At 57.5% G+C, this 57671-nt stretch carries 50 protein-coding genes (2 of these 50 running past the window's edge); 19 read left to right on the top strand and 31 right to left on the bottom strand.

The genetic code is table 11. The features are described 5' to 3' along the window. The 3 genes from ASD46_RS23615 to ASD46_RS23605 form a co-directional block, all read left to right on the top strand. Positions 1 to 129, top strand: partial view of a sarcosine oxidase subunit gamma gene (locus ASD46_RS23615; RefSeq protein WP_060642843.1) — the final stretch only. Its footprint begins 447 nt before the window's first position; 129 of the gene's 576 nt are visible here — the last part of the coding sequence; the start codon falls outside the window, past its left edge; its stop codon occupies positions 127 to 129. Between the two features lie 236 nt (positions 130 to 365). Further along, complete coding sequence (locus tag ASD46_RS23610) at positions 366 to 1190, top strand: hypothetical protein (RefSeq protein ID WP_060642903.1); 825 nt, start codon at positions 366 to 368, stop codon at positions 1188 to 1190. Positions 1191 to 1394: 204 nt separating this feature from the next. Then, the gene (locus tag ASD46_RS23605) at positions 1395 to 1913 is read left to right on the top strand and encodes a hypothetical protein (RefSeq protein ID WP_013762224.1); all 519 of its coding nucleotides are present in this window, start codon (positions 1395 to 1397) and stop codon (positions 1911 to 1913) included. A gap of 164 nt (positions 1914 to 2077) precedes the next feature. Here the strand turns inward: ASD46_RS23605 and nadE are convergent, their stop codons facing one another. The 9 genes from nadE to ASD46_RS23560 all read right to left on the bottom strand — a co-directional run bounded on the left by nadE (position 2078) and on the right by ASD46_RS23560 (position 14272). Next, complete coding sequence (nadE, locus tag ASD46_RS23600; protein WP_003518241.1) at positions 2078 to 3076, bottom strand: NAD(+) synthase; 999 nt, start codon at positions 3074 to 3076, stop codon at positions 2078 to 2080. Beyond that, the gene (locus ASD46_RS23595) at positions 3073 to 4605 is read right to left on the bottom strand and encodes a class I adenylate-forming enzyme family protein (RefSeq protein ID WP_060642842.1); all 1533 of its coding nucleotides are present in this window, start codon (positions 4603 to 4605) and stop codon (positions 3073 to 3075) included. The genes nadE and ASD46_RS23595 overlap by 4 nt, the downstream gene beginning before the upstream one ends. A gap of 18 nt (positions 4606 to 4623) precedes the next feature. Then, complete coding sequence (locus ASD46_RS23590) at positions 4624 to 4887, bottom strand: acyl carrier protein (RefSeq protein ID WP_003518245.1); 264 nt, start codon at positions 4885 to 4887, stop codon at positions 4624 to 4626. Continuing rightward, positions 4884 to 6836 (bottom strand): asparagine synthase (glutamine-hydrolyzing), encoded by a 1953-nt coding sequence (asnB, locus tag ASD46_RS23585; protein WP_060642841.1) that lies wholly within the window; start codon positions 6834 to 6836, stop codon positions 4884 to 4886. The genes ASD46_RS23590 and asnB overlap by 4 nt, the downstream gene beginning before the upstream one ends. Then, positions 6836 to 7960 carry a hypothetical protein gene (locus ASD46_RS23580; protein ID WP_060642840.1) on the bottom strand — a complete coding sequence of 375 codons (1125 nt, stop codon included), beginning with the start codon at positions 7958 to 7960 and terminating at the stop codon, positions 6836 to 6838. Before ASD46_RS23580 ends, asnB begins: the two co-directional genes overlap by 1 nt. Before the next feature lie 245 nt (positions 7961 to 8205). Beyond that, complete coding sequence (locus ASD46_RS23575; protein WP_060642839.1) at positions 8206 to 10995, bottom strand: bifunctional aconitate hydratase 2/2-methylisocitrate dehydratase; 2790 nt, start codon at positions 10993 to 10995, stop codon at positions 8206 to 8208. 338 nt (positions 10996 to 11333) lie between these two features. Continuing rightward, entirely contained in the window at positions 11334 to 11891 is a 558-nt protein-coding gene (locus ASD46_RS23570; RefSeq protein ID WP_003518253.1) for a fasciclin domain-containing protein, read from the bottom strand. A 262-nt stretch (positions 11892 to 12153) separates the two neighbouring features. Next, positions 12154 to 13410, bottom strand: coding sequence for a Zn-dependent hydrolase (locus ASD46_RS23565; protein WP_060642902.1), 1257 nt, complete (start codon positions 13408 to 13410; stop codon positions 12154 to 12156). 19 nt (positions 13411 to 13429) lie between these two features. Further along, positions 13430 to 14272 (bottom strand): BtpA/SgcQ family protein, encoded by an 843-nt coding sequence (locus ASD46_RS23560; RefSeq protein WP_060642838.1) that lies wholly within the window; start codon positions 14270 to 14272, stop codon positions 13430 to 13432. 24 nt (positions 14273 to 14296) lie between these two features. Between ASD46_RS23560 and ASD46_RS23555 the strand changes: the two genes are divergently transcribed. Beyond that, positions 14297 to 15193, top strand: coding sequence for a ribokinase (locus ASD46_RS23555; protein WP_013762216.1), 897 nt, complete (start codon positions 14297 to 14299; stop codon positions 15191 to 15193). Between the two features lie 31 nt (positions 15194 to 15224). Here ASD46_RS23555 and ASD46_RS23550 read toward each other — a convergent pair whose 3' ends face one another. Genes ASD46_RS23550 through ASD46_RS23525 form a run of 6 tightly spaced genes read right to left on the bottom strand, consistent with a single transcriptional unit; the run spans position 15225 to position 20914 of the window. Next, entirely contained in the window at positions 15225 to 15995 is a 771-nt protein-coding gene (locus tag ASD46_RS23550) for a glutamine amidotransferase (protein WP_060642901.1), read from the bottom strand. 25 nt (positions 15996 to 16020) lie between these two features. Further along, positions 16021 to 17088, bottom strand: a complete 1068-nt coding sequence (locus ASD46_RS23545) for a phosphotriesterase (RefSeq protein ID WP_082546252.1) — start codon at positions 17086 to 17088, stop codon at positions 16021 to 16023. Positions 17089 to 17092: 4 nt separating this feature from the next. Then, positions 17093 to 18097, bottom strand: coding sequence for an ABC transporter permease (locus tag ASD46_RS23540; RefSeq protein ID WP_003518264.1), 1005 nt, complete (start codon positions 18095 to 18097; stop codon positions 17093 to 17095). Continuing rightward, positions 18094 to 18903: an ATP-binding cassette domain-containing protein gene (locus ASD46_RS23535; RefSeq protein WP_013762213.1), complete on the bottom strand. Its 810-nt coding sequence runs from the start codon at positions 18901 to 18903 to the stop codon at positions 18094 to 18096. The genes ASD46_RS23540 and ASD46_RS23535 overlap by 4 nt, the downstream gene beginning before the upstream one ends. Then, entirely contained in the window at positions 18900 to 19853 is a 954-nt protein-coding gene (locus ASD46_RS23530; protein WP_060642837.1) for a substrate-binding domain-containing protein, read from the bottom strand. Before ASD46_RS23530 ends, ASD46_RS23535 begins: the two co-directional genes overlap by 4 nt. 35 nt (positions 19854 to 19888) lie before the next feature. After that, positions 19889 to 20914 (bottom strand): LacI family DNA-binding transcriptional regulator, encoded by a 1026-nt coding sequence (locus ASD46_RS23525; protein WP_013762211.1) that lies wholly within the window; start codon positions 20912 to 20914, stop codon positions 19889 to 19891. Between the two features lie 528 nt (positions 20915 to 21442). On the opposite strand from ASD46_RS23525, the gene ASD46_RS23520 reads away from it, so the two are divergent. Beyond that, the gene (locus ASD46_RS23520; protein WP_013762209.1) at positions 21443 to 21730 is read left to right on the top strand and encodes a hypothetical protein; all 288 of its coding nucleotides are present in this window, start codon (positions 21443 to 21445) and stop codon (positions 21728 to 21730) included. Between the two features lie 111 nt (positions 21731 to 21841). Here the strand turns inward: ASD46_RS23520 and ASD46_RS23515 are convergent, their stop codons facing one another. The 11 genes from ASD46_RS23515 to ASD46_RS23465 all read right to left on the bottom strand — a co-directional run bounded on the left by ASD46_RS23515 (position 21842) and on the right by ASD46_RS23465 (position 34795). Next, positions 21842 to 22111, bottom strand: a complete 270-nt coding sequence (locus ASD46_RS23515; protein WP_013762208.1) for a DUF1488 domain-containing protein — start codon at positions 22109 to 22111, stop codon at positions 21842 to 21844. Continuing rightward, positions 22108 to 22401, bottom strand: coding sequence for a hypothetical protein (locus ASD46_RS27965; RefSeq protein ID WP_025595135.1), 294 nt, complete (start codon positions 22399 to 22401; stop codon positions 22108 to 22110). The genes ASD46_RS23515 and ASD46_RS27965 overlap by 4 nt, the downstream gene beginning before the upstream one ends. 607 nt (positions 22402 to 23008) lie before the next feature. Further along, positions 23009 to 24961, bottom strand: a complete 1953-nt coding sequence (locus ASD46_RS23505) for a putative bifunctional diguanylate cyclase/phosphodiesterase (RefSeq protein WP_013762205.1) — start codon at positions 24959 to 24961, stop codon at positions 23009 to 23011. A gap of 74 nt (positions 24962 to 25035) precedes the next feature. Further along, entirely contained in the window at positions 25036 to 26733 is a 1698-nt protein-coding gene (locus ASD46_RS23500) for an acyltransferase (RefSeq protein WP_025595136.1), read from the bottom strand. Further along, positions 26730 to 28604, bottom strand: a complete 1875-nt coding sequence (locus ASD46_RS23495) for a DUF2264 domain-containing protein (RefSeq protein ID WP_025595137.1) — start codon at positions 28602 to 28604, stop codon at positions 26730 to 26732. Before ASD46_RS23495 ends, ASD46_RS23500 begins: the two co-directional genes overlap by 4 nt. 69 nt (positions 28605 to 28673) lie before the next feature. Beyond that, positions 28674 to 29954, bottom strand: coding sequence for an ABC transporter substrate-binding protein (locus ASD46_RS23490; RefSeq protein ID WP_013762202.1), 1281 nt, complete (start codon positions 29952 to 29954; stop codon positions 28674 to 28676). A 47-nt stretch (positions 29955 to 30001) separates the two neighbouring features. Further along, entirely contained in the window at positions 30002 to 30706 is a 705-nt protein-coding gene (locus ASD46_RS23485; protein WP_003518282.1) for a DUF624 domain-containing protein, read from the bottom strand. A gap of 19 nt (positions 30707 to 30725) precedes the next feature. Continuing rightward, on the bottom strand, positions 30726 to 31835 hold the full coding sequence (locus ASD46_RS23480) for an ABC transporter ATP-binding protein (protein ID WP_013762201.1): 1110 nt from the start codon (positions 31833 to 31835) through the stop codon (positions 30726 to 30728). A 13-nt stretch (positions 31836 to 31848) separates the two neighbouring features. After that, positions 31849 to 33021: a glycoside hydrolase family 88 protein gene (locus ASD46_RS23475; protein ID WP_003518286.1), complete on the bottom strand. Its 1173-nt coding sequence runs from the start codon at positions 33019 to 33021 to the stop codon at positions 31849 to 31851. 4 nt (positions 33022 to 33025) lie between these two features. Beyond that, on the bottom strand, positions 33026 to 33862 hold the full coding sequence (locus ASD46_RS23470) for a carbohydrate ABC transporter permease (protein ID WP_003518288.1): 837 nt from the start codon (positions 33860 to 33862) through the stop codon (positions 33026 to 33028). Between the two features lie 3 nt (positions 33863 to 33865). Further along, entirely contained in the window at positions 33866 to 34795 is a 930-nt protein-coding gene (locus ASD46_RS23465; RefSeq protein WP_414890974.1) for a carbohydrate ABC transporter permease, read from the bottom strand. Positions 34796 to 35041: 246 nt separating this feature from the next. Between ASD46_RS23465 and ASD46_RS23460 the strand changes: the two genes are divergently transcribed. Together ASD46_RS23460 and ASD46_RS23455 are read left to right on the top strand one after the other, a co-directional pair. Next, positions 35042 to 36829, top strand: coding sequence for a heparinase II/III domain-containing protein (locus tag ASD46_RS23460; RefSeq protein ID WP_025595138.1), 1788 nt, complete (start codon positions 35042 to 35044; stop codon positions 36827 to 36829). Positions 36830 to 36839: 10 nt separating this feature from the next. Beyond that, entirely contained in the window at positions 36840 to 37637 is a 798-nt protein-coding gene (locus tag ASD46_RS23455; RefSeq protein WP_060642835.1) for a hypothetical protein, read from the top strand. Here the strand turns inward: ASD46_RS23455 and ASD46_RS23450 are convergent. Beyond that, entirely contained in the window at positions 37634 to 38386 is a 753-nt protein-coding gene (locus ASD46_RS23450; RefSeq protein WP_025595140.1) for a FadR/GntR family transcriptional regulator, read from the bottom strand. The genes ASD46_RS23455 and ASD46_RS23450 overlap by 4 nt on opposite strands. Positions 38387 to 38888: 502 nt before the next feature. Here ASD46_RS23450 and ASD46_RS23445 point away from each other — a divergent pair. The 6 genes from ASD46_RS23445 to ASD46_RS23420 all read left to right on the top strand — a co-directional run bounded on the left by ASD46_RS23445 (position 38889) and on the right by ASD46_RS23420 (position 45005). Continuing rightward, the gene (locus ASD46_RS23445; protein WP_013762197.1) at positions 38889 to 39722 is read left to right on the top strand and encodes a DUF3100 domain-containing protein; all 834 of its coding nucleotides are present in this window, start codon (positions 38889 to 38891) and stop codon (positions 39720 to 39722) included. Continuing rightward, on the top strand, positions 39719 to 40237 hold the full coding sequence (locus ASD46_RS23440; protein WP_003518302.1) for a hypothetical protein: 519 nt from the start codon (positions 39719 to 39721) through the stop codon (positions 40235 to 40237). Before ASD46_RS23445 ends, ASD46_RS23440 begins: the two co-directional genes overlap by 4 nt. 61 nt (positions 40238 to 40298) lie before the next feature. Continuing rightward, positions 40299 to 41456, top strand: a complete 1158-nt coding sequence (locus ASD46_RS23435; RefSeq protein WP_013762196.1) for a M20 aminoacylase family protein — start codon at positions 40299 to 40301, stop codon at positions 41454 to 41456. 62 nt (positions 41457 to 41518) lie between these two features. Beyond that, positions 41519 to 42430 (top strand): LysR family transcriptional regulator, encoded by a 912-nt coding sequence (locus ASD46_RS23430; RefSeq protein ID WP_003518306.1) that lies wholly within the window; start codon positions 41519 to 41521, stop codon positions 42428 to 42430. 134 nt (positions 42431 to 42564) lie between these two features. Then, on the top strand, positions 42565 to 43452 hold the full coding sequence (locus ASD46_RS23425; RefSeq protein ID WP_013762195.1) for an NAD(P)-dependent oxidoreductase: 888 nt from the start codon (positions 42565 to 42567) through the stop codon (positions 43450 to 43452). An 11-nt stretch (positions 43453 to 43463) separates the two neighbouring features. Beyond that, positions 43464 to 45005: an aldehyde dehydrogenase family protein gene (locus ASD46_RS23420; protein ID WP_003518309.1), complete on the top strand. Its 1542-nt coding sequence runs from the start codon at positions 43464 to 43466 to the stop codon at positions 45003 to 45005. Between the two features lie 180 nt (positions 45006 to 45185). On the opposite strand, the gene ASD46_RS23415 is transcribed toward ASD46_RS23420, so the two are convergent. Together ASD46_RS23415 and ASD46_RS23410 are read right to left on the bottom strand one after the other, a co-directional pair. Beyond that, positions 45186 to 45884 carry a DUF2161 domain-containing phosphodiesterase gene (locus tag ASD46_RS23415; RefSeq protein ID WP_035200048.1) on the bottom strand — a complete coding sequence of 233 codons (699 nt, stop codon included), beginning with the start codon at positions 45882 to 45884 and terminating at the stop codon, positions 45186 to 45188. Between the two features lie 314 nt (positions 45885 to 46198). Continuing rightward, positions 46199 to 48142 carry a methyl-accepting chemotaxis protein gene (locus ASD46_RS23410; RefSeq protein WP_060642834.1) on the bottom strand — a complete coding sequence of 648 codons (1944 nt, stop codon included), beginning with the start codon at positions 48140 to 48142 and terminating at the stop codon, positions 46199 to 46201. A gap of 598 nt (positions 48143 to 48740) precedes the next feature. Between ASD46_RS23410 and ASD46_RS23405 the strand changes: the two genes are divergently transcribed. From ASD46_RS23405 to ASD46_RS23390, 4 genes are read left to right on the top strand one after another with little or no spacing between them, the layout of a single operon-like run. Beyond that, the gene (locus ASD46_RS23405) at positions 48741 to 50336 is read left to right on the top strand and encodes a peptide ABC transporter substrate-binding protein (protein WP_003518320.1); all 1596 of its coding nucleotides are present in this window, start codon (positions 48741 to 48743) and stop codon (positions 50334 to 50336) included. 53 nt (positions 50337 to 50389) lie between these two features. Then, entirely contained in the window at positions 50390 to 51313 is a 924-nt protein-coding gene (gene oppB / locus ASD46_RS23400) for an oligopeptide ABC transporter permease OppB (protein ID WP_013762192.1), read from the top strand. Next, on the top strand, positions 51306 to 52436 hold the full coding sequence (locus tag ASD46_RS23395) for an ABC transporter permease (protein ID WP_060642833.1): 1131 nt from the start codon (positions 51306 to 51308) through the stop codon (positions 52434 to 52436). The genes oppB and ASD46_RS23395 overlap by 8 nt, the downstream gene beginning before the upstream one ends. Before the next feature lies 1 nt (position 52437). Further along, positions 52438 to 54048 carry an ABC transporter ATP-binding protein gene (locus ASD46_RS23390; protein ID WP_035200041.1) on the top strand — a complete coding sequence of 537 codons (1611 nt, stop codon included), beginning with the start codon at positions 52438 to 52440 and terminating at the stop codon, positions 54046 to 54048. A gap of 172 nt (positions 54049 to 54220) precedes the next feature. Here ASD46_RS23390 and ASD46_RS23385 read toward each other — a convergent pair whose 3' ends face one another. Further along, positions 54221 to 55057, bottom strand: a complete 837-nt coding sequence (locus ASD46_RS23385) for a helix-turn-helix domain-containing protein (protein ID WP_025595146.1) — start codon at positions 55055 to 55057, stop codon at positions 54221 to 54223. Positions 55058 to 55192: 135 nt separating this feature from the next. Here ASD46_RS23385 and ASD46_RS23380 point away from each other — a divergent pair, with 135 nt between their 5' ends. Together ASD46_RS23380 and ASD46_RS23375 are read left to right on the top strand one after the other, a co-directional pair. Then, positions 55193 to 56236, top strand: a complete 1044-nt coding sequence (locus ASD46_RS23380) for a fatty acid desaturase (RefSeq protein WP_013762188.1) — start codon at positions 55193 to 55195, stop codon at positions 56234 to 56236. Between the two features lie 20 nt (positions 56237 to 56256). Continuing rightward, positions 56257 to 57003 carry a PhnD/SsuA/transferrin family substrate-binding protein gene (locus tag ASD46_RS23375; RefSeq protein ID WP_013762187.1) on the top strand — a complete coding sequence of 249 codons (747 nt, stop codon included), beginning with the start codon at positions 56257 to 56259 and terminating at the stop codon, positions 57001 to 57003. Positions 57004 to 57026: 23 nt separating this feature from the next. On the opposite strand, the gene ASD46_RS23370 is transcribed toward ASD46_RS23375, so the two are convergent. Then, positions 57027 to 57671, bottom strand: the 3' end of a protein-coding gene (locus tag ASD46_RS23370) for an HAL/PAL/TAL family ammonia-lyase (protein WP_060642832.1). Its footprint extends 846 nt past the window's final position; the window shows 645 of its 1491 coding nt (coding positions 847-1491); the start codon falls outside the window, past its right edge — the gene reads right to left on this strand; the stop codon is at positions 57027 to 57029.

Raw genomic sequence — 57671 nt, 5'->3', positions numbered from 1 at the left:
GTTTTCGTCATCCGACGCGCGCCGGACCGCCTTGCCATCCTCGGCATGCGATCCGCTGCGGAAACACTGTGGCATGTGATCGAGACTGCGATCCGTCGTCAGGCGGAACTTCTTGGCGCTGCCGCATAAAGCGGGACTGCAAAGCCACCAGACCGTTTTTTGCCAATCGTCGACCTGTACGGGCGAACTGTGTCGTGTTGACATGGGCACATCGGGATCATCTCGAACGGTTACCGTTCTGAGCCATCAGTGAATAATCGCTCTGACGACGGCGCAAATCATATTGTCGCAAAAATCGACTAGATGGGCTATCGCCGCCTGTGAAAACGGCCGGACTAGTGCAGCGGAAATATGAGGTTATCGTAGTGACAAGCGACAATGTTCAATATTTTTCGGCAACACTCTATTTTGACGATTTGCCCACCCTGTCGGCTGAGGCGCTGATCGAAGTCTGGGGCCTTGAAGGGTACGAATGTGAGCAACTGGAGAGCGAAGGCGTCTTTGACGGCTTTCGCGGCGGAACCCGCGTCTTCGTTGGCATTCCCGAGGCGGTGGGAACGCTGGCAATTCCTGCTCACTATCCTGCGGTAGCGCGGGTCGAAGTCGACTGGACGAACACGTTCTGCATCAATGCAAAAGCTGCGCATGATGACCTGTGCCGTGCGACCCATCAGGCGAAATTCAAACTGATGATCGTGGCGGATGACGACGACCCCACAGTGGCACATAACGAGATCGCCATGACCCTGCTCGGCATCCACCAGCTTGCACCGATGCGCGCCGTTGTGTTGCATTATCTCGACCTCATCGTCGGCCGCACCGATCTCGACGACTGTCTGAGCTACGCCAACAGTCACCTGGATCAGCCGCAACAGACAGCAACAATGCTTGCCTATGGCGCCTTCGTGATCCGGGAGAACGGCGCGACCAGAGCCTGGACTACGGGTCTCGAGCATTTCGGCCAAACGAATTTGCTCTTCGACACGTCGTCGGATAACCCGACGGAGGCTCTTCTTGCCGTATTTGGGCTTGGACATCTCGCCGTCCACGGAAAGTGCTTCAAGGCGGGCGAAGCCGTAACCTCATTCGACCTTCTTGCCCGGTTTGAATCCGCCGAAGTGGGCGGGCAGCCCATGCTGCGGATTGTCAAACACGAAGCCGGCCAAACTGTATTGAATCGGCCGGGCTAGCAACAACAGAGCATTTTCATCCCCACTATGGAAATGCCGTCTTTCGCCACGCTTTCTTTGCGGTCGGATGACGAGTTTTGTTCTGGCGAGCTGGGGAAAACGCTTCGCGTATATCGACAGGGCGTGAATTATGGTGCTCCAAGGAATGGCAAAGCCTGACGCAATCTCTTCAAACGGACGACAGGCAAATTCCAAGGGACGCCAATGTTTGCATTCACACCTTTCCTTCGCGGCACCGTCGTAATGTCCGTAGCCATTACTGCGCTTCATGCCGGTAGCGCTTTGGCTGCCGAAATCGATCCCGCATTCTATGATGCGGCCCTGTGCAATCCGCCCTATTCGATGACATCGGCGACCGAAATTTATGATGCCGCCGAAAAACTTGCAAAGGCCGACACATCGTCTTTGGGTGCGGCTATCTATAAGCTTCCGAACCAGATCGGCCGCGATGGGTTTGAGAGTGACGAAGTCTTCTTCGCCAATGGTGCAGTCGGTGTTTTGATCAAGGGCCAGCGTGCCGATGCTCTGGCCGCGAAATATGATTTGAAACCGGAAACCTCAGACCTGATGGGTACATCGAGCAAGGGCTATGCCCGGCAGCTTCCGCAGGACCAGCAGCCGCCTGAAGGTCTGGCTGGACCGGGAAAAGTCTCCATTGTGGCGCGCGAAGGTGCGGCACTTGGCGACAAGACCCTGTTGGCGTGCGAATTCGCAGCGGACTGAATGGTGGCGAAGCACTGCCAATACTAACGCCTTGACTAACAAATGTAATTGCCGCCCGCATACCGCTTTCACAGCTCTTCTGCTGGCGGGCGGCTACATATTCATATCGAGGTTTGTTTCATACGCCAGCCTGATCGCCCAGGCCGGCGCCGCTTGGAACAATCTCAGGATTTCGCCTGAGCGCCCTCATGGAAATGGATAGGGGCGTGGTGCAGATAGTGCGCAACCTTTCGCTTGGCGGCGATATCGGTCCAGACGAACCGGACATTGTCCTCCGTCAACCCGGTCGCCGTGGCGATCTCGGTTGCAGGCATGCCGTGTTCCAATCCGTAGAGGCAGATATCCATCTTGTCGTAAGGAAGCGCGAAATAGAACTCTTCCTGCGTCTGCGGCATGGAATAGGTATCCGTTGTCGGCGGGCGGGAGCGGATTTCCTGCGGGACGCCGAGATGGGCCGCGAGTTGATAGACCTGTGATTTGTAAAGATGGGCGATCGGCTTGATGTCGGCAGCGCCGTCGCCGTTCTTGACAAAGAAGCCCTGGTCGTACTCCAGGCGGTTCGGGGTTCCGAGCACCGCAAAGTTCAGGCGGTCGGCGTGATAATATTCGAACTGCTTGCGCGTGCGCTGCTTCATATTCGTCGCCGCAACGATGCCGAGATAGGCTTTTGCGGAGAGGCGAACCTTGCGCGTTTCGCCCGATGGCGAACGGACGACCAGCGAGGAAATATTATAGGCGCCGGTGCTCATGGCGTTGTCGAAAACGATCTTGGAGGCCCAGCCCGGCCCGTATTCAGGCACAACCTCGCGGATGAAGCCATCGCGCCTTTCATAACAACCCATGGCGGCAAGCGAAGGGCCGATATCTTCCAGCACGCAGTCCATACCCAGCTTCGTCGCCAAAGCCTGCCCCAAGCGCAGGCTTTCCGGGTCGGAATCGTTTTCCGGCATGAACAGGCCAATAACATTTGCTGCCCCGAGCGCGTGAACGGCAAGTGCGGCGCAGACGCTGGAATCGATACCGCCGGAAATACCGAGCACCAGCCCGCGCTTGCGCAGGTTGAAACGAAGCGACTGGCGGATTTTTTCGGCGATACGCTCTACCTCCGCCGCCGCATCAAGTTCAAGCGGCGAGAAAGGCAGGCTCTTTGCATTGTTCGTCATCGATTGTTCTCCGTATCTTGAGCAGCGAGGCGGCGACTGACCTTGCCGGTATCCGTCGTCGGCAGGAAATCGCGAAATTCAACCAGTGTTGGCACCATGTGGGTTTCGAGGTGCAGAGCGCAGTAGCGCATGACGTCTTTTGCGGTGATCGCCTCGTCGGATGCGATCACGATCGCCTTCACCGCCTGACCGAAAACCTCATGCGCAACGCCGACGACCAATGCGTCCGAAACGCCCGGCATGGCTTGCAGAACGGCTTCGACAGCCTGCGGCGCAACCTTTTCGCCACGCGACTTGATGATATCGTCCTTGCGGGCAACGAAGGTGAGATAACCCTCGGCATCGCAGGTAAACAGGTCGCCGGTGTGAAGACGCGTCCGGCCCGTTGCGGCATCAACGCGCAGCGCGCGCGCTGTGGCAGCCTCGTTGCGCCAATAACCACGCATGACGTGCGGCCCGCTGACCACGAGTTCGCCGACCTCTGCGGGCAACAGGCTGTCTCCGTCCTCGTTCACCACCGCGATGGCAGTGCCCGGAATGGCGATGCCGACAGAACCGCGTTTCCTGTCGAGGTCTTCCGGCGGCAGAAAGCTGATACGGGTACACTCCGTCTGGCCATACATGCAAAACAGGTGCACATGCGGCAGAAAGGTCCGCAGCCAGTCGCTATGGGTGGGCGAAAGGGGTGCAGCGGCGGCGGTGACGTAGCGCAGGCTTTCAAACAGCGCCGGCGACAGATCGCGCGTCTGCATCATGATGGACAGCATGGTCGGCACCAGCGCGAAGCCCGTTATCCGCTCGTCGCGGATACGCTCGAAAATCAGATGCGGATAGGCGAAGGATTTCTCGATCGCCAGCGTGCCGCCGACGAAAACGCTGGAAAGCAGCTGGTTCAGGCCATATCCGAACGAAAGCGGTAATACGCCGAGCAGAATATCTTCCGGCCTATTGCCGAGATACGAGGTAATCGAACGGACGGCAGCATCCATGTTATCATGCGCCAGCATCACGCCCTTTGGCTCGCCGGTGGAGCCAGATGTATAGATGATTACTGCCAGATCGGTATCGAGCAGGTTTTGCGGCAGCGCGCCTAGCGGTTCCTCGAGCATCGCGTTAAAATCGACACCATCGGCCGTTGGGTTCGGCGCGCCGGAAACGATGCGCAACAACGGAGAAGAACCGGCCGCATCCGAAACGACCTTTTCCAGCCGGGCCTCGGCAACCACCGCAAAGGGCGTACAACTGTCCAGAATTTGCGAAAGGCGTGCGGCCTTGGACGATGGGTTGATGGGGCAGGCAACAGCGCCCGCCATCCAGCAACCGAAAACCGCAACCGCCATGCGCCAGCCATTGTCCAGCACAAGGACGACACGGTCTCCCGGGTTTGCGCCTCGCGCTATCAGAGCAGTGGCGAAAGCCTCGCTCATCGTCTTGAGTTCGCCGTAACTCAGGCGCGTCTCACCGGCCACCAGCGCCGTCTTGCCGGCATGGCGCTCCGCACTTCGATGCAGGTAGTGGTCGATACGCAATTGGCGCTTCCCGAAATTTCAGGCGGTCTGCTTGCGACCGATGAAGGCGGCGATGTTGTCGATCGTATCAAGATTGGCCGGTACGATATCGCCGTCGGCAACGCGGACGCCGTAGCGTTCCTCGATGAAGCTCACCAATTCGAGAATTCCCGTGGAATCGACCATGTCATTGTCGATCAACGAAAGATCGTCGCCAAAAGGCCGGCTTTCGTCACCGAACAGAAAGTTTTCGATGATGAAACCGCGAATTTCGGCTTTCATGCCGGTGCTTTCATTGGTCATTTGGAGCTTCCTTCGATTTTTTGCGATGACGTTGTGGAATTCTGGGTCGTGGCAGCGTGCAGAAGCTGGGTCGAGAGTATCCCGACGAAGGCTGCGTTGTCGCGAAAGCCGGTCGCCTGTTTTTGCCGCACCTTGGTTGTCAGCTTCTCCACCGCCTGGGCATTGAACAGGCCGGTGGTCCTGACTTGACCGGTAGAAAGTACGGTTTCGAGATAGCCGGCATCCGCGAAAGCTTCCGCGTCGGGCGCGCGATAGGGCTGCTTGGGTCGGTTTAAGATCGCATCGGGCACCAGCTCGGCTGCAGCCTGTTTAAGGATATATTTTTCCTTCAGACCGCGCAGTTTCGCCTCGGGATGGAGCGCTGCGGCAAAGTCTACCACACGGGGATCGAGGAACGGAAACCGGCCTTCCACTCCATTTGCCATCATGACCCGGTCTCCCTGACTGGACAGTATATAGCCGGGCAAGAGAAATGCTGTCTCGAGGTACTGCGCCTGATGAAGCGGATGCCAGCGGCCGAAATCCTCCGGCAACTGCGCGGCAAGATCGGCCGCAGCGTCGTAGTCGCCAAGCTGCGCTTTCAATTCCGCTGAAAAGAAGATTTTCGCCGCCGCCGTCGAGCGCAAGCGCGGCCGATGGGAAAACAGCGGTTCGTCGGTGGCTTCTGCGCCGAAGGAGAAAAAGCGTGCCAGATAATCCGGCGTCTGCTGTTTCAGCCCCGGAAGGTAGGGATAAAGCCGCTGGAACAGTTTCGGCCGGCGAGCCGATTGCGGCTGGCGGCTGCAAAAGCGCCGTACCCGCGCTTCGCGGAAAATATCGTAGCCAGCGAACAGCTCATCAGCACCTTCACCGGTCAGCACCACCTTCATGCCCCGTTCGCGCACATGCCGGGAAAGCAGGTAAAGCGGCACCGGTGCTGTGCGAAGAATGGGCGTCTGCACGTGCTCCATGACCTCAGGCATGTATTCCGCTATGTCCGCAGTTGAGCACTCCGTGGTTTCGGATGCGACGCCAAGATGCTGGCTCATTGTTTTCTGCCAGATACTTTCGTCGTGCTCCGCACTTTCGAAGGCCAGCGAAAATGTGCGCAGGCCTCGGCTAACGCTTTGCGCAGCCAGGGCAGAAACGAGGGAGGAATCGAGCCCGCCGGACAGATAGGAGCCGACAGGCACATCGGCGCGAAGCCTGATCCGCGTTGCGTCGGCCAGCAGCGCCGTCAGCTCTTCCACCTGCGCGCCAAGGCTTGCCGGCGGTGCTGTGTCCTTGCCGTCAGGATAGGAAAGCTGCCACCAGCGCCGTACCGTGGACGCGCCATCGCGCAGGATCATCAGATGACCGGGCGGCAATTCGTGAATGCCGCGAAAGGCGGTGCGCGGCGGCAACGGGAACCAGAAGGTGAATATCTGATCCAGCGCCACCGGATCGACCTCGGCCGTCATTCCCGGCAACGCCAGAAGCGCCCCGATCTCGGATGCGAAATAAAACGTACCTTCATGCCACGTATAATAAAGCGGCCGGACACCCATCCGGTCACGCGCAAGCACCAGCGTGTCGTTGCGGGCGTCGTGCAGGGCGAAGGCAAAATCGCCGTTGAATTCGTTGAGGCAATCCAGCCCCTTGTCGCGATAGTCATGCAGGATGACTTCGGTGTCGGAGTGGGTGCGGAAATGGTGGCCGCGTGCGGACAGCGTTTCGCGCAGTTCGACGTGATTGAAGATTTCGCCGTTGAAGGAAATGGCAAGATCGTCTTCGACGGTGCGCATCGGCTGCGCGCCATCGGCAATGCCCACAATCGCCAGCCGTGCGTGGGCAAGGCCGACATCGCCGCGCAGCAGGGCTCCATGCGCATCTGGACCACGATGCTTAAGACGCGACGCCATCAGCGCAAGGCGCTCGTTTGCGCGCTCGGCCGGCATGTCGTGTCGGTAAAATCCGGCAATTCCGCACATTACTCGACCGCCTGACCAAAGCTGTCACCGATGAGGCGCGTCCAGCTTTCACCGCAAAAGCCGTTAAAAAATGCCGTTCCATCCGTCGCTGCCTTGAGGAGGTCCGCATTGCGCGAATGCACGATGGTGGATGACGCATGCAGAAACGTGCATTTCTTGCCGAGCATCGCCCGCAGCAGTGCCGGCTGGGTGCGGCCCCTGATGGCCGCGAGACCACGATCATAGGCATTGCGGATCAGCCGATCGATCACGATCTGCTCCTGCCCGGGCACGGCCATGATCTGCAGCGTCCGGCCGATGCCCGTTGGATTGCCGTGGTAAAGAAAAAGCCCCACCGCCCTGCCGCCGCGGGCCCTCACAATCCGTTGGACTGGTTCGCCGTGCAGACGTTTGCGTTTGGCGTGTTGGAGCATGTGCAACAGGCTTTCCTCGGTCCAAACGGGATGGAGCGGAAAGTGGCCGACGAGTTCCCGTGCCAGACGCGCGAATTCGGTATCGCTCGCGTCGTCGTCGGTAAAGCTGTCCACCTTGTCCGGATGTGATGCGTAATAGGATAATGCTCGCCCATGGCCACGCGCCGAAATGGTGCGATCGATGATCTTGCTGAACGGCGTCAGCGCGCGGAAAGTGCTGGAGAAACGATCAGCGGCTATTTCCAGCCCGAATGAAGCCGGGCGTAAAATCCGCAGCCAATCGAGACTGTAGGAGGCGAGCAGCTGGCCGCGCATCGTCTTCCACATATCGGCGGAAACGTCGTTGATCGTCTCCCCGAATGTCAGCTCCTGAGGTCCACCCAAAACTTCGCGCAGCAAACGCGCTCCGGCAAAGGGATCGGTCTCACGGCCTTCAGCGACAAAGGAAGAGCAGACAGCGGCCTGTATGTTCCGGCCATTAAGTTCCATTGCCACGGGCAACACACCCAGAAATCCAGACACGCGCCCATCGTCACGCACATAGACCTTGGAGTGAATATCCGGATCTATGTTTGAATTTTCGAGAAAGACGGCGCGCAAATATGAGGTCAGATCATCTGTCGCGGCCCCATCCTTCTTCCGCAAAAAACGGTGAAACATGTCAGCCACGGACACGAGATCGTCCGCAATAAATGAGCGTATTTCAGACATACTCGCCGCTTCTTGCCGGATAGATATTTAATCGAAAGTAATTATCATTCCTATTCTGCCGCAGGCGTATTAATCAGAAGTTATGTGCCGGCGTTTTTTCGCGTGATTGTGGCGTTTTGCAAAGAATTTGACGGGTAATTTCAACCCTAGAGCGCGTCCGGTTTCAACTGAATTCGGTGGACGCGCTCTATATCTTTGGTTTCAAACGTTTTTCCGGAGGTAAAAGTCCTACGCCCGGAAATACTTTAGTATTGGACAGACAGGGAATCGATTGGCGCAGCTTTCGGCGGTGCGAACTTGGTCAGATCGATACCTACCACGGCGGCCTTGTATTCCTCAGCGCTCGGTGTGCGGCCAAGGATTGCCGACAGTACCACGACAGGGGTCGAGGCCAGCAGCGATTCACCCTTCTTCTCGGCAGTGTCCTCAACAACGCGGCCCTGGAAGAGACGGGTCGAGGTTGCCAGAACAGTATCACCCTTCTCCGCCTTCTCCTGGTTGCCCATGCAAAGGTTGCAGCCCGGGCGCTCCAGATAGAGGATGTTCTCGTATTCCGTCCGGTTGGCAGTCTTCGGCTTGAGATCATCGAACTCGAAGCCGGAATATTTCTGCAGGATTTCCCAATCCCCTTCCGCCTTCAGCTCGTCGATGATGTTATAGGTCGGTGCCGCGACCACGAGCGGCGCCTTGAACTCGACCTTGCCTTCGGCCTTCTCGATGTTCTTCAGCATCTGGGCGACGATCTTTATGTCGCCCTTATGCACCATGCACGAACCGACGAAGCCCAGATCGACCTTCTTGGTGCCGCCGTAATAGGACACCGGACGGATCGTGTCATGGGTGTAGCGCCGGGACACATCGGTGTTGTTGACGTCGGGGTCGGCGATCATCGGTTCGTCGATCACGTCCAGATCCACGACGACTTCAGCGAAATATTTCGCATTGTCGTCAGGGGCCAGAGCGGGCTTTTCGCCCGAGCGGATTTCGGCAATACGCTGATCTGCCTTGGCGATCAGACCCTTCAGTGTCTGGGCGGCATTATCCATGCCCTTGTCGATCATGATCTGGATACGCGACTTGGCGATTTCCAGCGACTCGATCAGCGTCTCGTCTTCAGAGATACAGATCGACGCCTTGGCCTTCATCTCGGCCGTCCAGTCGGTAAAGGTGAAGGCCTGGTCAGCGAGCAGCGTGCCGATATGGACTTCGATGATGCGGCCCTGGAAAACGTTGTCGCCATGCTGCTTCAGCATCTGCGCCTGCGTCGCATGGACAACATCGCGGAAGTCCATATGCGGCTGCATCTTGCCCTTAAAGGTGACCTTGACGGATTGCGGGATCGGCATGGTCGCCTCGCCCGTCGCCAGTGCCAGCGCCACAGTGCCCGAGTCGGCACCGAAGGCCACGCCCTTGGACATGCGGGTGTGGCTGTCGCCGCCGATGATGATCGCCCAGTCGTCCACGGTGATGTCGTTCAGCACCTTGTGGATCACGTCCGTCATCGAATGATAGACGCCCTTGGGGTCGCGGGCAGTGATGACGCCGAAGTTGTTCATGAAGGACATGAGCTTCGGAATGTTCGCCTGCGCCTTCTTGTCCCAGACGGAGGCCGTGTGGCAACCCGACTGGTACGCACCATCCACCAGCGGCGAAATGACGGTTGCCGCCATCGCCTCAAGTTCCTGCGCCGTCATCAGACCGGTCGTGTCCTGCGAGCCGACGATGTTGACCTTCACGCGCACGTCGGAGCCGGCATGCAGCACCTTGCCGGGCGTGACGCCAACGGCATTGCGGTTGAAGATTTTCTCGACGGCCGTGAGGCCCTGGCCTTCGATGGAAATTTCCTTGTTGGGCGCAAAGACCGGGGTGGCCTCGACGCCAAGCGTTTCAGCCGCAAACGTCTGGAGCTTCTTGCCGAAGACGATGGCATAGGAGCTGCCCGCCTTCATGAATTCCATCTTCTGCGGTGTGAAGGAGGATGAGAGATCGACCAGTTCCGTGCCGTTCTCGTCACGAAGCTTGTAGCTCTTGGCGTCGATCTTCAAAACGGTGCCGGTCTCAACCGAATATTTCTGCTCCAGAACCGGATTGCCGTCATTGTTGAGGATGGGCTTGCCGTCTTCGCCGAGTTTCTTCACCCAGTTCTTCAGGTTGATGCCGATGCCGCCCGTGACGTCGACAGTGGTGGCGAAGATCGGCGAAATGCCGTTGGTGCCGGCAACGATCGGGGCGAAGTTGACGAAGGGCACATAGGGGCTGGCCTGCTTGCCGGTCCACAGCGCCACGTTGTTGACGCCCGACATGCGCGACGAGCCGACGCCCATCGTGCCCTTTTCGGCGATCATCATCACCCGCTTGTCGGGATGCTGCTTCTGCAGCGCGACGATTTCCGCCTGCGCTTCCGGCGTGATCATACACTGGCCGTGCAGCTGCCGGTCGGAGCGCGAATGCGCCTGGTTGCCAGGGGACAGAAGATCGGTAGAGATATCGCCTTCGGCGGCGATGAAGGTCACGACCTTGATCTCATCCTCGACATCGGGAAGCTTGGTGAAGAACTCAGCCTTGGCATAGCTCTCAAGAACGCCCTTCGCGACGGTATTGCCCGCCTTGAAGGCATCGCGCAGCCGGAACATGTCTGCGTCATAGAGGAAGACCTGCGTCTTCAGCACTTCGCCTGCCTGCTGGGCAAGCCCGGCATCATCACCAAGGGCGATGTCGAGCAGCGCTTCGATGGAGGGGCCACCCTTCATATGCGACAGCAGTTCGAGGGCGAAAGTGCGCGTGATCTCCGGAACGACAGTTTCGCCCAGAATGATCTGCTTCAGAAAGGCGGCCTTGACGCCGGCAGCGCTCGTGGTGCCTGGCAAGGTGTTGTAAATGAAAAATTTGAGGGCATCCGCGCGATATTCGCTACCGGTATCCCTGATCAAGGCAATGATTTCGCCGGTTAATCCGCCATCGTCGATCGGCTTGGGAGCGAGCCCTTGAGTTTTTCTGCTTTCGATCTCAGCCAGGTAATCCAAGTAAAGGTTCATCGCAATCCCAACGTCATGAGGTGTATGGCGCCGAAACGCAGCGCCACGAAACACTATTGTTAATCGGCCCAGGGTCCTATCGATTTCGAGTACGTCAACCAGGGCCGGAAGGCAAGATAGCGCACTCTGTTTCTGTTTTCGATAACGGAACAGGAGAACATGCAGGCAGGCATGCCGTCTGCCGTCGTGCCCTCAGGGATGCGCCCGGCATTCCTCCCCGCGGCCTGCCGTACGCGATGCCGGCAAACCATTGCGTCACCGATAGAAGCAACGTCGAGCACAAAAAAATCCGGCCACCGAGGAGGTGGCCGGATCAGGCATGCAGAAGATAAGAGCAATCACATCTTCGGAAGCAGAACCTTGTCGATGACATGAATGACGCCGTTCGACTGCTTGACATCGGCGATCGTCACATGCGCAACACCACCCGCTTCGTCGGTCAGGGTAATCTTGCCCATGCTTTCCTTCGCCTTGAGGATGCAGCCGCCGACCGTCTTCACATCATGGGTGCCGTTGTCATCCTTGATCATCTTCTCGATGGCGCTGGACATGGCATCGGCCGCCACGACATGACAGGTCAGGATCTTGGTCAGCTGCGCCTTGTTTTCCGGCTTCAGCAGAGTTTCGACTGTACCCTTCGGCAATTTGGCAAAGGCCTCATTGGTCGGAGCGAAGACCGTGAACGGTCCCTTGCCCTGAAGGGTTTCTACGAGACCGGCAGCCTTGACGGCGGCGACCAGCGTGGTGTGATCCTTCGAGTTGACGGCATTCTCGATGATGTTCTTGTTTTCGTACATTGCTGCACCGCCGACCTTTGGATTTTCAGCAAAGGCACCCGAAGCAAGAGTCGAGATTGCCGTCGCAAGGGCGAGCGTACGGATTGCGGACTTGAACATTGAATATTCCTCTTCCCTAATCGCCTCGGCGCGGAAGCGCGCCTCTGAAGGCCTGTCGTTCCCGTCTCGGGGAACAGCACAAGTGACGAGAGCGACAGGAGGAAAGTTTCAAGCAAAAGGCAGTTTCATACGATCGCTTGCTACAGCGCTGATTCATTTCGGCTTTTTCTCAACCGAATTACACTCGCGATCGGCCAGCGCGCAGTGATCTGCAAACGGAGCAACCCTAACAAGGGACGAAAGCTCCCCGCAAACATTCGATTTACAACGCTCCCGTCGGCGCTAGCAGCTGGAGAAGCGAAGCCAAGAGCATGTTGCCACCCGCAATACTATGCTCCTGCTCCACGTATTCAGCCTCATTGTGACTGAGACCATCCCGGCAGGGTACGAAAATCATGGCCGATGGCGCGACGCGGTTCATAAAAAGCGCATCGTGGAATGCGCCGGAGAGCATTCTCTTTGTTGAAAAGTCCCGCTCTTGTGCGGCCTGATCCAATACGGCAAGTAATTCATCCGGAAAACTTGCCGGCGGCATGTCGAAAATCTGCGAAATAGTCGCCGAGCAGCCTGTGTCCGCCGCTGCCTGCTGGATAGCCATGCGGATTGTCTGCTCCATGACGCCGATTGTTGTCAGCGAAGGGTGTCTAAAATCGATCGTGAAGCGCACCGTTGCCGGGATCGCGTTCACCGCGCCGGGTTCAAGGGCCATTCGGCCAATCGTGAAACGCGCGGCCGGATCGGCTGGCATGATGTCGCGATAGAGTTCAGCAAGCGCGTTGGCCGTGGCTTGCATAGGGTCATGCCGATATTGCAGCGCCGTTGTTCCAGCGTGGGCGGTCTGCCCTTCGATAATCACCTCCAGCCAGCGCGTTCCCTGTATGCCGGTGACAATGCCGATCGGTAAGCCCTCTTTTTCCAATGAAGGGCCTTGCTCGATATGGACCTCGAGATAAGCGAAAACCGGCGTGCCCAGAGGCCGCATCACGGCAACCGGGAGACTTTCCAGCGTGGCGGAGAGTTCATCTGCGAAAAGCGCACCGTCAGTCGCGCGCATGGTCTCCCAGGCGCTTGGAATTGAACCGGCCGCAAAGGCCATGGAGCCCATGCAGCCCGGCGCGAAGCGGCAGCCCTCTTCATTCGTGAACGACACGACCTCCACCGGCCGCTCGGTTTCCACCCCGCAATCCTCGAGTGTTTCCAGAACCTCAAAAGCTGCGAGCGTGCCGAGCGCACCGTCAAAACGACCGCCTGTGGGCTGACTGTCGAGATGACTTCCGATAAGCAGCGCCGACAGATCCGGGTTGCGCCCCTCGCGGCGAATGAACAGATTGGCAATCGGGTCCTGAAAGACCTTGAAGCCGCGCTGCAGCGCCAGCTCCGTCAGCAATTGCCGCGCCTGCCGGTCGAGGCCGGTCAAGGCCTGGCGGTTGACGCCACCCTTTGCCGTCGCGCCTATTTGCGCAAACCGGTCGAGTCGATCGATAAGTCGCTGCCCGTTGATCGAAAGAGTTTGCGTCATCATCATTTCCCGTTTGCCCTCAACCCGAAAGCCCTGGCTGCGCCGCCTCAACAAACGATCGCACACGGGCAGGCTCGACAGGGTTCCACCAGACACCGCCCTGTTTTAGCGACGAAGCGACGATGACACCGCTGGTGCGCTTCAGGATTTCAACGATATTGGCTTCCCCAACACCAGAACCGACCAGAAGCGGAAGATGTGTGGCCTGCCCGATCTCTTCGATTTCCGCCATCGTTGCGCTGTTGCCGGTTCGCTGGCCAGTAGCGATCACCGCATCCGCATCAAAAAAGGCAAGGTCGCGGGTCAGCTCATCGATGCTACGATCAGCCGTGATAGCATGCGCGCCATGCTTGACGTGGCTGTCGGCGAAAACCTTTATGTGCTCGGCCCTGAGCAGGGATCGATAACGCATCGCTTCCGCCGCACGCCCTTCCATGAAACCCTCGTTGGCGACATAGGCATTGGCCCACTGGTTGACGCGGATGAATTTCGCTCCGCCCGCCATGGCAATGGCGAAAGCCGGGATCGGCGCATTGGCAAGCACGTTGATACCGAGCGGAACGCCAGTCGCCCGCGCGACCCGGTCAGTCACCACGCTCATGAAGGCAGCTGTCTCATGACCGATATCCTCCGGCTTGGAAAAGGGAATATCGCCATGGTTTTCAACGAGAAGACCATGCATACCGCCTTCGATCAAAGCCTCGGCATCGCGCATGCAGACGTCGTAGATGGCATCCATGGCCGCGCCACGATACCTCGGTGCTCCGGGAAACGGTGGGCAATGCACCATGCCGATCAAGGCCTTGTCACGACCAAAGATTTCCTGGATGGCGTTCGCCCTATTGTCGGATATGATCTGCATGCCTTGTCCTCTCGAAAGTTTTTCATGCGTGCCTTCGTCATCGGCAATATCGCGCTCGACGAAACCTATTCCGTTTCCGCCCTGCCGGAAGCCGGGGCTTCGATTTTCGGCCGGCAGGCCTTCCGCGATCTTGGCGGAAAAGGCTGCAATCAAGCCATTGTCATGGCCCGATGTGGGCTCGATACCACATTGACTGCTGCTGTAGGTACAGATGACAGGTCTGCGACCATCCGCGCCCGCCTTGCAACCGAACCTCTGACCGCCGACCTCATTGGCATGGATGGGCAGACCAGCGATCTCTCCATCATCTTCAATACGCCCGATGGTGAAAACAGCATCGTCACGACCACTGCCTGCGCACAATCCCTGACCCCGGAAGACGTGGCCGGAACCCTTGGTACAGCCAGCCCCGGCGACCTTCTCGTCGTGCAAGGCAATCTGGGCGAAACAACCACCCGTCTCGCACTGTCGCAGGCAAAGGCAACGGGAATGATCACCGCATTCAATCCGTCACCTCTCCAACCCTGGTTTGAAAGTCTCTGGCCGCTCACGGACATCGCTTTCCTCAACCGCGGCGAAGCGGCCGCCCTGACCGGGGATACCGGCTCGACAGCGATAAAATTGCTCATTTCAGCCGGTGTCCGCCAGGTCATCCTCACCCTTGGCGGCGAGGGTTCGATGCTTGGCACGACAAACCAATGCCTGACCGTGCCCGCCGAAAAAACTGGCGTTGTCGACACGACGGGTGCTGGCGATTGCTTCATGGCCGTCACGCTGGCCTCCGCCGCGTTGAGAAACGTCAGTGTGGATGAACGGGCGTTGAGGCATGGCGCAAAGGCATCTGCGCTGACCGTCAGTCGTCGGGGCACGCTTTCAGCCTTTCCCGATATCCTTGAGCTCGCGGATATTTTGTCCAACTGACGATCCTCTCCACCGATACATGCCGCCGCGCTCAGCGAGCTTCTGTCAGCCAGCCCAGAATGTTTTTCCACAAACGGCCGTAGCCCTGCCATTCGCAGAAGGCGGGAGAGAGCCAGTGCGGACCAATGTCGGACGTCCACGCCGCTGTCCGACCCTGGCCAAAAATGCCGGTGACCAGAAGCGGATGACCGCCCTGCTCCGCAGGCAGGCGGGCGACCACGTCCACATCCGCGCGCTCGCGCACCTCTACCTCATTGACACCGAGGAGAAGCGGCCATTCGCCGGAAAGACCTGCAACGGTGGGATGATCCGGCATCAGAATGTCGGCCGTCGATCCTTCTGGAATTTCAACGCGGTCATCCCATGGCAGGCAGGTCACGGGAAGCGTATCTTCCACGGGGGTGCGACGCCACCGGGCCTTGCCATCGATACCCTGGAACGAGAAATATCCGCCAACCATCAGCAGGCCGCCACCCTTTTCGACCCATGCCTTGAGAAGCTTCAGACGGTTTGGAACGGTTTTCGAGTGCAACCAAACCGCAGGCGGCAAAAGCAGCGAATTGGCACCGATGTCAGAGAGGATGATCGCGTCATACGCATCCAGCCCCGCCATATCGAAGGGAAGTTTCTCGACAGCATCATGAGCCGTCAGGTAGGTCAGCTCGTATTCACTACCTTCGAGCGCCTTTACCAGAGGTTCCGCGCCCAAGTGAAAGGTGACGCTGCCGAACTGGTCGAAGCCCTTGTAGTGAGTGGCGGAGCTGACCCAGCTTTCGCCCACGAGAAGTATTTTCTTTGTCATTTTTCGTTCCATTTCTATGGGTTCGTCACGTCTTCGCCTGGAAGACCGAGCGCGGGTTATCCCGCATGAGGATTTGCAAGGTGAGGTCATCCAGACCATGCCGCTTCAATCGCGGCAGGAAATGCTTGAGGATATAGGCGTAACCATTGCCGCCATACCGCGTCAGCATCATCTTCAGGAAAACATCGTGGGAAAGCAGGATGCGGTCCAGATATCCCCGCTCCACCAGCTGGACGATGGCTTTGGCCGCTTCGTCGTCACTCGGGCATTGGACCTGCTGATCGGCATAGAAGAAATCCATGCCGATCATGTCGTATTCGATGAAGGCACCGCGGCCGGCAAGTTCTCCCTGATAGCCAAGGTCATCATGCGACGGGTTCATGTGACACAGAACGGTGTGACTGACATCCGCGCCTTCCTGCTCGACTACATCGAGAACCCTGTGACCCAGCCTTAACCAGCCCGGAAGATGCACCATGAGGGGCAAACCTGTACGGGCCTGCGCCCTCGCCGCACCCCGCAGCGATTTTTGCTCCTCGGGGGTGAAGTCCGAGGACACACCGATCTCTCCGATCAGACCGATTTTCACGCCGGTTCCGTCGACGCCCTGAAGCGCCTCGTGAACGATTTCATTGGCGATGTCGTCGATGCTGAGCGCTGCCACTTTCTCAGGATGGGAGGAGGCCAGATAATAACCCGCCCCCATCACGATGTTGAGCCCGGTCGCCTCGGATATCCGCCTGAGGGCAAGCGGATTTCTGCCGATACCCTGGCAGGTCGGCTCCACCACTGTATGGCCGCCCTGAGCGGCGAATTCATGCAGTTCTTTAATCGCAAGCGGCTCATCATCCAGCGTGATGTTGTGCTTGTTGACGAAGGGATCCTGGCGAAGTTCGCCGAGGATTTCCTGGCAGACCAAGCCCTCTGCCAGATATTGCCGCTCCGGCGTTTTCGGTGCGTGCCACCAGCAGCGGCAATCGTTGAGAAGATGCTCGTGCATCAGCGTCACGCCGAGCTTTTCCACCGGGACGGGACCGGCAACCGTCATGAAATTGCCGGAGCGAATATGGCCTTTCGAGAGTTCATCCACCATGGCCTCAACCCTTTTTTCTGGAACCCAAGCGGAAGTTGGTGGTGAAGATGCGCGTGTTCAGCCAGATGGCGGCAAGAATGATCGCGCCCGTGACGATCTGTGTGAAAAAGGGCGAAATATGCATCAGGATCAGCCCGTTGCCGATCACGGCAATGGTCATGGTGCCAAGCACAGAGCCGAGAATGGTTCCGCGTCCGCCCATCAAAGATGTGCCGCCAAGCACAACCGCTGCCACGACCTGCAGCTCAAAGCCGACAGCAGCATTGGAGGAACCCGAGCCAAGGCGTGACGCGATCAGCAACCCAGCGATTGCGGATGCCACGCCTGCGACCAGATAGACCGATGCAAGGATCCATTTTGCCGGCATACCCACACGACGGGCAGCCTCCAGATTGGAGCCTACCGCCACGACCCGGCGTCCGTAGCGGGTGGACGAAATGACCACATAGGCCACGACAGTGATGAGGATACCGATCAGCGCCGGCACCGGGAAACCGAACAGGTCTCCGCGACCGAGAAAAAAGAAGCCGGGCGCATCCGGAATCGGCACCGAATACCCTTGGGTGATATAGAGTGCGACCCCTCGAAGGATGGACAAGCCTGCGAGCGTAACGATGAAGGCCGGAATGCCCTGATAGGCAATGAACCAGCCCTGCAAGAGACCAAGCACGGCTCCGAGCATGAGCATGGCGACCAGCACCAGAGGCCACGGATAGCCCGCCGCCATGAGGATGGCACCGACGGCGTTGATCAGCGCAACCATGGAGCCGACCGACAGGTCGATGCCGCCGGTGATGATGACAAGCGTCATGGCGACGGAAACGATGAGGATGGGAGCGGCCTGACGCACGACGTTCAGCAGGTTGCCTGCCGTCAGGAACGTATCCGTGCTTACGGCAAAGAACAGCATGCAGGCGATGAAAAAGGCCGTTATGGACAAGACCTGCGCGTTTTCGGCGATGAAATCGGCGACGGGTGAGCCCTTGGCGCGTTCAGTGTAGACGGTCAATGGCGACCTCCCACGATCAGTTTGACGAGGTCTTCGAGGCTGGTTTCGTTGATCTGCCGTTCGGCGACCTTCGTTCCCTCGTACATGACGGCGATGCGATCACACACGCGGAACAGATCCTGAAGACGATGAGTGATGAGGATGACGGACACGCCCTTGGCCTTGACCCGGTTGATCAACGCCAGAACGGCCTCCACCTCTGCCACGGCAAGCGCCGAAGTGGGTTCGTCCATGATCAGGACCTTGGGATTGAAGGACGCCGCACGGGCAATTGCGATTGCCTGCCGCTGTCCGCCGGAAAGTTTTTCCACCTTGGCCGTCAACCTTGGAATACGGATTTCCAGCGCGTCCAGCATCTTGCGGGCCTCGGCCAACATCGTCTGCCGGTCGAGGAACGGACCCTTGGTGATCTCGCGCCCAAGAAACAGGTTGCCGATCACGTCTATATGGTCACAGAGGCTCAAATCCTGAAAGACCATCTCGATATTGCGATTGCGCGCATCGGCGGGACCGGAGAAACGGACCTCTTCCCCTTCGAGCGTAATGGATCCTTCATCCGGAATGTAGGTTCCGGAAATAACCTTCGTCAGCGTCGATTTTCCAGCCGCGTTGTCACCGACAAGGCCCAGGCATTCACCGGGATAGATGTCGAGATCGACGCCGCGCAGCGCCTGATGTGAACCGAAGGTTTTTACGATACCGCGAAGCGAGACGCGCGGTTCTTGCGCCGCACCGGAGAGATGCTGGGGGAGAATATCTCCCCCAGCGCCGGTGACAGCGGTTGGGTGCTGTCCGCCGGCGATCATTTGAAGACCGCCCGGTAGGGCTCGACATTGGCCTTGGTAACGATGGTCACGGGCACGGCAATCGTCTTTTCGACACTGCCGCCATCAGAAACGGTCTTCAGCGCCTTGACGGCCGCAGCACCCATGGCCGCCGGGTCCTGCTGGATGACACCCGCGACATAACCGGCGTCGATGCCAGCGATCGCCTGCTTGGTCAGATCCCAGCCGAAGACCTTGATGTCCTTCTGCTTGCTCTGGCTTTCGACGGCAGCGACGGCGCCGAGAAGGGCCGGTTCACCTGTTGCGTAGATTGCGGTCATATCCGGATTGCCGGTTATGAGGTTTTCCGCTGCGGAAAGAGCCGTATCCTGCACGTTCTGTCCGTCAACGACGCCAGCCGCCGTGATGCCGGACTGATCCTTGAGCGTGTCCTCAAAGCCCTTCTGGCGGATATTCTGTATGAATGAGTTGAGGGCCCCGACGACGCCGATCTTGGCCTTGCCGCCCATGTCTGACTTCACATAGTCGACGAAGAACTTGCCCATGTCGGCACCAGCCTTGGCATTGTCGACGCCAATCTGTGCCTTCTGAGGCCCTTCCGGCAATATTGCGTCGATAGCGACCACTGGGATGTTCGCTTCGGCGGCCTGCTTTACCGCAGGCATGATGCCGTTGACATCAATGGCAACGACCGCGATCCCATCGACCTTCTGCTGGATATAGGTCTCGATGGCGCTGTTTTGCGCTGCCGGATCGTTATTGGCATTGAAGATGACGAGCTTGACGCCCGCTTCCTTCGCCGCCTTTTCCGCACCCTTGTTCATGTCGTTGAAAAAGATGGCCTGCTGGTTGATCTGCACCAGGGCTATCGTCTTTTCCGCGGCACCGGCAATGCCGGCGGAAAGCGTCGCCCCGGCCAGAACGGTGGCGGCAAGGGCTGCGGAGAAATATCTGCGTTTGATTATTGTCATTTGCGTTCTTCCTCTGTTGGTTTTGTCCGTCGCAATTATTGTTTCGACGGCGGCGCAACGGAGCTCCGCACGACGATTTCTACGGGAAGCAGCTCTTCCGGATGGGCCGGAGTTTCCTGTTCCCAATTGGTTTCGGCGAGCAACGACAGGGCGCGCTGGCCAATGGCCCTGACCGGCTGGCGAATGGCGGTAAGCGGCGGATCGAACAGATGCAGCGGGCCGACATCGTCGAAGCCGATCATCGATACGTCCTGCGGAATGCGCACACCCTGCGCCCGCAAGACTTCAATCATCCCGATGGCGATTTCGTCGGAGCTGGCGAAAATTGCCGTGGCGGGACGGCCTTCGGAAAGAAAACGCAAGGCCGCCTCGCGACCGAACTCCGCGGTATAGTCGCCGCAATAGCGCATGATCGACGGCTCGGAGCCGCAATGTGTCCGCAACGCTGCCTCCAACCCAAGGAAACGCCGCTGCGTGCTGAGCATCTCTGCCGGGCCGCCGACATAAAGTACGCGTTCGTGGCCATATCCGGCAAGGTGTTCACCAGCCAAGCGGCCGCCCTGTTCATTGTCACAGAACAGCTTCGGCACGGATGCCCCACTGACGTCTTCATCGACCACAACGACTTTGCCGGTGGCGCTGATAAGCTCGGCAAGCTCGTCCGTATCGGGGTGGTTGGTAACAAAGACCAGCCCGTCGACATGGTTGCGGGCAAGAAGCCGCAGATAGGACAGTTCGCGTCCCGGCCGGTTCAACGTTGCGAAAAGCGATACGGCAAGACCGCGCCTGTCTGCCTCCTCTTCCACTGCTGCAACCAGCATGCCGAAGAACGGGTTGCCGATATCGGGAACGACGAGACCGATCGTATCGGAGCGCCCACGGCTCAGACGCCGGGCATGCGGGTTAGGAACATAGTTGAGCTGGCGAATGGCGTCTTCGATGCGGGCCTTCGTGTCCGCAGGCAATTCCAGTGAGCCGTTGAGCAGCCGCGACACCGTAGCGACGGAAACACCCGCCGTGCGGGCAACATCCTTCAGACTGGTCGCGCGATTTGGCGCCATCATTCTTCCCGTTCCTGTTCCCGTGGGCCTTTGGCCTCTTGATAGAGCTTGTAAAGCGATTTACTAAACCGGTTTACAAGGAAATCCAAAACTTGCCCCCTGTCAAGATCATTTGGTGAGGCATTCGAATTTTGGCATATCGGAGACTTTTGCGGCCTTCCGACGGAGAAGGGCAATCGCGAGACGAGTGACGGCGCTCCTCGCCTTCACATAGAGGTGTCTTCGATCAGCACCTCGGATTATCAGGATTGTTTCATTGCTAAACGAATGAAACGGGTCCACTGTGTTTGTTCCAGCAGCTATAGTACGGGCGCTGCTGTTTAAGGGTTGAATACCCTGGCCCCGACAAAGGAGGACGCCATGTCTTCCATATTCCACCAACCGACAAAACAGAATCTCGCAACGCTGGCTGGCTACGTCTTGTCTGCGGCAAGTGTGGCGTTGATCGTTTACATCCTGATCGGCGCATAGTTGCGATAACCGGCTGTAACTGTGCGGGTTTTAACGCAACCGAAAGCGGTGTTGGACATGATCGAAAGAACCACAGAGACCGAAATCACATTCACGCATCCGTTCCGTCTGGAGGCCCTTTCGGAACCCTTGGGAGCGGGCACTTATCGCCTGGTCATAGACGAGGAATTGATAGAGGGCCTCAGCTTCACGGCGTATCGCCGCGTGGGAACCCATCTAGAGATTCCCGCGGTCGCTGTCGCCATGAACCGCCGCCAGTTCCTTCAGGTGTCACCAACTGAAATCGATGATGCATTGGCTCGCGACGTCGCAACCGTAGCCGCCGGCCCGCGCGCCATTCCATGATCCCGCAATGGTCGCGCATTTCCTAAAGTGCGTAGCAGTTTTACGCCCGGAAAATGCGTAAAAACAAATAGCTAGAGCACGTCAGACAATTTTGTTTAAACAGGATGTGCTCTAGCCGAAGTCGGAAGTCGTCAGGACGTTCAAATTGCGCCGGTACTTGGCATACACCTTCTTGGCAGCCTCGTAGATCGGCGTGCGCATTGCGTCAAAAGACGAAAGGCATTGGGCTTCCGACATGCCTGTTGCATGCACGCCGCCCTTAGCGAGTGCAGCGGCTTCGACAAAAAACCGGATTTCGAACATGCCGTCATGGCCGAAAAACCGCACAGCTTTACGCACATCGTCAAAACTGCGGGCCGAGTTGGGGAAAGCCAGTGTCATGCTTCACACCTGCTGCGTTCTTCCCTTCGCAAAACGTTACGACGATTGAGTGAAAGCATGCCATCGGTTGCTTCCGATATGCTGAGTTCAGTCAGCCTGCGGCCACCCACCCGTACCGGCACACCGGTGAATACATGATATATGGTCCAGGTTTGGTCCCTCTCGATCCTTCTTCCATATTGGGAGTCAACCGTATCGGCGACGGAAGTCCCGCCTTCGTTCTCCCAAACTTCGATCCTGAGCGCCTGGCGTCTTTGGTCGTTATAACTATTCATGGTCTTGCCTTTCATCCGAGGCTTCAGCGCGGCTTTGATCCGCGTGGAGCCGGTTTTATTCTACATTGCGACTGCTGCGTTCCTGTCTCTCGGTCGAAAGTCCCTATCGATCGGAGTGGTGCTTGAGCCAGACATCCCTAAGGACTAAATGCGGTGTCGTGTCCGGGTGGTACCAAGAAAATCCAGGAGCGAAACGACCAGATGCCATGAAATGGCACTGGAGAAATGCAGATGGTCTGCGTTGTGCAACTGGTGGCAGCGTAATCGCCCGTCAACCAGCATGCTCGTGCCGCAATAGGTGACATCTCGGTGATTACCGCAAAGAAATACGGCACCGTCAGCGCAAACATTCACTAAAGGACAACGAAGAAGAGGCGGTGCCTCTCTGACACCGGGGAGCCGTGCTGCCAGCACAACGAAGCCTATACTGCGCCTGGATTGCGCGGAAAACAAGGCGGACGCTAAAAACCTGCCGGGCAGAAAAAGCAAACATGTCTATTCAAAGCAGACATTTCTACGCCATGATAGAAGTAGCCGAGCCCTGTTTCCTGTCCTTCCCCGGATCAACATCAGCAGGCAGGCATCGCAGCCGGAAAATCGGGGCCGAAAAACCCAGGCCACTTCAGGCTGACAGGATCATGTGCTTTTTTGCCTGTCCGGAAAGAAACTCACGGACATCCTGTTCTCGTAGTGGTGCCGCATAGATATAACCCTGCACCAGCGTAGCACCGAGACCTTCAAGGGCCGCGAGTTCCTCCAGTGTTTCGACCCCTTCCACCACGCATTCCAACCCCATGTCGCGGCTGAGCGTGAGCAGCGATTTAACGATTTTGTAGCTGGCTGGCTTTTCGTGCAGATCCGTGACGAAGCTGCGGTCAATCTTGATCTTGGTGAGGGGGAGAGCGTGCAGCCGTGTCAGGCTGGAATAACCGGTGCCGAAATCGTCCAGCGAAATGCCGCAACCGAGCCGCCGCAGCATTTCGACCGACTGCCTGACCTGTTCGAAATCATGCGCAAAGGCCGTTTCGGTAATTTCAAGGTCAATACGTGTTGCGTCGAAGCCGCTGTTTTCGATGATGCCGATCAATGACAGCACGCCTTCGCAGGAATTGAGGTCATGGGCCGAGAGGTTGAAGGACAGTCTAAGGGATGGCTCCCATACCGATGCGGAAGCGAGAGCGGTTCGAAGAAGAGGCCGCGTCAGCGAGCTGACGATACCGGCCCGCTCGGCAATGGCGAAGAACTGGGCAGGCGGGACATGCCCAAGGACCGGGCTGTGCCAGCGCGCCAGTGCTTCAAAGCCCGCAGCTCTTCCATCGCGTATGTCGACGATCGGTTGGAACACGACTGAAAGCTCGTTTTCTATCTCTTTCTGCTTGAGCAGATGTTCGATACGAGCTTCGATATTGATCTGCTTTTCGTGCTCCGCATCGAAGAGGACGGCATCGCCGCGCCGGGTTTTCTTGGCGTGATACAACGCATAGTCCGCACGGTCGAAAAGTTGCTCAAGCGTCAGAGCAAGGCACGGAAATACGGCGATGCCCATGGAAGCAGCGACATGCACAGTCCCCTCGGGAAGATGATAGGCCTCCCTCAACCGTTCCGAGATCACGTTCGCATTTGCAACGAGTTGTGCATCGTCAGGTATGATGGGGGCAACGATCGCAAATTCGTCTCCGCCAAGTCTAAATGCCCTGCTGGTCGTCAGAGTATCTGTGAGACGTTTGCTGACGCTGACGAGCAACCTGTCGCCCACGGAATGGCCGTAAAGGTCGTTAACCGGCTTGAACCCATCGAGATCGATAACGCCCAGCGCCAGCCGCGTTCCCGCCACCCTTGCTTTCTCGATCTCGGCTTCCAGATGGGCGAAAAAGGCGCGGCGGTTAGGCAGTTCCGTCAGGCTGTCAATATTGGCAAGCAGCAGGTTCTCATTGTTCAGCGCTTCCGTGCGCTGCTGCGAAACAATCATGCGCTCGAAATTGCGGTAGTTGGTCAACAGGATGGACATCATGCCCGCACAGACCAACAGAACATTGATGGCAATGGCGATGAATGTCGGTTGCTGTGAGGCCAAAAAAAAGATGACGAAGGCGCCGTTGACGATGGCCGTGACCATGAACGCCGCCGAACGCACATACATCAGACAGAAGATGCAGGATATGACGGTAATCGCCATGTAGAAGGCGACGTGGGATTGCGTATAGGCGTCCCCATACGGCACCAGCAGAAAAGACCAGAGCGTAAATACCACGGCAATGCCGGCCGCCAGGCGATTTGTGCGCTGAAGCGCTGCATGAGCCACCTTCGGCGCGGGATCGATACCGCGGGTCCTCCACCAGAACGCGATCCTGACGGTGCAGCCGAGTGTAAAAAAAGCCGGAATTCCAATGGTGAGCCAAAACGGCGCCAGTTGCAGATGTGTAGTCGCCAGCGCCCATGTACTTGAAATCAGTATGAAATACATCATCGGCATCTGCCGGGTGAAGGCGCGATATTGCGCTTTCACCAGGTCCGGATTGTCGGACCGGACAGACATAAAATCAAGCAATTTCTGTTTGGCGTTTGTTATGTTCATTTGCACGACTCATCGAGTACAGAGTCGGTTGTTTAGCAAGTCCGTCTTACATCATCGGAAATACACAAGGTAAATCAAGAGGAAATGAAATCAACTCCAAGATGTGCATTCATATTTGTACATAATCTGCGGCAGCCGCCGAGGATTTCCACTGGTTCAAAGCGATGAATGCCTCTCGGTTGGAATGGCAGAAGCTGTTGTTCACCGAGGAGCCTCGCCGAAAGCCAGAGAACAGACATCCACATTTCTGTGCCCTGTAGTCCGGCAGGATGCCCTTCCGCGAAGGCAAATCCGCTGCCTTTCTGCCAGCGCCCCCTATTGCGTCTCAGAACTTCACGGGCGATCTCTTTTGCCTCGTCCCGCCTGTGATCCGTCTGTTCCAGGCAGAGAAGCAGGGGATGGACCGTATCGAGCAGGTTGCAGGCGTTAAACTCCGTACCCTGAAAACCGCCATAGGCGCGATAATTGGCGATGACCGAGTCGACTGCCGCTTCCGGATAGGGAACGGGCAGGCCGAACTGGGCGTAAGAGCCGCGGGTGAGGCGGTAAAAGCCGTTGACCGGTTGCAGCAGGCCCTGCTCGGTCGTCGCGTCACCCCAGAGACCGGTAGTTCTGTCCGCATTCACCATCAGCCAGCCAAATAGTACGGCGAGATTGTCGCCGGATACGAAGTAGCGCCGGTTGAAATAAAGCGCGGTGGAGATGGCGTCGATAGTAGCGCCGCAATGCCATGCCCGGTTTTGCCAGGGGAGTTCTTCCAGAAGAAGAATGAGGGCGTCGGCACGCATCTCCTCCACGAAAGCAATCTGCTGTTTCGGGCCGGCGCCAAGACATTCGAGCGCATATCCGACAGCCAGAATATTGTAGAGGACCGTTGGGTCCTGTTGCGGCGGCGATGAAGGGCGGCGGTTGGCAGAGAAAAACAGTCCTGTTTGGGTATCCTGCATAGCATGAAGGCCAGCCACGGTTCTTTCGACGTCGAAGGCGGTCTCTTGCTGCCCGAAGGCTGCGGCGATCTCGATAGCATCACACAGATGCCTGGCGTTTTCGACCTCATGTCCGGATGCATCGGCTGAACGATAGGAGCCCCCCTCATCATAGGAGCGAATGGCGGCAAGCCAGTCGCCGGCAATTTCCTCGCCGAGTTCTCGCAACAGGCGATCGGTTTCAGGCACCTTGGGCGTATCTGCCTTTTCCCCGCGATATTTCAGAACCCGGGCGGGAACACCACCGGCAACAGCCAAGGCGGGAACGTCTTTCGCCACCACCGCGCCCGCGGCAATAATCGCTCCGCGCCCTATCTTCACGCCGTCCAGCACGACTGCGTTGGCGCCGATCCAGACATCGTCGCCGATATCTATGCCGAGCGAGGTCAACGGCTGGCGATAGATGGGGGTGTCGGTATCGTCAAAACCGTGATTGAAGCCGACGATGCTGACATGCGAGGCGATGCGCGCACCATTACCGATCTTCACCCTGCCGGAAAGGCAGGCATAGGGGTTGATCGAGACGTTTTCTCCAAGTTCGATATCACCGCGCACGATTGCGTAACCGGCAATCCAGGACTGCGCGCCCATCACCAGCCTGTCCGTATGCAACTCGGCTTTTGCGGCGATGTAGACGCCCTGCCCGAAACTGGCATTGGCCGAGCGCTCAAGACCGCGCAACAGCGCCTGATGGTCGGGACGGTCGATATCTTCCTGTTTTCGTTCCCAGGTCAGGATATTCAGCCGATCCAGCCGTTGGAAAACAGTCTGGGTTTCGTCTGTCATAATGGCAAGCCTGCACGGCTTTCATCGAGTGCAAAGGCGGAAACGCGACGTCCCTCAAGCCTGAACATCTCTTCCAGCGCGGTAAGATCGGGAGCATCCGGTAAGGTCACCAATGCCGCTTCTGCCGCCTTGCCGGCGGGTAGCGCCATGCAGGCCGTAACAAGCAGCGTTTCGCCTGATGGAACGGTGCCACGCAATTGCGGCACGAGGGTTCTGGCGTGGATGAGATTGGTGTTGGCAATGGCCTGATGGCACAGTCCTTCACGACGAGCCCCGAGCGAAAGATCGACAATGACGCTTGTGTCGCTTTGGCCGTAGCATACAGCGCGGCATTCTCCCGCTTCTGTTCGGTCACGGTTGAAATCGGCGCGCTCTATGGCAAATCCGCCTTCCGATGTTTGCAGCGCGCGTGGGGTCCGGATGCGGTGCAGCCTAATATGCCACGGATTATGCGGCACGAGCCAGGTCTCTATCTCCACACCCGCCCATGGCCTCCAGCGGGAATAGAGGCAGTCTCCGGCAATCAATGCCTCTTCCATCGTCTCGCGCGTACGGAAGTGTACACCATCGTCGGAAAGACCGAGCATGCCGTCAAAAGCTGCGGCGGCAAAATGCCGGTCATCCGCCTCGACATTGAAGGCATAACGGGTGGAATAGACGAATTTCGAATATTTTTCCTGCGCGCCGCGCATCCTGTCGTGCTGCTGCCCCGAGGATAGAACAACGACGTTGCCGGGCGTATGGAAAGCAACCATGCCCGGTTCCGGCAATGAAACGGGTTCGGCGAATTCTTCTGATCTGGTCTCTTCCGCCGTCCAGAAGGGATGATCGGCGGGCAGCGCCAGCGGCAGGAAGAATTTGAGCGCCCAGTAGGGCGAGCAGGGAGAATTGTAGCTCTCGCTCATTAAAAGGTTCGGATAGCCGTATCCCACGGAAAGTACGCCATCGCGATCCGCGATCGGCCGCTTCGACCACCAGCGGATATGCCGCATGTAATAACCTTTGATCTCTGGCCATGGCAGCGCCTGCAAGCCGGAAAAGGCGAGTGCACCCCAGAAACCACCCGCCGCAAACCGGTATGTCTGGCTGCGCCCGAAGGCGAGCGAGGCCCCGTCCGGCCCGAACCAATGGCGCATGTCGCGGGCGAAAACTCTCGAGCGTTCGATGAGCCGTTTTTTTCTCGCCTCATCGTCTTTCGCAAGCACGGTATAGATCAGCCCATAAAAATGCATGGCGAAGGGAATATAGTGGTCGACACGCCGTACCGGCCCGTCACGATACCAGCCATTGCCGATATCAAATGCCTCTATTTCGTCGAGATATGCATGGGTCTTGGCCGTGTCGAATTCGACACCCACCCGCTCCAGCCCGAGATCGATCAGAACGCGGAAAAACTTCCAGTTATTATCGACGAATTCCCGCTCGCGCGCCGCCAGAAGGTAGACCGTGACGGTCTTTCTATCCGTTTCCGCAAGCGGCTCCCAGATGTGTTCGGGAACCATGGCGAGTGCAAAGCCTATTGCCGCCAGCTCCACCAATCGTTGGTGCCGGTCTGCGGTGTCACCCCAATATTCGGGGTGGGCCGGGTTGGTGCCATTGGCCAATCCGCGCCGGTAGAGATCCCAGTGCGGAAAGTCATAGCCGCCGGCGGCAAGGGGTACGATGCCCCATAACGGTCGGGCAAAGCCTTCCAGTTCGGCAGCCGGGTAATCAAATATCGCGCCTGTCGCGCCCAACTGCACGCGCGCGCCGCCCGCCGAAAAACAGGCAAGCAGCGGATTGAAGAGATCAATCACAGCCTTTGCGAGATCGTCCCTGCTTGAAAGCGGATTGTGAAAGAGCGGATTGGCTGCGGCGGTTTCATGGGGCACGGTGACGAATGTCCGGAATTCTTGGGTCAGGAAAAAGGCCGCAGGCTTTCCGCCTGCGGCCCATGGCAATTATTTGATGGCCTTGACGCCGTCATTCATGTCCTTGATGCCGTCATCGATTGAAATATTGTCGGTCATCAGTGCGTCATGGACACGGTTCAGAACGACTTCGATCTTGGCTGCATTCGGGTTGACCGCCATTTCCAGATAGGCCTTGCCCGCCTGCAACGCGTCCTTGCTGCCCTGATCCTGCGGGAAGCCCGGCAGCGATGCGATCTTCTCAGCCACATCGTCGGTTCGGAGTGCAGGGAAAGTGCCGGTGGAGGCAATGATGGCCGCTCCCTCAGGCCCGGTCACGAACTGAATGAAATCCAGCGCCGCTTCCTTATGGCCGGAATTAGTGTTGACCGACAGTCCGGCAATCTGCGCGGCCGTCGCACCTGCCGCCACGCCATCGGGATGGGGGAATTTCACGATACCCCAGTTGGCGCTTTTCGACTCGCCCGATTTCACCTTGGCGATCTGGGTTCCGACGAACCAGGTGCCCATCGGCAGCATGCCGATCGTTCCGTTGAAGAACAGCGCGGAGTAATGGGTATTGGATGTCTTCAGCGAGGCGTAGGACGGTATCGCGCCGGTCTTTTGCAGGGCAAGCGCACGCTCATACCAGGGTTTCAGGAACTCATAGTTTCCATCAACCATCGTGTGTTTTCCATCCTGAATGCCGGGCAGTTGCACCGTCGAACGCCAAGTGTGCAACAGAGCGCCGTAAATGCGGTTCGCGCCCATGCCGCCCTTCAGCTTGCCGGCTGTTTCATCGAACTGCGCCCAGGTCATGTCATTGGTTGGATAAGGCACGCCTGCCTTGTCGAAAATATCCTTGTTGTAATAGACCACCCAGAAATCGGAGCGGAACGGCAGGGCGTATACCTTGCCGTCAATGGTCAGTTCCTCGATCAGGCCGCCATAGGGTGCCGTCTCGATCTTCTGATCCTTGATGAAGTCGCTGAGATCGGTGATGTTGCCGGCGCGGACCAGATTGGCGTATCCGGGAACGTCCTTGATGGTAACGACGTCAATGTCCTTCGAGCCGCCAGTCAACTGCGTGGATATCATCTGCGTATAGTCCTGCGAGCCGAGGTCCACCACCTCGAACGTGACATTCGGATGCTTCTGCTTATAGGCCTCCATCAAGGGCTTGAAGTAAGCGCCCTTATCCAGATCCCATAGGGCCCATTTCAAGGTGACGGGGGCATCGCCCGCGGCGAATGCTGTTCCTCCCATACCCATGGCAATGCCGAGACCGGCGGTTGCCAGAGCAAATGCACGTCTGGTTGTTTTAAACTCCATAGCCCGTTTCTCCTTCCCTGACTGATGTCGTTTGATTTTGGTATGTCTTAAACGCCGCTCCCCGCCCGTTCTGATATCCGCAGGCGCGTTTGCGCGGCGACGTTTCTCGCCGCGAAACACAGGGCGAACATGCCGAGCGAAAAATTGATGGTTGCCGGCATAAACACGGACACCGGATAGAAGAGAATATGCGCGATCCAGAGCGCCGCGACGAAGCTGAGCGCCGCCAGCATCGGCCATGGTCTGGTGAGCGCCAGAAACGCCGCACGCCGCAGGGTCTGTAAAAGCGGCAAATCCTCCTTCGCCAGGACAACGGTGGCATAGGCGCAGAGAAGGGTGAGGAACAGTGTGACTGCGAGGCTGATCGCAAAAGGCACACTGTAGGCGAGTTGCGACCGGGCAGCATCGGCATAGCTGACAGTTGCGTAACCACCGCCACCGACCACCAGCGCTGCGAGAAGCACAAGCGCGGTGCCGCGCAGGGCGAATGTCCGCAAGGCTTCAAGGAAATCGCGCAGCAGATAGGTATTTTCGTCGTTCGAGAAAGAAACGCAGACGCGGCCCATGGCCAACATTGCTGCGGGCATCGTTACGACCGGCAGGCTGGCGATGATAAAGAGGAGGTTTAGCTTCACCATCTCCCACCATTCGCGTCTGATAATATCGAGGAACAGGGCGAGACCGGTAGGCGGCGGGGCGTTCTTGTCGATCCCGGCTCCTTCCTTCGTCCATAATCCTTCCAGCCATTGCATCGCTTTTCTCCCGGCCCGTTCAATAAAGGATCGATCGCTCGGTGGCGGGATCAAAGAGCTGCGCATTCGTCAGATCGGCCACCAGCTCAACGGGATCGCCGATCTTCGCCCGGAAGCGCGGTGAAACACGTGCGACGAGGTTTTGACCGCCCGAGATGAGATTGAGATGCACTTCCGATCCCATCGGCTCCGCCAATTCCACTGTCGCCTTGAAGGGAGAGACATTGGCGGCATCGATATCCGCCGGAGCAAATTCGTGGAAATTTTCAGGGCGAATGCCCAGAACGAGCTGTTTTCCTTCGTAGGGAAGTACACGCCCAGGATCGATACCTGCCGGCAGCGGCAATGGGTTGCCGTCGAATATGGCGATAAAGCCGTCGCCCTGGCGGTGCAGCGTCACCGGAAGCATGTTCATCTGCGGTGCGCCGATGAAACCTGCAACGAACATGTTAATCGGCCGGTCATATAGATTTTGGGGCGTATCCACCTGCTGGATATGGCCATCCTTCATCACCACGATGCGATCCGCCATGGTCATGGCCTCAACCTGATCGTGGGTCACATAAATGAAGGTGGCGTCCAGCCGCTTGTGAAGCTTGGAAATTTCCGACCGCATGGTGCCGCGCAGCTTGGCATCCAGATTGGAAAGCGGCTCATCGAGAAGAAAAACTTCCGGATTGCGCACCATCGCCCGGCCGAGCGCGACACGCTGGCGCTGGCCACCGGATAGCGCCTTGGGTTTGCGGTTCAGCAGGTGGGTGATGTCTAGAATTTTCGCCGCGTCCTTCACCTTCGTATCGATGAGGTCGCGCGGCGCTTTTCTAAGCTCGAGACCGAAGGCCATGTTCTTGTAGACGGTCATGTGCGGATAAAGCGCATAGTTCTGGAACACCATGGCGATGTCGCGGTCCTTGGAGGGCACATCGTTCATCACGTCTTCGCCGATGCGCAATTCGCCGCCGGAAATTTCCTCCAGCCCGGCAATCATCCGCAGGGTGGTGGATTTGCCGCATCCGGAAGGGCCAACCAGAATGATGAATTCCTTGTCGGCAATATCCAGATCGATATCGTGAACGACCTTGAGCGCGCCGTAGCTTTTATTGAGTTTTTTCAGGGAAATGCTTGCCATCTGTTCCTCGCGCTCACCAATAGGAAGACCAGTTGCGCGAAAGCCGGATCAGCGCTTCCAGATAATAATAATCACCCCAGGAGACGCACTCATCGACCCCTTCGCCCCGGCAGGTATTGTGGGCGGTTTTCTTGGAATAGGTGCCGTGCAGAAGCTGGCCGTTGGAGATCGCCGGGTCGCGGACCGAATAGTTGTCCATCAGGCTCTTCACCATGCGTCTCGCCAGCTCGCGATACTCCTTGGCCTTTTCCCGCGTTTCCAGCTCCGCCATTTCCAGCAGACCGCAGGCGACGATGGCCGCTGCCGAACTGTCGCGCGGCTCGTCATCGCCATCCGCAAAGACCAGGTCCCAATAGGGCACGAGATCATCAGGCAGGCGCTTCAGATAGAAGGCAAGAAGCCGCTCGAACGTTTCGCGATAGGCGGGAAGTCGCTCGTAGCGGTACGAAATGGCCATGCCGGCAATGCCCCAGGCCTGTCCGCGCGCCCAGTAGCTCTCGTCGCTGTAGCCTTGCTTCGTCACGCCGCGCACCGGTGCGCCGGTCTCGGGGTCCATATAGAATGTATGATAGGTGGAATCGTCCGGCCGCACAGAGTGAGCGAGCGTGGTGCGGGCATGGGCAAGGGCGACGGTGCGATAATCTTCCCGGCCCGTTTCCCGGCTTGCCCAATAAAGCAGCGGCAGGTTCAGCAGGCAGTCGATGATGTAACGAAATTCGTTGGGATTATCCCGGCGACCCCAGGCCTGAATGAATTGACCAATCGGCTGGAACCGCTCCATCAGCTGATCGGCGGCCATCAGCGCCGCTCGTCTGCCATCCTCGTCACCCACCAGTTTCCATGCGGCGATGCAGGAGGGCGAATAGAGGAAACCCATATCATGATGGTCGGTCTCTATGCGGTTTTCGATCCGATGAAGAAAGCTCTGCACCTGAATTTGCGCCGCGTGCTGAAAGGTCCTGTCGCCGGTATGTTCGAAGGCGAGCCACATCTGTCCCGGCCAGAAACCGGCGGTCCATTGATCGTTGGCGACTGCGGGGTAAAAATTCTTCACGCTCGAGTGGTTCTGCGCCGCGTAGGTGAACTGCGGCAGATTGCGCCGGACCTGTGCGACGGCGGCTACGAGCGCGGCGTCGATTTCCGCAGCGGTGATCGGGTTCGGAACGGTCGTGGTCAAGTCGAACATGAAATCAACCCTTGAGGCCAGTGGAAGCGACGCCTTCGACGAAGAAGCGCTGCAATGCTAGGAAAACGATGAGAACCGGGATAAGCGCCACAACCGAGGCGGCCATGATCAACCCGTATTCCGCCGAATATTGCGAAATGAACATGCGCAGGCCGATCTGGATGGTCTTCAGCTCGGTCTTGGTGAGATAGATCATCGGCCCGAGGAAGTCGTTCCACGTCGTGACGAAGGTGAAGATCGTCAATGTGGAGAGCGCCGGCTTCGAGAGCGGCAGCATGATCTTTGCCCAGATCTGGTATTCGTTCATGCCATCGATACGGGCCGCTTCGCAAAGCTCGTTCGGAACCGACATGTAGAACTGCCGCATCAGGAAAACGCCGAAGGCGGTGAAGGCCTGCAGGAAAATCAGCGCGAGATGGGTGTTGTTGAGCCCGAATTCGCGCATCAGCAGAAACTGCGGCACCATATAGACCTGCCAGGGCATGGCGATGGTGGCGATATAGCCTAGAAACAGCGTGTTCTTGTAGGGAAAGTGCAGCTTGGCGAAGGCATAGGCGGCAAAGCTGGATGTCAGCAATTGCAGCAGCGTGACGATGATTGTCAGCTTCGATGTATTGTAGATGAACAGCGCCAGTGGGATTTTCGTCCAGATATCGACATAGTTCTCCCAGCGCGGCTGAGAAGGGATCCATTCGATCGGGAAGGCGAAGACATCGCGGCTGAGCTTCAGCGACGCCGACAGCATCCATGCGAACGGCAGGAGCATGACGATGGTGACGATAATCACCGTGAAATAGATGCCGATCGTGGTGGCGGGGATTTTCCGGCCCATGATACGCATGGCTCAATCCTCCCGCTGCCGTTTGAACTGGACGATAGTGACGATGAGAACGAGGAAGAACAGGACGAGGGCGATCATGCTGGAGTAACCGAGGTCCCAAGAAATGAAGGCTTCGTTGTAGATGTGATAGACCAGAACCAGCGTCGAGGTTCCCGGTCCGCCCTGCGTGATCATGTAGACCTGATCGAAAACCTTGAAGGACTGGATCGTCAGCATGACGGTGACGAAAAAAGTCGTCGGTGCGAGCTGCGGCAGGGTGACGTGGATGAATTTCTGCCAGGAATTGGCGCCATCAAGACCGGCCGCTTCATAAAGCTCGGAATTGATGCCCTGTAGCCCGGCGAGATAGATGACCATGTAGTAGCCCATGCTCTTCCACACGCCAAAGAGGATGACGGTAACCATTGCCCAATGCCGGTCCGCCGCCCATCCCGGCATATCGGCGGGATCGAGACCGAGCGTATAGAGCAACATGTTGACCGGACCCATCTCCGGATTGAAAATCATGTTCCAGACGGCGGCCACGGCAACCAGTGACGCCACATAGGGAAAGAACATCGCCGTGCGGAAGAAGTTGCGACCTAAGATTTTCTGGTTGAGCAGTATCGCGAGCCCCAGGGCGCAGGCAAGCGTGGCCGGCACCGATGCGACAGTGTAAATGACCGTGTTCCATAAGGCCGCGATGAAGGCCTTGTCCTCGAACAGCCGCCAGAAATTATCCAGGCCTGCAAAACGCATTGGATTGGAGCCGTCCCAATGCATGAAGGCGAGCACGAAGGCAAAAAGGATCGGTCCGAGCGTGAAAATCGCGAAACCGAGAAAATTGGGCGCAATAAAAGAATAGGCCACCAGCGCATTCTCGATCCGGCGTCGCCGCCTGGAGACGATGCGGACTTTTTTCCTGCGATACGGGGCCGCCTGCTTGTCGGACATGGTCGCGGTTGCGATTGCCACAGCCTACCTCCCATTGCTGCCGTTTCACCGCATCTCAGGTGTCGGCTGCTGCGTTTTCCATAACGGCGCGGGATCCTCACCCTGCCGCCTCCCGCGCTCTGGATAACACAATATCGATATTGGTCAAACAACTTTGCATTAAGTCAGACAAATTTTCTAGTTTTTCAAAAATACGTATGATAGGAGCCAATCATCGGATTGCGGAACGCGCGGGAGGTTCAGGGCGTGTTTGTCGAAATGATGCGGCTTATGCCCGATCGGTTCGCCGATTTCGGGGCAGAACTCACAGCGAAAAAAATTCACTCCTCAGCGTCGGCTGCGGTTCGCGGCAGCCTTATCGAGGCGGCGGTGCAGGCTCTTGGCGAGTCCTGGTCCACCATTCTGGCGGGCGACTACCGGGAATATAGCGGGAGTGGCAATCGTGATCGTTTCGAGTGGCTTTATTTTTCCCGCCGGCTGAAGCTGAACGCACTGGTTCTTGGTGAATGCGCGGAGGGGCAAGGCCGTTTTCTCGATGCCACCATCGATGGCCTGTGGCTGATATGCGAGGAAAGCGGCTGGCAATTGCCCGCTCATAATTCCCATATTCGCGGCGGCCCGCGTGACCCTCTGCCTGACCCGGAAAACCCAGTGATTGACCTGTTCGCTGCGGAAACGGGTGCCAATCTGGCGTTGTGCCTGCATCTGCTTGGACCGGAGCTGGAGCGGGCAAATACGAATCTCGTTTCGAGAATTCACGCAGAGATAGACCGGCGTATAACGACACCATATCTGAACAGACATTTCTGGTGGATGGGGAACGGCGCAGAACGGATGAACAATTGGACGGCCTGGATCACCCAGAATGTCCTGCTCTCGACGCTGCTCTTGCCGACAGACCAGCCGACGCGACGTTCGGTGGTTGAAAAGGCACTTGAGAGTCTCGACGCGTTTCAGAAGGATTATGCCGAAGACGGGGCCTGCGAAGAGGGCGTTCTTTATTACGGCCATGCAGCACTTTGCATGTTCGGGGCGATGACTATTGTCGAAAGCTGCGCGCCCGGCTCGATTGCCCCGCTCTTCAATGCGCCGAAGCTGCGAAACATGGCCGAATTCGTCCTCAATATGCATGTGGCAGAAGACCGTTTTTTCAACTTCGCCGATGCGCCGGCGAAGGTCGAGACATCAGGGGTGCGGGAATATCTCTTGGGCAAAGCCGTTTCCTCGACCCCGCTTCAGGCCTTCGCTGCCGCCTGCTGGAACCGCTCACCGGACCGGCTTATGTCGAAGGAATGGAACCTTTGGTATCGCGTTCAGGCGGTTCTCACCACACCGGAATTGTCAGCGCTTACGCCCGTGGCACCCACAAAGACCGACATAGTTTATTCAGGCATCGGACTGGTGATTGCCCGTGACAGTGTTTTCGATCTTGCCGTCAAGGCAGGCAATAACGGCGAAAGCCATAACCATAACGATGTCGGCAGTTTCACGCTTTACAAACACGGCCGGCCATTCATCATCGATGTGGGGGTGGAAGCCTACACCGCCAAAACCTTTTCCCCGCAGCGCTATGACATCTGGACGATGCAATCGGCCTTTCACAACCTGCCGACCTTCGGCGGCGTCATGCAATCCGCCGGACCTGAGTTTGCAGCACGCGATTTTGTGGCCGAATTCTCGGAGGGAAAGGCGGAAATTTCCTTTGATATAGCCGGTGCATATCCAGCCGCAGCAACTGTCGCGCATTATCGTCGCCGTGTCCGGTTGCTGCGCGGCAGCCATGTGGAAATCATCGATGACCATCGGGGCGAAATTGACGCGGTCCTGTCGCTGATGGTTGCAGAAAAACCGCAAATCACACCGGGTGGCTTTAATTTTGCAGACCTAGGAAAGGTGGACTGCGACGGCGAGGGCGACCCGGCCATTGAGACGATATCGATCGACGATACCCGCCTTCGCCAGTCCTGGCCGCCGGTGATCTATCGCATTCTCATCCCTGTTAAAGCCAACCGTCTTTGCCTGAAAATCACTTAAGGAAGTGCCGATGAAGCTTACACTCAAGGTCGTTAATGCGGCTGGCGCGATTTTGGCGCAGACCGGTGCGGAAGACGAGGTTTTTCTCGTCTACAGGGCCGAGTATTGCGAGGGTGATCGGCTTGTCGTCGAGGTTTCACAGCCCGGACACATCTGGCTTGCCCTGGATGCCGGAATGCCGGCGACACTGGTTTTTTTACGAACGACAGAATTCGTCCTGCCCGTTCCTTCCGCCTCAAGGCGAAAATCCTATCCGCCGCAGGCGTTCAGCGGCGCCATTCACCGGATCGCGGCGCGCCGTGCGCTCGCCGGGGATGTTGGGGTCCGTAGAAACCTGGCCTTGAACCCGTTTGATGAACATGAAAACACCGCCCTGTTTCCACACGTCTATGCGAGTACCGAGACGCGCGGAGAGGCCGCCTTTGCGGCACGCAATGTGATTGATGGTGAAAAAGCCAGCGCAGGTCACGGTTTTTGGCCCTATACCAGCTGGGGCATCAATCGCGATCCTGACGCTTCATTGACGCTTGTTTTTGGCCGTGCGGTGATGATCGACCAACTGACATTCTATCTGCGGGCGGATTTCCCCCACGATGCATGGTGGAAACAAGCGAGTGTCACCTTTTCCGACGGTGAGTGCGTAAGCTTCGCCTTGCAAAAAACCGGAGCCGCCCAGACTTTTTCAGTCTCGCCGCGCCAGGTGGAATGGATTCGTCTGCACGATCTTAAAAAAGCGGATGACCCATCGCCATTTCCCGCACTGACGCAAATCGAGGTCTGGGGCGCCGATCTTCCGGAAAGTCTTTAGCTGTGCGCGATGCCCCGCAGGTCGCGCATCATGTCACGGTAGCGGTTCTGGCTGCCGCGTAGATGCGCCTGCATCGCCAGTTTGGCATCCTGTTCATTTCTGTCCGATATGGCGATGACGATCGCCTCATGTTCCTTGTGGATCAGCCGTCTGTAGGCCGTCTGGTCGTTTTCCGCGGCTTCGGAAACCACGCGGGATTGCGGGATGACGGCCTGGCCGTGCAACTCGAGAAATTGTGTGAAGAGCGGATTGTTGGTCGCGGTCGCAACGGCGATGTGAAGAGCCAGATCCGCCTCGCGAATGGAGCGGTTCTGCTCAATACATTCGAGAAGCCGGGCGTGACAGTCGAAAATCGCCTCTTCCTGCGATGGTGAACGGCGAAGAGCGGCAAGGCCTGCCGCCTCGATTTCAAGCGGCGTTCTGATTTCCAACACTTCAAGGTCGGAAGACAGTCGGGCGCGATCGACGCCGGGAGCGGACGAGACTTCCTTTCCGCGCTTCAGCACGAAGATGCCAGCCCCCTGGCGAACCTCCACCAGCCCGTCGCATCGCAACGCCGTAACCGCCTCACGCACGACAGTGCGGCTGACACCGTGCGCCTCCGTCATTTCGATCTCGCTGGGCAGGCGGTCGCCGGGTCCATATTGGCCGGACGCAATAGCGTTTCTAAGGCTCAAGCTGACCTTGGTCACCAGAGACCCGGAAGACTTGCTGCGCTGTTTTTGTTGTTCTGGCACGTCGGTCACCATGCATGGAAAATAGAGAATGATAAATATGTATGATGAATTTCATTCAAACTCAATGATCATACCAATTATACCAGTTTTTGCACAAATGCCTCATATCGTTCAAAATTGGCGATGAGCAGCTTGATAATCGAACGTGTTACCGGATCGCGTGCATTTCCCATCATCGGCAACAGGGAAATCCGCCAGAAATTCGCCGCGTCGTAGGCTCGGCATGGTCTCCTTACCGCTGAGTAAACGGAGGCTTCCTGGCGTCTTCGTCCGGCACGTATGTATTGCACGCGGCAGGCCTGTTGCATTTTTCACGTGTTTCCCGAGCCTGGCTGTCTATCGGACCCGAGAAATACTGTTCCAAAATTCTCTCACGGACTGCCCGTCTGTTGCCGCACGCGCAACGCATTGTTCCCGCTTCCGGGACTACAAAGTGTCATAGCTCACTTCATATTCGTCGATGGTGCACATAAAGAAAAACAATCGGTGCGCGACCGACCAGAGGAAGAAAAATATGAGCAGAGCCCCAACATCAGCAGGAAGCTGGTGGCTTCACGGTATCGTCCTGGCCATCGTCATCATTGCGGAAATAATCGGCATCCGAAAAGTTCCGATCGGCATAGGAACCGTCGTGTTCCTGCCGATCCTGTATGCGTTTGCCATCGGCATCGCGCTTAACCCGCATATTCTAAAGAAGACGGCAAAGCTCATTCCGCCGAGCGCCGTGAAACTTTCCGGCACTATGATCACCATCGCGATCATGCCGTTCATTGCGAAGTTCGGAACAACAGTTGGGCCTCAGATCGAGAAAATCATCGAGGCAGGCCCGGCGCTTGTCTTGCAGGAAATAGGCAATCTCGGAACGATCCTGATCGCTTTCCCGGTCGCCGTGTTTCTCCTGCGTATGGGCCGTGAGGCGATCGGAGCCACCTACTCGATCGACCGCGAACCGAACATCGCATTGATTGCCGATCGCTACGGCCTGAACAGCCCCGAGGGAGCTGGCGCAATGGGCGTCTATGCCACCGGGACGCTGATCGGTACATTCGTCTTCGCAATCATGCCTCCTCTGATCCATGCGCTTGGATGGTTCGATTATCGCGCACTGGCAATGTCCTGTGGCGTCGGCTCGGGCAGCATGCTGGCAGCCTGCACGGGTAGCCTTGCTACCGTCATGCCGGAAAACAAGGACATCATTCTGGCTCTGGCAGCGGCGAGCAACATCCTCACCTATGCGACCGGTCTTTATGTCGGCCTGTTCGTGGCACTTCCGTTGACAGAGTGGCTTTATAAGAAATCACGGCCTCACGACCCCGCCAACAAGGTTCAGACAGGAGCGAAGATATGAGCATGAACTCAACCCACACTGCGTCCGCTGAACACACATTGCCATCCGAGGGTGAAGACGAACGCAAAATCAACGTCGTCCGATACTCCGGACTTCTGTTGGTCGCGTCTCTCATCGGCCTCGTTTCGAACTGGGTAGGCACCGGCACAGACCCGCTCACCGCCTTGCCGGGCATGAGTATATTGTACCTCGTTTCGGTCGGTGGTCTTCTGTTTGCCCGTTTCATGCCGTTCTACTTGCCGGGCGTGGCATGGACGTCGCTGCTTGCGATCCTCGTGACAATTCCGGGCATTCCCGGTTCGGCATGGGTGATTTCGCAGGTAGAGGCTCTTAACTTCCTCGCTCTTGCGACGCCCGCACTGGCTTATGGCGGCCTCGCCCTCACCAAGGGCGAATTCGACATCGCACGAAAATCGGGATGGAAGATCGTCATCATCGCCGTCTGCGTGATGTTCGGCACATATATTGGCTCGGTCTTTATCGCAGACATTGCGCTTCGGATCGGTGGGCAATAATACCGGAACCAGATGCGGCCGTCCTGCAAAGACGGCTGCATCCTTCAGGAGCAAGACCTAGATGCAGCAATTCTTTCCAAGCACGGAAATCGATGAAGCCGTTCAATGGCGGCACTATCTCCACCAAAACCCTGAATTGGGATTTCAGGAGCAGGAAACGTCAGCTTTCATCGCGGCACGCCTTTCCGAATGGGGTTACTCAGTTCGCACGGGTTACGGTAAGACCGGAGTGGTCGGAACGCTCAGCCGCGGGACGTCTTCAAAGGTGATTGGCATCCGCGCAGACATCGATGCACTTCCGATCCTGGAGCAAACAGGGCTTGCCTATGCCTCCCGCACACCCGGCAAGATGCATGCCTGCGGCCACGACGGTCACGTGTCGATGGCGCTTGCCGCCGCCCGCGCCTGCAGCCGGTTGAACTTCGACGGCACGGTGCATTTCATTTTCCAACCCGCAGAAGAAAACGAGGGCGGAGGCCGGGCGATGGTCGAGGACGGCCTGTTCCGCGATTTCCCCATGGACGCAATCTACGGTCTGCACAACTGGCCGGCGCTGGAGCTTGGCAAATGCGTTGCCAGGGACGACCAGATGATGGCGGCGTTTGGAACATTCGAGATCACGATAACCGGCCGTGGCGCTCACGGAGCCATGCCCCATGAAGGTGCTGACCCGATCGTGGCCGCATCTCAAATCGTCTCCGGACTTCAAACCATTGCCAGCCGCAACGTCTCCCCTCTGGAATCCGCCGTCATTTCGGTGACACAGATACACGGAGGTGACGCCTGGAACGTCATCCCGGAGAATGTCGTCATCCGCGGCACCACGCGCTGGTTCGAGGAGGATGTCGGCGCAAAGATAGAGAAACGCATTCACGCCTTGGCAACCTCTATTGCAACCGGATTCGACTGCACTGCGACAGTCGATCATCTCTTCCGATATCCGGCGACGATAAACGATCCAGGATGCGCCGCAATCATCAGGGATATTGCCTCCACCATGCCGGGGATCGAGGTAGTCGACGCCATGCCGAGCATGGCTGCTGAAGACTTTTCCTTCATGCTCCGCGAAAAGGCAGGATGTTATTTCTGGCTTGGCGCGCAAAAGGCCGGTAAAAATCCAGGGCTCCACTCAGCCTATTTCGACTTCAACGACGCGCTTCTCCCCTTGGGGGTTCAGATGTGGATATCCCTCGTCGACAACCAGCTGAAGGCAGCGTAAGGGCGTTGCTTCAAAAGCAACGCGCATTGACCTGATAATCGTTCCGGCACAGGATGGCTTTGATGGAGACCATGGATGCCAAAGCACTGCGGATGTTTATGGCCGTCGTTCGCTTCGGCTCGATCCGCAGTGCGGCCGAACATCTCAATGTCGCCCCTTCAGTCGTCAGCCGCCAGATCGCCGATACAGAGAAGAAGATCGGTCTTCCGCTTTTCGACAGAACAAGCCGGGGCGTTGGACTGACCGAGGCCGGGGAACTGGTGTTTGAACATGGCAAACGTATCCTCGAAGACAATGGTCTGCTTTCGGAACAACTCGACCAGCTGAGAGGCGTGCAACGGGGACGCATCCGGCTTTGTTGTGGTGAGGGTTTTCTAGGGGACCTCATCGAACACGGGCTAAAGCCCTTCGTCACCGTCTATCCGGCGATCCGTTACGACGTCCAGTTGGGAAGTACCGAAGGCGTTCTCGATAGTGTCGCCAACGGCGATACGGATATTGGCATTGCCTACAATCCGGTCATCGATATTCGTGTCCGGTCCCTCGCCATTTCCCGGCAACCGCTTTGTCTTGTCGCCCCACTCGGACATCGGCTGTTGAGCAACCCGCGGGTGGCGCTCGAAGACTGCCTGGCTGACACGCAATACGCCTTGCTCAGCAAAGGACACGGCGTCACCCAGCTTGTCAGCCGTGTCGCGGCCAATTGTGGTGCAGCGGTTACACCGCTGATCGAGACGCCGTCCATCGATGCTCTGCGCCGCTTCGTGGCCGCCGGCCTTGGCGTGACCTTCCTCCCCAGATTCGCCGTGTCAACCGAACTTATGAGGTCGGCGTTCGGCGTCGTCGAACTGAGCGATCCGCTTCTGTCCGAGGCCAGCGCCCACCTGATGGTCAAAGCACGGCGCCGGCTGCCCAGGTCGGTGGACAGTCTCGCAGGATATCTCGCCGCCGAAATGACGGCGTTCAAAGCCTGATGCGCGTTGCTGAACCCGCAACGCTCTGTACCCGGACACCTCACTATCGAGTGTCCCCTTTTGATGAGAACGTCCCACCTGAATGATCGTCAGCCGATGCCACGCGGCGGCGCAGATAAAGGGAGTTCGATCAAATGTCGGATGCAAAGCAGACAATTGTTGGAATAATTGGCCTTGGAAGCATGGGCCTTGGCATGGCTCAAACGCTGGCTGGCAAGGGTTTCCGGACATTGGGTTTCGATCTGTCGGAAGAGAGGAAAGAGCTGGCGCAGCAGTCCGGCGTCGTTGCCGTAGACACCATCGCGCATGCGTTTGAAGAGAGCACTTTCCTGGTCTTCTCGCTGCCAACGGCCAAGGACGTTGCCAGCGTGGTCAACGACCAGATCGAAATCCTGAAAAGCCGGAGCGCTCAGCGGGTGATCATCATCGACACCTCGACGTCGGAACCAGACGTGAGCCGCGAGCTTGCCGCAAAGCTTGCCTTGCTTGGTCACGGCTTTCTGGATGCACCGGTCAGCGGCGGCCCCGCCGGTGCTGCCTCTGGCAAGTTGACGATGATGATTGGTGGCACTGACGAAGACGTCGCTCTTGCAAGGCCCGCCATCGAAGCCATGTCGGCCAAAGCCCTGCATGTGGGGCCTAGCGGCGCGGGCAATGTCGCCAAGCTGGTGAACAACCTTCTTGCCGCAGCACACATGGTAACGACCAGTGAGGGTCTGAAGCTTGCTCTCGCCGCAGGGATCGATCCCGAAGCAGCGCTACGTGTTCTCAACGCAGCGTCGGGTCGATCTATGATCAGCGAAGTGCATTTCCCAACGTGGATCATGTCGGACAAGTTCGACAGCGGTTTCTCGATGGGACTGATGCGAAAGGACGTTCGGCTTGCGCATGAGCTTGCAGCAAGGACCGGTGCAGACCTGCCTATGGCAGAGATCGTTGCAAAACTTTGGTCCGGCTCCAGCGACCTGAAAGATTCCGACGACTTTACCCGCATGGGCGCTTTCCAGCCCGCTTCAAACTAAGGACGAGCATTATGGGCAACGTAGATATCATCCGCGATCCGGGTCCGCGCATTCGCGAAATCCTCAAGGCCTTCATCGGCACCGAAGAGATCGGCAGTTTCGTTAATGGTGAGATTGTCTTCGGTTCGGGCGAAGAGCTCACCCTTACCGATCCCTCCAGCGGCAAATCCTTCGCGACATACAAAGACGCCGACAGTTCGGTGGTGGACAGCGCAATGGATGCCGCCGCCAGAGCGCAACGCGCATGGATGCAACTCACCGCCTCCGGCCGCGGACGGGTCATGAACGAGATCGCACGCACGATCCGCGAACATTCGGCCGACATCGCTGAAATCGAAAGCCGCTCGGCTGGCCGTCCGATCCGCGATATCCGTGGCGAAGTCGTCAAAGTCGCAGAGATGTTCGAATATTACGCCGGATGGTGCGACAAGCTGCATGGCGACGTCATTCCCGTTCCGACTTCCCATCTCAACTACACACGCCAGGAACCGATCGGCGTGGTTGTACAGATCACGCCGTGGAACGCACCGCTGAACACCGGCGGATGGCAGATCGCGCCCGCCATCTGTGCTGGCAACGCGGTCGTCATCAAGCCCTCCGAACTGACGCCGCTCAGCACCATCATTCTGGGTCTTCTCTGCGAGCAGGGTGGAGCGCCCCGCGGCCTGGTGAACGTCATCGCGGGCCAGGGCGTGACCGCCGGGCAAGCAGCCGTGGCCCACGCCAAGACGGGTCTTGTCGTGTTCGTCGGATCGGCGCATGCGGGATCTCTGATTGCAGCGGCGGCAGCCAAAAATGTGGTCCCCTGTATTCTTGAACTTGGCGGCAAATCTGCCAACGTCGTTTTCGACGACGCCGATATCGACCGCGCAATCCTCGGCGCCCAATCGGCGATCTTTGGCGGCGCGGGACAAAGTTGTGTTGCCGGTTCAAGACTGCTGATTCATCGTTCTGTTCATCAGCAGTTCATCGAGCGCTATGCGGCGGCAACGGCGAAAATTCCTGTCGGCGACCCCTATCTCGACACAACCCAGATCGGTCCGATCAACAATCTACGCCAGTGGAACAAGATCAGCGAGATGGTCCAGCAGGGCATCAGCGAAGGCGCGCATCTGGCTACAGGCGGACGCAAGCCAGAGCACCTCGAGGAGACAGGCGGCTTTTATTTTGCGCCAACCATCCTCGATAATGTCGCTTCGGATGCGACGATCTCGAAAGAAGAGGTTTTCGGCCCGGTCGTCGGCGTTACGCCATTCGATACGGAGGAGGAGGCAATCTCGCTCGCCAATGACAATCCTTACGGACTTGCCGGAGCTGTCTGGACGCAAAACGTCGCACGGGCACACCGGGTCGCCTCGCAGGTCCGGGCGGGAACATTCTGGATCAACGGCTACAAGACCATCAGCGTGATGTCGCCTTTTGGTGGTTTCGGCAAAAGCGGTTACGGCCGTTCCAGCGGCAGGGACGCGCTTCTCGCTTATACCCAGACAAAAAGCATCTGGGTCGAAACCGCCGCGGAACCGGTCATCACCTTCGGTTATTTCTCGGGCTGATCAAGGCAGGACCGGGCAACAGTCCGGTCCTCATCTCGCTGGAGGCCGTGGCGCTATTGCTCCTCGGGAGGGGCGACGGCACAGGCTATTCATCGCGGTTGCCATCGGTATTGGCGTAGGTTGCGCAGCGGGTTGGGACGCGATCAACGTCCCATAGAGATCGAGCCGAATTTCAAAAGATCAAGGGGCCTTCGGCGGCTCTCCATCAACGACGGTCTTTGCCGTCATCTCCTGCTGCGGCCATCGGCGCAGTGCCTCCCGTCCGGTATCGGTCAAGCCGTAGACGCCTCTATCCAGACGGTCAAACCAGCCATAGACGTTTGCAAGCAAAATCTTCCCGGCATCCGGTATGCTGGATCTGACTTGACGCACGCGCAGCGGCCCCGATGTCAACGCCAAAGCGCAGCCGAGTGCCTGCTGCCGGTACGCGGTCATGATTGGTGCGCGGGTGCTTCCACCCACCGCCGGATCTCCGCGTCGCCTCTCGTGTTCACGTATCAATCGCGAACGCCGTTTCGGGTTGGTTCGCGGCATCGGTGATATGGAACTGACAATAACGCTGACGTCCCCAACATCGGAAATGCCGAGCATGCCGATCCCGAGCCTGCGGCAGAGGTCGCGATAACGTTTATCAGCCTCGCGGCCCTTGCCCTTGGCTGAGACCCGTGCCGCAATCCAGACCTCGTCTGCGATAGCCGCGCGATCAACCGCCTGCAAAATAAGCTCCAGATTGAAGCTCAGTTTTAGCTCGCAGATGACGACAACAGGCGGATCGGCGTCGCTCAATCCGACGAGGTCACAACTGCCAACCTCACCTTTGACAGTGTAACCCGCTTGCTCAAGGAAAGATTTGACGGGCAGATAAAGTGAAGTTTCCATGTACCCGCAGATTAAAGTGACGATCCAGGCGCTAGATATATCGATCCGCCTGCGTAGAACAACCATTATAACCACCCATGCGGTTGCAAGTTGTCGGTGGTGCGGGCAGTCGCCAATAATCCCTAAGACGATCAATTGACACTTTTCCCCAAAAGTGGACGACTTTTTGGTGGAAAAATACGATCAAAAATCGTCGAGGATTCGATTTGCGATCGGCAAGGCACCGGCAATCAGAGTCCAATCACCGGTGCAAGTGTTTACGAAAAAGCCTTCAATCTCTCATCTGACCTCAGGCGCGAAAGACCTCGCATTTCTCAAAACTCTTCCCAATTGTCTGGCGATGTGCTCAGGGCGGCATTGCCGGAGAACGCAGCTTTAATCTTTCCGCCGAGTGCACGCGCAGGAGAAACAGCAGGCCTGTCGGCGGACGAGGCTGCGCGAACCGGTGCGGAGATGTCGCTGTAACCACCTTCTGACAATTTGAACCGAGCGAGCAGTTGGTTGAGCGACGAAGCCTCGCGTGCAAGCCCGTGGCTTGCCGCCGTGCTTTCTTCCACCATGGCAGCGTTCTTCTGGGTGTCCTGGTCCATCTGGTTCACAGCCGTATTGATCTGCTGGAGACCAGAGGATTGCTCCTGTGCCGATTCCGCGATCGCCATCACGTGACGGTTGATTTCCTGTACTTCCGTGACGATGAGTTCGAGTGCTTTGCCCGTTTCGCCAACCAGTTGCACACCTTGCTGAACCTGACTGTTCGATGTCGTAATGAGATTCTTGATCTCCTTGGCGGCACCTGCGGAACGCTGTGCCAGTTCGCGAACCTCTTGGGCAACAACCGCAAATCCCTTGCCCGCCTCACCGGCACGGGCAGCTTCCACGCCTGCATTCAGCGCCAGAAGGTTGGTCTGGAAAGCAATCTCGTCGATCACGCCGATAATGTTGGAAATCTCATCAGCGGATGCAGCAATTTGCTCCATAGCCGTGACAGCTTTCTGCACCACTTCTCCCGACTGTTCCGCGCCAACTTTTGCACGACTGACAAAGTGGCCCGCTTCTTGCGCCCGTTTGGTCGAGTCTTTCACCGTCGTGGTGATCTCTTCCAGTGCAGCAGCAGTCTCCTCGACGGCCGCTGCCTGCTGTTCCGTACGCTTGGCCAGATCGTCAGCTGCGGCCCTGATCTCGTTCGCGCCGGAGTCGATGCCGCGCGCGTTCTGCGCCACCTGGTTCAGAGTCGATTGCAGCTGTTCCGCTGCCCTGTTGAAGTCGCCGCGAATACCGTCAAGGCTGGACACGAACGGCTGAGCGATCCGGTAAGTAACGTCGCCCTGAGCGATCTTCGAAAGGGCAGCAGCAAGGTTGTCGACGGCGAATTGCACGTCGGCAGCTTCTTTCGCCTTCTGTTTCTCGCGCTCTATCCGGTCCTGCTCTGAAGATGACCGATGGTTTTCCGTTTCATTCTCAAGCCGGAGGCGCTCGATGGCGTTCTCGCGAAATGCCTGAACAGCAGCGGCCATCTGGCCGACTTCATCCTTGCGGTCCATACCTTCGATTTCGCTGGCTGTATCGCCTGCCGCCAACGACCCCATCCGCTCGCGAAGCCGCGCAATCGGAGTGGTAATGCCACGCGAAGAAATAAGCAGGCCGAGCGCGATCAATGCCAGGGAAACAAGTGTTATGCTGACCAGAGCTGTCCAGATTGTCGTGTTGGTGCTGGCCGTGAGGCGCTCTCTCCCATCGTTCATCACCTGGATCAGTTGCTCGTTCCCCGCGCTGATTTTCGGTGAGACTTCAGTTATTTTTCGAAGGACGTTAAGCGCCATCTGCTGAGCTTCAGCATTTTTTCCCGCCTGCATGAGAGCGATGACCTGATTGCCGATTTCCTCAACCTCGGCAACGCCCTTGAGGATATCACGAGCGGCATCCGTCCGGGCCGGCACCAGCTGCATGATTTTATTCTGCCGTTCTTCCAGTTGCTTCCGGTCGGCCTTGAATGTTTTGACAGCGGCCTCGAAATCACTGCTGGTCGAGTCATTGAGGCTGGCGCGAAGCATCTGCATGCCGAGTGCATTGAGATTGCCGCTGGTTCGGGCGTTCAGCACCGCAGCAAGCGCCTCATTGGCGATGAAATCACTGTAGACATTGTCGGTATTTTTATATTGCAAGCTGACGTAGCTGATTCCGGAAAGCGACATCAAACTCATCACCGATATGACGAATAAGACCTTTGTTTTTATTTTGGTATTCTTCAGGAAAGACATGAATAGCCTCAGGGCAAGCGCTCCTCCAGCTGTCCGCGCAGGAAGCCAGGGAAACAAACAATGGAACATCGCGGGTAGCTGTGCCCCTCCTCATAGGGCGACAAGCGGATATCCGCTCCGGGCCGCCAAAGGCTGGGCGCGTTGGATCCACTCGTTCTACCAGCCCCGCCGATGAAACTTTGGAACCTGCGTATTTTAGATTTCACAAAATTACTAAATGAAGTGTTACCCGGCATATGCAAACGATGACATGTGTGATGCCGTAAACTTACTCGGGCTTTGATTTTCGACGGGCTGCGCGCTTTCGCGAGCCGGACTCGAAAGAGAAGATTATCCTCACCGTTTCAGCACCTGCTTGATGCTGGCGGCATCGGTATTTTCACGAGGATATCGATGGGGCCGACGGCTTGCCGCATCGATTTAACCGTCCCGGAGGTCGCGTCACGCGAGGCAATGTCCAGCGTGCGGGCCATGGCTTTGCCCTTATTCTTTTCGATCAGCAGTCACGGTGTATGCATAAACTCACAATTTATTGTGGTTGCCCTTCGGAGCAATTTGGCCTTGTTTGTAGACTCACACTCTTCACGGGAGGGAAATTATGTCGATAAAAACAACAACTCGCGCCACGCTGCTGGTAGGATCGCTTCTGATTGGCGCAAGTTCCGCACTTGCAGAAACAGTTCTTCACCGCGGCAATTCCGGGGAGCCTCAGACGCTCGATCAGGCACAGACCTCGATCAATATCGAAGCCTTTATCCTCAAAGACCTTTATGAAGGTCTCACCATTTACGATGCTGCCGGCAAGATCGTTCCCGGTACGGCGGAAAGCTGGACGCTGTCTGAGGATGGTACCGTCTACACGTTCAAACTGCGTGCAGATGCGAAGTGGTCGGATGGCACTCCGGTAACGGCTGGAGATTTTGTTTTCTCCTATCAGCGCGTCGAAGACCCGAAGACCGCAGCAAAATATGCGAATATTCTTTATCCGATCAAGAACGCCGAGAAGATAAACAAGGGCGAAACTTCGGTTGACCAGCTTGGCGTCAAGGCCGTGGATGACAAGACCCTTGAGATCACACTCGAGCGCTCAACACCGTTCTTCCTTGAACTCCTTGCCCACCAGACAGCTCTGCCGATCTCGAAGGCAAGCTTTGACAAGAACGGAACCAACTTCGTAAAGCCGGGCGTCATGGTCTCGAACGGTGCTTACAAGCTTGAAGCGCATGTTCCCAATGACAGCTTGACGGTGGTCAAGAACACCAACTTCTGGGACGCATCGAACACCAAGATCGACAAGGTCATCTTCTACCCGATCGACGACCAGGCCGCATCCGTTCGTCGTTTCGAAGCCAAGGAAATGGACCTCGCCTACAACTTTTCCGCGGACCAGATCGACCGTCTGCGCAAGGCCTATGGCGAACAGGTTCACGTTTCGCCGACGCTTGCGACCTATTACTATACCTTCGACACGCGTGAAGCGCCGTATAACGATGTCCGCGTCCGTCAAGCCCTGTCCATGGCAGTCGACCGCGATTTTCTCGCCAAGGAAATCTACAGCGGTTCGCAGGTTCCCGCCTACTCCATGGTTCCTCCGGGCATGGACTCCTACGGTGAGCCTGCGAAAGCAGAGTTTGCGACGCTGTCGCAACTCGATCGTGAAGACGAAGCCGTCAAACTCATGAAGGAAGCCGGTTACGGCGAGGGCGGCAAGCCGCTTTCCGTCGAAATTCGCTACAACACCAACCCGAACCATGAGCGCGTTGCCACCGCTATTGCGGACATGTGGAAAAATACCTTTGGCGCGAAAGTGTCACTGGTGAACCTCGACGTCGCCTCGCATTACGGCTACCTGCAGGAAGGCGGCAAGTACAACGTTGCGCGTGCAGGCTGGGTTGCCGACTATGCGGATGCGGAAAACTTCCTCGCCCTTTCGGTATCCTCCAACAAGACCTTCAACTACTCGAAGTTCAATAATGCCGAATATGATGCGCTGATGCAGAAGTCATATGACGAAAAGGATCCTGCTGCTCGCTCCAAACTGTTGCACGAGGCAGAAACCATCCTCATGAAGGAACAGCCGGTTGCTCCGCTTCTCACACAGGCGGACCTGTGGCTGGTTTCCAATCGCGTGAAGGGTTGGGAAGACAATGCTGCTAACGAACACCTCAGCCGCTTCCTGAGCGTTTCCGAATAAGCAGTGCTGGCACGGTGGCCGAAACCACCGTGCCATGTCGGAGCCTGAAAATCATGATTTCATTTATCCTGCGCCGTTTGGCGAGCGCCGTGCCGACATTGTTCATCGTCGTCACGATTTCGTTTTTCCTGATGCGTTTCGCACCGGGCGGTCCGTTCAACCTCGAGCGGCCCCTGCCCCCGCAAACCATGGAAAACCTGATGAGAACCTATCATCTGGATGAACCATTGTGGCGCCAGTATCTCATCTATCTCGGCAACGCCGCCACCGGCGATTTCGGTCCGAGCTACATCTACAAGGACAACACCGTCGCCCAGTTGATCGGCAAAGGCCTGCCCTATTCGCTGGAGCTCGGTTGCTATGCTCTTTTGCTGGCGTTGGTCGGCGGCATTCTTGCCGGCACCTTTGCCGCACTCAGACAGAATAGCACCTTCGATTTCTCCATCATGTCCATCTCGACCATCGGCATCACCGTGCCGAACTTCGTCGTCGCACCTGTCCTCACGCTTATCTTCGCCGTCTTGCTGGGGCTTCTGCCCGCAGGTAGCTGGGGTGATGGGTCGCTACGCTATCTAATTCTTCCGATGATCGCGCTCGCCTTGCCGCAGCTTGCGGTCATCGCGCGTCTGACGCGCGGTGCAATGATCGAGGCTCTGCGCATGGACCATATCCGCACCGCCAGAGCCTATGGCCTCCCGGCTCGCAGCGTCGTGGTGGTTCACGCCATGCGCGCGGCGATGCTGCCGGTCGTTTCATATCTTGCGCCTTGCGCCGCAGCGCTGCTGACGGGCTCGGCGGTCATCGAGACGATCTTCACCATTCCCGGTGTCGGCCGCTACTTCGTTCTTGGCGCCATCAATCGTGACTACACGCTGGTCATGGGAACGGTCGTTCTCATCGCCATTTTCGTCATCCTGTTCAATCTCGTGGTCGATATTCTCTACGGCCTGCTCGATCCGAGGGTCAGACATGACTGATATCTCCGGCAATATCGCCCCTCAGCCATCGGTGAAAAGCCGAAGCCTGTTCCAGCTTGCAGCCCTGCGTTTCAGACGAAACAAGGCCGCCATGGCTGGCTCCATCATGCTTGTGCTGATCACACTTTTCTCGTTTATCGGCCCGCATTTCCTTTCACACACCTATGATCAGGTGTTTTCGTCCTACGTCTCCGTCGCGCCAAGCCTCGAGCCGCGCCCGGACGTGAACAACCTCCAGAGCGTCATGGAAGGTGTGGCAGGCCGTGCGCGCGTCGAACTGAAGGAGTTTGCCGTCGAAGGGCAGACCTTCACGGCAACGGTTACCTCCAGCAGCCCGATTGACCCGCGCACGACACGTTATTTCGACCGCACCAACGAATTCGAAAACACGAAAGTCGTTGCTACGGAAGATGATGGTCGAACACTGAAGTTGGAAGGCGATGTCAATCGCGAATACTTCTTCTTCGGTACAGATTCAAACGGTCGCGACATGCTGGCTCGCGTAATGCTGGGCGGCCAGATCTCCATTGCCGTCGGCGTTCTCGCCAGCCTCGTTTCGCTCGGCATCGGCGTGCTTTACGGCGCTACGGCGGGTTACATCGGCGGGCGCGTCGACAATGTAATGATGCGTTTCGTCGAGATCCTCTATTCGCTGCCCTTCGTCTTCCTGGTCGTGGTTCTCGTGGTTTTCTTCGGGCGTAGCTTCATCCTGATCTTCCTTGTCATTGGCGCAGTGGAGTGGCTGGATATGGCGCGTATCGTGCGTGGCCAGACGCTTGCCTTGAAACGGCGGGAATTTGTGGCAGCAGCTCAGGCCTTGGGTTTGAGCGACTGGCAGATCATCCGCCGTCACATCATCCCCAACACCATCGGTCCCGTGGTCGTGTTCGTGACGGTCGTTGTCCCGAAAGTCATACTTCTTGAAAGCTTCCTCTCCTTTCTCGGCCTTGGCGTTCAGGCGCCACTCACGAGCTGGGGTGCGCTCATTTCCGAAGGCGCCAACAATATTCAGTCGGCCCCGTGGCTGCTGATATTCCCGGCAATCTTCTTCGTGCTGACGCTTTTTTCGCTGAACTTCGTAGGCGACGGATTGCGTGATGCACTCGATCCCAAGGATCGTTGACATGAATACGACATCTGAAAACATTCTCACCGTCCGCAATCTCAAGGTCGATTTTGCCACGCCAGACGGCACGGTCAACGCCGTCAAAGGTGTCGATCTCCACGTAAAGCAGGGTGAAACGCTCGCTGTCGTCGGGGAATCCGGCTCCGGCAAAAGCCAGACCATGATGGGCATCATGGGCCTCTTGGCTTCCAACGGCGTCATTCAAGGCTCGGCGCAATATCGTGGACGCGAGTTGGTAGGCTTGCCGGTCAACGAGCTGAACAAAATCCGTGGCGCGAAAATCACCATGATTTTCCAGGAGCCGATGACCTCGCTCGATCCGCTTTACAGGATCGGCGCGCAGATCGCCGAGCCAATCGTCCATCACCGGGGCGGCAGCAAGAAGGAAGCGAGGGCACGCGTTCTCGAGCTTCTGAAACTTGTCGGTATTCCAGACCCGGAGCGGCGCATCGACAGTTACCCGCATGAACTTTCAGGCGGCCAGCGCCAACGCGTCATGATCGCCATGGCGCTGGCAAACGAGCCGGATATTCTGATCGCGGATGAGCCAACCACCGCGCTCGACGTGACAATCCAGGCGCAGATCCTTGATCTTCTGAAGTCGTTGCAGCAGCGCTTCGGCATGGCCGTGGTGTTGATAACGCACGATCTCGGTGTCGTCAGGCATTTTGCCGATCGTGTTGCGGTTATGCGCCGAGGCGAGATCGTTGAAACCGGTCCGACGGAAGAGGTCTTCGAGCGCCCGCAGGCGGACTATACGAGGATGCTTCTCGATGCCGAACCCAGCGGCCACAAGCCGCCGGTCGGCAAAGAAGCGCCGGTCGTTCTCTCTGGCCAGAACGTCACGATCGATTATGTGATCCCGGGCGGCTTCCTGTCGAAGTCACGGGCTTTCAGGGCCGTGGACAGCGTTAATGTCAGCCTTCATCAAGGGCAGACCATCGGCATCGTCGGTGAATCCGGATCAGGCAAGTCCACGCTCGGTCGCGCGCTTCTGCGCCTTGTCACTGCAGAAGGCCGCATTTTCTTCGGCAAGACGGAAATCACCGGACTTGGCCGAACGGCAATGAGGCCATTGCGGCGGCAGCTGCAGCTCGTGTTCCAGGATCCGTATGGATCTCTTTCGCCAAGGCAGACTGTTGGAGAGATCATCACTGAGGGTCTCTTTGTGCACGACCCACAGCTCAGCCGCGCGCAGCGCGACGAGCGAGCGATAGAAGCGCTGAAAGAAGTCGGCCTCGATCCCGCCGCCCGCAACCGCTACCCGCACGAGTTTTCAGGCGGGCAACGTCAGCGTATCGCAATTGCCCGCGCGATCATCCTCAAGCCAGATGTCGTCATTCTCGATGAACCTACATCGGCGCTGGACCGATCCATTCAAGGACAAGTTATCGACCTCTTGCGTAATTTGCAGAAAACGCACAACCTTTCCTACATCTTCATCAGCCACGACCTCTCAGTCATAAAGGCCATTTCGGATTATGTCATCGTGATGAGAAACGGGAAGATTGTCGAAGAGGGAGAAACGGACGCGATATTCGAGCGGCCGGCGGCTGAATATACCAAAACACTGATTAAATCCGCGTTTTCGGCCGAACTAACATCATAGATTACAGCCCGGCACTGCCGGGCCTTTTCTGGCCCCGTTACAAAAGATCCGGTTTGTGGAGGAGGTCGTTATTTCGCGGCCATGGCGGCCTTCCTCTCCTGTTCAATCCCGACCATATCGTCACGTAGCAAACAGGTTCGATGATGTGCGAAAGCTGGTACCCGCCACAGGACTAAGCGACGTCCAAATTCATAACAAAATCCGCGGTTTCATGGGCATGAATGCGGGTAAAACGTATCAGCTCGTCGAAGTGACGTTGCATCTTACGGATGGCTTCAGCGTTATTGAGCACAAGATACATGGCGCCGACGAAAAGTGCTGCCCGTTGCGAACCGAAGATCGTATAGGGCACGGAAAAGCGTTCTTTTTCATTGAACAGAAACAGCCGGAATGATGGGTATAGCTCGCTGATAAGTCCCGACATATGTTTGAGTTGTTCGGCACGTGTCTCGCGGTCCAAACCGCTCCACATACCGCGCCCCTGCGCAAAAGCTTCCAGCGTTTCGAGCGGCATGCAAACTTCCATGTCGGTACCAGGTTGGCGATTATAATCGAGTCGAAACGCCGTTTCGCTGGCCTGCGCCATCACACTCTGATGCGCGCCCATGGCCTCGAAAGCGATGATCTCGGGTGTGCGAAGCAGATCGGGAATGCGTGCCGGAACATAACGGATTTTGGTGCCTGCCGCTTCCGCATGCCACTTCATCAACAGCGTATCCGTATAGTCCGCACCGCCCTCCTCGATCTCGAAACTTGGCCGCAATTCCCCCATCAACCCCTGATCATGGGAAAGACCGAGTAGCCAGTCGAGCGAGACGGAATGTCGCTCGGCGATATTCAGCAGCGTCTCCACACGCGGAAGCCGCGCCGAATCACCGGAAAGCAATTGCGAAAGTGCTGATCGATCAATGCCAATGGCGGCGGCAAAAGACGCCTGGCTGTCTTCTGACCTGTTCACCAGCTGGATCAGGCGGGCACGAAACAATTCTGCGAGCGTGCGTTTGTCCACAATTCACCCGTTTGTTTATAATTATCATCATAATGCTTAAACTGTTATCAAAATCAACAGTTGGTCACCATAAACCCGTTGTGGCTGACTGAGACTGGTGCGACCCTGCGATGACAGGGGCATCAAGAGTATGAAATGACAGACATATTGGCAAAGAAGACGGCGCGGCTGACTGGCGTGCGCCGCAGAAGAAAGCGTGACCGAATTGAATGGCCAACCGTCTCGCTGTTGGCGGTCTGTTACGGTCTCTGGATTTTCGCGGGATATTTTCTGTATCCGATGTTTCCAATCGTTTCTCTGGTGCTCATGGGCATTGCAGTCGCCCTGCACTCCTCGCTCCAGCACGAGGTTCTGCATGGACACCCCACGCGCAATGCACGACTGAACGAAGCTTTGGTCTTTCTGCCGCTCGGGATTTTCTACCCCTATCGCAGTTACAAGCGCACGCATCTGCAACACCATGCAGACGAGCGTCTGACCGACCCATTCGACGATCCGGAAAGCTATTACCGGGCCATGGGCGACTGGCAAAAGATGCCGTCGTTCCTCAAGGTCCTGCTGGGATGGAACAATACGTTCATCGGGCGTCTGGTCATCGGCCCTCCGCTGATGGTTGTTGGTTTCACGATATCCGAATGGCGCAAGATCGCGCAAGGTGATCGGCGGGTGATCTATGCCTGGACCTTGCATCTGGCCGGACTTGTTCCGACACTGCTGGTCATATCCCTGATTTTCGGCGTTCCAATCTGGCTGTATGTTGGTGTGGCGGCCTATCTGGGCATATCCATCATCGCCATTCGCTCCTATTGCGAACATCAATGGTCCGAACAGCCGGATGGGAGAACGATCATTGTTGAAAACTCCATCCTGGCTCCACTGTTTCTCTATAACAACCTGCATTTCGTGCATCACAAAATGCCGACAGCGGCCTGGTATAAATTGCCCTCCCTCTACAGCGAGAGGCGCGCGGAGTGGCAGAAGATGAATGACGGATATGTGTTTAGCAATTATTTCGAGGTGTTCCGCGCTTTCGCCTTCAAGGCCAAGGAACCGGTAGCGCATCCTGTCTTGAGACGGGACGAGCAAGTTTTAATCGCGTCACCCGTCGTGCCTGCCGCTCTGATTTTTTGTGACCATGCGATGCAGGAACAAGACGTGAGACTGGAAATTCCGTCGTGACATGGATCGCGGCACTGCCAATGTATGACTGGCCCGAACTGCGCAATGAGACGGACAGGCTGTGGGCCGATATGCGCAACCGTTTTTTAGCAGAGGGTATCGACGCTCCCAAAGGCCTCACCAGACACAACGGCGATATGCCGGCGGTTCCGGGAGGTATTCGTGGAAAGGACGGCGCCATCATTGCCGCAGACCCTGCCACGCTCGATCCCGATGCATTGGATCTTGCGGTGCTCTGGCGGCATCCGGCTCTGCTGATCTCCGGCACCTGCTGGGGGCCAATGGAGTTTGGCCTGCAGGATCATGTGCAGGTGATTGGACAGAGCGATTATAATGGCATCAAGGGTGGTGCAGGCGAGTTCTATTCCAGCGCCATCATTGCCCGCATAGCCGACGGTGGAGAGGGTGCAGAACCTTCGAAAACCGGTGAGGCCGCTTTGCCGAAAGGATTTCTTAGCGGGAAAATACTGGCATTCAACGAGCACAAGTCATTATCCGGCTATCTAAGCTTGAAACGCGATCTGGAAGCAGAAGGCGCGGGCCTCGATCTGTTTGAAAATTGTCTCGAAACCGGTGCGCACCGCGCTTCCGTCATCGCAGTGGCCGAGGGCCGGGCGGACATTGCCGCGATTGACTGCAAATCCTGGATGCTTGCGCAACAGCATGAACCGGCCGCCCGGAGCCTTCACGTTATCGGCTGGACTGCACGGCGCAAAGGCCTGCCCTTCATCCGCGCCAAGGGTATCGATCTGCCTTTCACCATGTAAGGCACGAGCCTCACGGCTTTCAATCACATATCCGGTGGCGAGAAATCACGCAGGAGCAGCCTCGCCTTTTCCATGTCCGCAGACAGAGGCCGGTCATCCGAATAGGGCTGGAGGTGCTCGCGAAGCAGATTGTAGACCGCATTTGTTCCGGCTGCCCGCCCGGCAACACTTTCCAGGAAATCATGGGCCTGCACCCCGGCCATCCATTCGATGGCCAGAATATATTCGGCATTGTCGAGAACCGCGAGCAGCTTGTTGGCGGCAGCCGTGGGATGAGAGAGGAAATCCTCCTGTAATCCCGATGTCAGCCCTCCATCTGTGGAGGCAGGCGCGGAAAGACGTCTGCTATCGCCGACAAGAGCTGCGGCCGTATATTGCGCGATCATGAAACCTGAATGGCTTCCGGCATCGGTCGCCAGAAATGGCGGCAGACCATTCACCAGAGGATTGACCAGCCTGTCGATACGGCGCTCGCTCATGGACGCAATCTGTGCAATGGCGATGGCGAGACTGTCTGCCGCCTGCCCCAATGCAGGGGCAACGGCATGGGCCTCCGACGAGACGATGGGCTGCTCGGGCGTGCCAAGGATCGCGGGATTGTCGGTAACGGAGGCAAGCTCTCGATCAACGATGGAGGCGCAGGCATCGAAGATGTCGCGTGCAGCACC

It is taken from the genome of Rhizobium sp. Root491 (genome assembly GCF_001427205.1).
In the GTDB taxonomy this organism is placed as follows: Bacteria; Pseudomonadota; Alphaproteobacteria; order Rhizobiales; family Rhizobiaceae; genus Agrobacterium; species Agrobacterium tumefaciens.
The sequence above is the reverse complement of the archived record's forward strand: the minus strand, read 5'-3'. Positions and strand labels throughout refer to the sequence as shown.

Bases quoted from the DNA above. Each gene is read 5' to 3' on its own strand.
- ASD46_RS23550 (WP_060642901.1), bottom strand. From the start codon at position 15,995: ATGACAAAGAAAATACTTCTCGTGGGCGAAAGCTGGGTCAGCTCCGCC.
- ASD46_RS23380 (WP_013762188.1), top strand. From the start codon at position 55,193: ATGACAGACATATTGGCAAAGAAGACGGCGCGGCTGACTGGCGTGCGC.
- ASD46_RS23490 (WP_013762202.1), bottom strand. From the start codon at position 29,954: ATGGAGTTTAAAACAACCAGACGTGCATTTGCTCTGGCAACCGCCGGT.
- ASD46_RS23535 (WP_013762213.1), bottom strand. From the start codon at position 18,903: ATGATCGCCGGCGGACAGCACCCAACCGCTGTCACCGGCGCTGGGGGA.
- ASD46_RS23470 (WP_003518288.1), bottom strand. From the start codon at position 33,862: ATGCGTATCATGGGCCGGAAAATCCCCGCCACCACGATCGGCATCTAT.
- ASD46_RS23430 (WP_003518306.1), top strand. From the start codon at position 41,519: ATGGAGACCATGGATGCCAAAGCACTGCGGATGTTTATGGCCGTCGTT.
- asnB (WP_060642841.1), bottom strand. From the start codon at position 6,836: ATGTGCGGAATTGCCGGATTTTACCGACACGACATGCCGGCCGAGCGC.
- ASD46_RS23605 (WP_013762224.1), top strand. From the start codon at position 1,395: ATGTTTGCATTCACACCTTTCCTTCGCGGCACCGTCGTAATGTCCGTA.
- ASD46_RS23530 (WP_060642837.1), bottom strand. From the start codon at position 19,853: ATGACAATAATCAAACGCAGATATTTCTCCGCAGCCCTTGCCGCCACC.
- ASD46_RS23500 (WP_025595136.1), bottom strand. From the start codon at position 26,733: ATGACAGACGAAACCCAGACTGTTTTCCAACGGCTGGATCGGCTGAAT.
- oppB (WP_013762192.1), top strand. From the start codon at position 50,390: ATGATTTCATTTATCCTGCGCCGTTTGGCGAGCGCCGTGCCGACATTG.
- ASD46_RS23390 (WP_035200041.1), top strand. From the start codon at position 52,438: ATGAATACGACATCTGAAAACATTCTCACCGTCCGCAATCTCAAGGTC.
- ASD46_RS23465 (WP_414890974.1), bottom strand. From the start codon at position 34,795: ATGTCCGACAAGCAGGCGGCCCCGTATCGCAGGAAAAAAGTCCGCATC.
- ASD46_RS23405 (WP_003518320.1), top strand. From the start codon at position 48,741: ATGTCGATAAAAACAACAACTCGCGCCACGCTGCTGGTAGGATCGCTT.
- ASD46_RS27965 (WP_025595135.1), bottom strand. From the start codon at position 22,401: ATGAAAGGCAAGACCATGAATAGTTATAACGACCAAAGACGCCAGGCG.
- ASD46_RS23455 (WP_060642835.1), top strand. From the start codon at position 36,840: ATGAAGCTTACACTCAAGGTCGTTAATGCGGCTGGCGCGATTTTGGCG.
- ASD46_RS23505 (WP_013762205.1), bottom strand. From the start codon at position 24,961: ATGAACATAACAAACGCCAAACAGAAATTGCTTGATTTTATGTCTGTC.
- ASD46_RS23480 (WP_013762201.1), bottom strand. From the start codon at position 31,835: ATGGCAAGCATTTCCCTGAAAAAACTCAATAAAAGCTACGGCGCGCTC.
- ASD46_RS23410 (WP_060642834.1), bottom strand. From the start codon at position 48,142: ATGTCTTTCCTGAAGAATACCAAAATAAAAACAAAGGTCTTATTCGTC.
- ASD46_RS23555 (WP_013762216.1), top strand. From the start codon at position 14,297: ATGCGTGCCTTCGTCATCGGCAATATCGCGCTCGACGAAACCTATTCC.
- ASD46_RS23425 (WP_013762195.1), top strand. From the start codon at position 42,565: ATGTCGGATGCAAAGCAGACAATTGTTGGAATAATTGGCCTTGGAAGC.
- ASD46_RS23525 (WP_013762211.1), bottom strand. From the start codon at position 20,914: ATGGCGCCAAATCGCGCGACCAGTCTGAAGGATGTTGCCCGCACGGCG.
- ASD46_RS23575 (WP_060642839.1), bottom strand. From the start codon at position 10,995: ATGAACCTTTACTTGGATTACCTGGCTGAGATCGAAAGCAGAAAAACT.
- ASD46_RS23570 (WP_003518253.1), bottom strand. From the start codon at position 11,891: ATGTTCAAGTCCGCAATCCGTACGCTCGCCCTTGCGACGGCAATCTCG.
- ASD46_RS23420 (WP_003518309.1), top strand. From the start codon at position 43,464: ATGGGCAACGTAGATATCATCCGCGATCCGGGTCCGCGCATTCGCGAA.
- ASD46_RS23485 (WP_003518282.1), bottom strand. From the start codon at position 30,706: ATGCAATGGCTGGAAGGATTATGGACGAAGGAAGGAGCCGGGATCGAC.
- ASD46_RS23445 (WP_013762197.1), top strand. From the start codon at position 38,889: ATGAGCAGAGCCCCAACATCAGCAGGAAGCTGGTGGCTTCACGGTATC.
- ASD46_RS23435 (WP_013762196.1), top strand. From the start codon at position 40,299: ATGCAGCAATTCTTTCCAAGCACGGAAATCGATGAAGCCGTTCAATGG.
- ASD46_RS23520 (WP_013762209.1), top strand. From the start codon at position 21,443: ATGATCGAAAGAACCACAGAGACCGAAATCACATTCACGCATCCGTTC.
- ASD46_RS23565 (WP_060642902.1), bottom strand. From the start codon at position 13,410: ATGACGCAAACTCTTTCGATCAACGGGCAGCGACTTATCGATCGACTC.
- ASD46_RS23450 (WP_025595140.1), bottom strand. From the start codon at position 38,386: ATGGTGACCGACGTGCCAGAACAACAAAAACAGCGCAGCAAGTCTTCC.
- ASD46_RS23475 (WP_003518286.1), bottom strand. From the start codon at position 33,021: ATGTTCGACTTGACCACGACCGTTCCGAACCCGATCACCGCTGCGGAA.
- ASD46_RS23580 (WP_060642840.1), bottom strand. From the start codon at position 7,960: ATGTCTGAAATACGCTCATTTATTGCGGACGATCTCGTGTCCGTGGCT.
- ASD46_RS23515 (WP_013762208.1), bottom strand. From the start codon at position 22,111: ATGACACTGGCTTTCCCCAACTCGGCCCGCAGTTTTGACGATGTGCGT.
- nadE (WP_003518241.1), bottom strand. From the start codon at position 3,076: ATGACGAACAATGCAAAGAGCCTGCCTTTCTCGCCGCTTGAACTTGAT.
- ASD46_RS23545 (WP_082546252.1), bottom strand. From the start codon at position 17,088: ATGGTGGATGAACTCTCGAAAGGCCATATTCGCTCCGGCAATTTCATG.
- ASD46_RS23590 (WP_003518245.1), bottom strand. From the start codon at position 4,887: ATGACCAATGAAAGCACCGGCATGAAAGCCGAAATTCGCGGTTTCATC.
- ASD46_RS23415 (WP_035200048.1), bottom strand. From the start codon at position 45,884: ATGGAAACTTCACTTTATCTGCCCGTCAAATCTTTCCTTGAGCAAGCG.
- ASD46_RS23395 (WP_060642833.1), top strand. From the start codon at position 51,306: ATGACTGATATCTCCGGCAATATCGCCCCTCAGCCATCGGTGAAAAGC.
- ASD46_RS23440 (WP_003518302.1), top strand. From the start codon at position 39,719: ATGAGCATGAACTCAACCCACACTGCGTCCGCTGAACACACATTGCCA.
- ASD46_RS23560 (WP_060642838.1), bottom strand. From the start codon at position 14,272: ATGCAGATCATATCCGACAATAGGGCGAACGCCATCCAGGAAATCTTT.
- ASD46_RS23375 (WP_013762187.1), top strand. From the start codon at position 56,257: ATGTATGACTGGCCCGAACTGCGCAATGAGACGGACAGGCTGTGGGCC.